At 67.6% G+C, this 57,671-nt stretch carries 44 protein-coding genes, 1 tRNA gene and 3 pseudogenes (2 of these 48 cut by a window edge); 19 read left to right on the top strand and 29 right to left on the bottom strand.

Annotated features, from left to right (window positions below; all coding sequences use genetic code 11):
• From MZC64_RS14185 to MZC64_RS14175, 3 genes are all read right to left on the bottom strand, one after another.
• On the bottom strand, positions 1–353 hold the 5' end (the start) of the coding sequence (locus MZC64_RS14185) for a lantibiotic dehydratase (RefSeq protein ID WP_247756714.1). Its footprint begins 2,815 nt before the window's first position; 353 of the gene's 3,168 nt are visible here — the first part of the coding sequence; its start codon is at positions 351–353; its stop codon lies off the left edge, out of view.
• Positions 354–360: 7 nt separating this feature from the next.
• Positions 361–1,740: a lanthionine synthetase C family protein gene (locus tag MZC64_RS14180; RefSeq protein ID WP_247756715.1), complete on the bottom strand. Its 1,380-nt coding sequence runs from the start codon at positions 1,738–1,740 to the stop codon at positions 361–363.
• 84 nt (positions 1,741–1,824) lie between these two features.
• Positions 1,825–2,001, bottom strand: a complete 177-nt coding sequence (locus MZC64_RS14175; protein WP_247756716.1) for an FDLD family class I lanthipeptide — start codon at positions 1,999–2,001, stop codon at positions 1,825–1,827.
• A gap of 240 nt (positions 2,002–2,241) precedes the next feature.
• Between MZC64_RS14175 and MZC64_RS14170 the strand changes: the two genes are divergently transcribed.
• A complete protein-coding gene (locus tag MZC64_RS14170) occupies positions 2,242–5,166 on the top strand; it encodes a BTAD domain-containing putative transcriptional regulator (protein ID WP_247756717.1) in 2,925 nt (974 codons plus the stop codon).
• A gap of 45 nt (positions 5,167–5,211) precedes the next feature.
• Here MZC64_RS14170 and MZC64_RS14165 read toward each other — a convergent pair whose 3' ends face one another.
• Positions 5,212–6,147: an endo-beta-N-acetylglucosaminidase H gene (locus tag MZC64_RS14165; protein ID WP_247756718.1), complete on the bottom strand. Its 936-nt coding sequence runs from the start codon at positions 6,145–6,147 to the stop codon at positions 5,212–5,214.
• A 135-nt stretch (positions 6,148–6,282) separates the two neighbouring features.
• Positions 6,283–6,645: a hypothetical protein gene (locus MZC64_RS14160; RefSeq protein ID WP_247756719.1), complete on the bottom strand. Its 363-nt coding sequence runs from the start codon at positions 6,643–6,645 to the stop codon at positions 6,283–6,285.
• A 156-nt stretch (positions 6,646–6,801) separates the two neighbouring features.
• On the opposite strand from MZC64_RS14160, the gene MZC64_RS14155 reads away from it, so the two are divergent.
• A complete protein-coding gene (locus tag MZC64_RS14155; RefSeq protein WP_247756720.1) occupies positions 6,802–7,614 on the top strand; it encodes a TetR/AcrR family transcriptional regulator in 813 nt (270 codons plus the stop codon).
• Between the two features lie 19 nt (positions 7,615–7,633).
• Here MZC64_RS14155 and MZC64_RS14150 read toward each other — a convergent pair whose 3' ends face one another.
• On the bottom strand, positions 7,634–7,930 hold the full coding sequence (locus tag MZC64_RS14150) for a hypothetical protein (protein ID WP_247756721.1): 297 nt from the start codon (positions 7,928–7,930) through the stop codon (positions 7,634–7,636).
• 274 nt (positions 7,931–8,204) lie between these two features.
• Positions 8,205–9,548 carry an MFS transporter gene (locus tag MZC64_RS14145; RefSeq protein WP_247756722.1) on the bottom strand — a complete coding sequence of 448 codons (1,344 nt, stop codon included), beginning with the start codon at positions 9,546–9,548 and terminating at the stop codon, positions 8,205–8,207.
• 93 nt (positions 9,549–9,641) lie between these two features.
• Here MZC64_RS14145 and MZC64_RS14140 point away from each other — a divergent pair, with 93 nt between their 5' ends.
• Positions 9,642–10,268 carry a TetR/AcrR family transcriptional regulator gene (locus MZC64_RS14140; protein ID WP_247756723.1) on the top strand — a complete coding sequence of 209 codons (627 nt, stop codon included), beginning with the start codon at positions 9,642–9,644 and terminating at the stop codon, positions 10,266–10,268.
• A gap of 24 nt (positions 10,269–10,292) precedes the next feature.
• Here the strand turns inward: MZC64_RS14140 and MZC64_RS14135 are convergent, their stop codons facing one another.
• Positions 10,293–11,627: a M20/M25/M40 family metallo-hydrolase gene (locus MZC64_RS14135; RefSeq protein ID WP_247756724.1), complete on the bottom strand. Its 1,335-nt coding sequence runs from the start codon at positions 11,625–11,627 to the stop codon at positions 10,293–10,295.
• A 107-nt stretch (positions 11,628–11,734) separates the two neighbouring features.
• On the opposite strand from MZC64_RS14135, the gene MZC64_RS14130 reads away from it, so the two are divergent.
• Positions 11,735–11,817: transfer RNA gene (locus MZC64_RS14130), tRNA-Leu, on the top strand.
• Positions 11,818–12,903: 1,086 nt separating this feature from the next.
• Here MZC64_RS14130 and MZC64_RS14125 read toward each other — a convergent pair.
• The 3 genes from MZC64_RS14125 to MZC64_RS14115 all read right to left on the bottom strand — a co-directional run bounded on the left by MZC64_RS14125 (position 12,904) and on the right by MZC64_RS14115 (position 25,076).
• Entirely contained in the window at positions 12,904–13,467 is a 564-nt protein-coding gene (locus tag MZC64_RS14125; RefSeq protein ID WP_247756725.1) for a hypothetical protein, read from the bottom strand.
• Positions 13,464–19,046 (bottom strand): RHS repeat-associated core domain-containing protein, encoded by a 5,583-nt coding sequence (locus MZC64_RS14120; RefSeq protein WP_247756726.1) that lies wholly within the window; start codon positions 19,044–19,046, stop codon positions 13,464–13,466. Before MZC64_RS14120 ends, MZC64_RS14125 begins: the two co-directional genes overlap by 4 nt.
• A 297-nt stretch (positions 19,047–19,343) precedes the next feature.
• A complete protein-coding gene (locus tag MZC64_RS14115; protein ID WP_247757430.1) occupies positions 19,344–25,076 on the bottom strand; it encodes a LamG-like jellyroll fold domain-containing protein in 5,733 nt (1,910 codons plus the stop codon).
• A 503-nt stretch (positions 25,077–25,579) separates the two neighbouring features.
• On the opposite strand from MZC64_RS14115, the gene MZC64_RS14110 reads away from it, so the two are divergent.
• The gene (locus MZC64_RS14110) at positions 25,580–26,098 is read left to right on the top strand and encodes a hypothetical protein (protein WP_247756727.1); all 519 of its coding nucleotides are present in this window, start codon (positions 25,580–25,582) and stop codon (positions 26,096–26,098) included.
• Positions 26,099–26,211: 113 nt separating this feature from the next.
• On the opposite strand, the gene MZC64_RS14105 is transcribed toward MZC64_RS14110, so the two are convergent.
• The 3 genes from MZC64_RS14105 to MZC64_RS14095 all read right to left on the bottom strand — a co-directional run bounded on the left by MZC64_RS14105 (position 26,212) and on the right by MZC64_RS14095 (position 29,349).
• The gene (locus MZC64_RS14105; RefSeq protein ID WP_247756728.1) at positions 26,212–26,349 is read right to left on the bottom strand and encodes a hypothetical protein; all 138 of its coding nucleotides are present in this window, start codon (positions 26,347–26,349) and stop codon (positions 26,212–26,214) included.
• A 241-nt stretch (positions 26,350–26,590) separates the two neighbouring features.
• Positions 26,591–28,114: a recombinase family protein gene (locus MZC64_RS14100; protein WP_247756729.1), complete on the bottom strand. Its 1,524-nt coding sequence runs from the start codon at positions 28,112–28,114 to the stop codon at positions 26,591–26,593.
• Positions 28,115–28,287: 173 nt separating this feature from the next.
• Positions 28,288–29,349, bottom strand: coding sequence for a hypothetical protein (locus MZC64_RS14095; protein WP_247756730.1), 1,062 nt, complete (start codon positions 29,347–29,349; stop codon positions 28,288–28,290).
• Between the two features lie 195 nt (positions 29,350–29,544).
• On the opposite strand from MZC64_RS14095, the gene MZC64_RS14090 reads away from it, so the two are divergent.
• Positions 29,545–30,900 (top strand): hypothetical protein, encoded by a 1,356-nt coding sequence (locus tag MZC64_RS14090; RefSeq protein ID WP_247756731.1) that lies wholly within the window; start codon positions 29,545–29,547, stop codon positions 30,898–30,900.
• Here MZC64_RS14090 and MZC64_RS14085 read toward each other — a convergent pair.
• Positions 30,877–31,352: pseudogene (locus MZC64_RS14085) on the bottom strand (cadmium-transporting ATPase); the annotation flags it as partial. The gene MZC64_RS14090 and the pseudogene MZC64_RS14085 overlap by 24 nt on opposite strands.
• Before the next feature lie 227 nt (positions 31,353–31,579).
• Here MZC64_RS14085 and MZC64_RS14080 point away from each other — a divergent pair.
• The 5 genes from MZC64_RS14080 (at position 31,580) to MZC64_RS14065 (ending at position 35,077) form a co-directional block, all read left to right on the top strand.
• Positions 31,580–32,068: an AbrB/MazE/SpoVT family DNA-binding domain-containing protein gene (locus MZC64_RS14080; protein WP_247756732.1), complete on the top strand. Its 489-nt coding sequence runs from the start codon at positions 31,580–31,582 to the stop codon at positions 32,066–32,068.
• A complete protein-coding gene (locus tag MZC64_RS14075) occupies positions 32,065–32,946 on the top strand; it encodes a hypothetical protein (protein ID WP_282105236.1) in 882 nt (293 codons plus the stop codon). Before MZC64_RS14080 ends, MZC64_RS14075 begins: the two co-directional genes overlap by 4 nt.
• Positions 32,943–33,803, top strand: a complete 861-nt coding sequence (locus tag MZC64_RS14070; protein WP_308301003.1) for a hypothetical protein — start codon at positions 32,943–32,945, stop codon at positions 33,801–33,803. Before MZC64_RS14075 ends, MZC64_RS14070 begins: the two co-directional genes overlap by 4 nt.
• A gap of 5 nt (positions 33,804–33,808) precedes the next feature.
• Positions 33,809–33,976, top strand: a complete 168-nt coding sequence (locus tag MZC64_RS48650) for a hypothetical protein (protein ID WP_308301002.1) — start codon at positions 33,809–33,811, stop codon at positions 33,974–33,976.
• Between the two features lie 171 nt (positions 33,977–34,147).
• Entirely contained in the window at positions 34,148–35,077 is a 930-nt protein-coding gene (locus MZC64_RS14065) for a hypothetical protein (protein WP_247756733.1), read from the top strand.
• 238 nt (positions 35,078–35,315) lie between these two features.
• On the opposite strand, the gene MZC64_RS14060 is transcribed toward MZC64_RS14065, so the two are convergent.
• Complete coding sequence (locus tag MZC64_RS14060) at positions 35,316–35,513, bottom strand: hypothetical protein (RefSeq protein ID WP_247756734.1); 198 nt, start codon at positions 35,511–35,513, stop codon at positions 35,316–35,318.
• Between the two features lie 472 nt (positions 35,514–35,985).
• Between MZC64_RS14060 and MZC64_RS14055 the strand changes: the two are divergent.
• The 3 genes and pseudogenes from MZC64_RS14055 (at position 35,986) to MZC64_RS14045 (ending at position 38,106) form a co-directional block, all read left to right on the top strand.
• Positions 35,986–36,777 (top strand): annotated as a pseudogene (locus MZC64_RS14055) (plasmid pRiA4b ORF-3 family protein).
• A complete protein-coding gene (locus MZC64_RS14050) occupies positions 36,774–36,944 on the top strand; it encodes a hypothetical protein (RefSeq protein ID WP_247756735.1) in 171 nt (56 codons plus the stop codon). Before MZC64_RS14055 ends, MZC64_RS14050 begins: the two are co-directional and overlap by 4 nt.
• Positions 36,945–37,023: 79 nt before the next feature.
• Positions 37,024–38,106 (top strand): ISKra4 family transposase, encoded by a 1,083-nt coding sequence (locus MZC64_RS14045; RefSeq protein WP_247756736.1) that lies wholly within the window; start codon positions 37,024–37,026, stop codon positions 38,104–38,106.
• Between the two features lie 140 nt (positions 38,107–38,246).
• Here the strand turns inward: MZC64_RS14045 and MZC64_RS14040 are convergent, their stop codons facing one another.
• The 6 genes from MZC64_RS14040 to MZC64_RS47785 all read right to left on the bottom strand — a co-directional run bounded on the left by MZC64_RS14040 (position 38,247) and on the right by MZC64_RS47785 (position 43,450).
• Positions 38,247–38,711 carry a hypothetical protein gene (locus tag MZC64_RS14040; protein ID WP_247756737.1) on the bottom strand — a complete coding sequence of 155 codons (465 nt, stop codon included), beginning with the start codon at positions 38,709–38,711 and terminating at the stop codon, positions 38,247–38,249.
• A 22-nt stretch (positions 38,712–38,733) separates the two neighbouring features.
• Positions 38,734–40,329, bottom strand: a complete 1,596-nt coding sequence (locus MZC64_RS14035; RefSeq protein WP_247756738.1) for an alpha/beta hydrolase — start codon at positions 40,327–40,329, stop codon at positions 38,734–38,736.
• Complete coding sequence (locus tag MZC64_RS14030) at positions 40,326–40,625, bottom strand: hypothetical protein (protein ID WP_247756739.1); 300 nt, start codon at positions 40,623–40,625, stop codon at positions 40,326–40,328. Before MZC64_RS14030 ends, MZC64_RS14035 begins: the two co-directional genes overlap by 4 nt.
• On the bottom strand, positions 40,622–40,849 hold the full coding sequence (locus tag MZC64_RS14025) for a hypothetical protein (RefSeq protein ID WP_247756740.1): 228 nt from the start codon (positions 40,847–40,849) through the stop codon (positions 40,622–40,624). Before MZC64_RS14025 ends, MZC64_RS14030 begins: the two co-directional genes overlap by 4 nt.
• A 190-nt stretch (positions 40,850–41,039) precedes the next feature.
• The gene (locus tag MZC64_RS14020; protein WP_247797700.1) at positions 41,040–41,807 is read right to left on the bottom strand and encodes an ESX secretion-associated protein EspG; all 768 of its coding nucleotides are present in this window, start codon (positions 41,805–41,807) and stop codon (positions 41,040–41,042) included.
• Complete coding sequence (locus tag MZC64_RS47785; RefSeq protein ID WP_282105235.1) at positions 41,804–43,450, bottom strand: hypothetical protein; 1,647 nt, start codon at positions 43,448–43,450, stop codon at positions 41,804–41,806. The genes MZC64_RS14020 and MZC64_RS47785 overlap by 4 nt, the downstream gene beginning before the upstream one ends.
• A 1,472-nt stretch (positions 43,451–44,922) precedes the next feature.
• Here MZC64_RS47785 and MZC64_RS14010 point away from each other — a divergent pair.
• Positions 44,923–45,921 carry an IS481 family transposase gene (locus MZC64_RS14010; RefSeq protein WP_247757432.1) on the top strand — a complete coding sequence of 333 codons (999 nt, stop codon included), beginning with the start codon at positions 44,923–44,925 and terminating at the stop codon, positions 45,919–45,921.
• A gap of 266 nt (positions 45,922–46,187) precedes the next feature.
• Here MZC64_RS14010 and MZC64_RS14005 read toward each other — a convergent pair whose 3' ends face one another.
• A complete protein-coding gene (locus MZC64_RS14005; protein ID WP_374205743.1) occupies positions 46,188–46,436 on the bottom strand; it encodes a dihydrofolate reductase family protein in 249 nt (82 codons plus the stop codon).
• Positions 46,437–46,482: 46 nt separating this feature from the next.
• Between MZC64_RS14005 and MZC64_RS14000 the strand changes: the two genes are divergently transcribed.
• From MZC64_RS14000 to MZC64_RS13990, 3 genes are all read left to right on the top strand, one after another.
• Positions 46,483–47,541 (top strand): cytochrome P450, encoded by a 1,059-nt coding sequence (locus MZC64_RS14000; RefSeq protein ID WP_247756742.1) that lies wholly within the window; start codon positions 46,483–46,485, stop codon positions 47,539–47,541.
• Between the two features lie 763 nt (positions 47,542–48,304).
• Positions 48,305–50,080 carry a polymorphic toxin-type HINT domain-containing protein gene (locus MZC64_RS13995; RefSeq protein WP_247756743.1) on the top strand — a complete coding sequence of 592 codons (1,776 nt, stop codon included), beginning with the start codon at positions 48,305–48,307 and terminating at the stop codon, positions 50,078–50,080.
• 13 nt (positions 50,081–50,093) lie between these two features.
• Complete coding sequence (locus MZC64_RS13990; protein ID WP_247756744.1) at positions 50,094–50,684, top strand: imm11 family protein; 591 nt, start codon at positions 50,094–50,096, stop codon at positions 50,682–50,684.
• A 469-nt stretch (positions 50,685–51,153) separates the two neighbouring features.
• Here the strand turns inward: MZC64_RS13990 and MZC64_RS13985 are convergent.
• The 6 genes and pseudogenes from MZC64_RS13985 to MZC64_RS13960 form a co-directional block, all read right to left on the bottom strand.
• A pseudogene (locus MZC64_RS13985) lies at positions 51,154–51,315 on the bottom strand (ISKra4 family transposase); the annotation flags it as partial.
• Positions 51,316–51,346: 31 nt separating this feature from the next.
• Positions 51,347–52,081 (bottom strand): DUF5677 domain-containing protein, encoded by a 735-nt coding sequence (locus tag MZC64_RS13980; protein ID WP_247756745.1) that lies wholly within the window; start codon positions 52,079–52,081, stop codon positions 51,347–51,349.
• A complete protein-coding gene (locus MZC64_RS13975) occupies positions 52,078–52,692 on the bottom strand; it encodes a tyrosine-type recombinase/integrase (RefSeq protein ID WP_247756746.1) in 615 nt (204 codons plus the stop codon). Before MZC64_RS13975 ends, MZC64_RS13980 begins: the two co-directional genes overlap by 4 nt.
• Complete coding sequence (locus MZC64_RS13970; RefSeq protein WP_247756747.1) at positions 52,689–53,048, bottom strand: hypothetical protein; 360 nt, start codon at positions 53,046–53,048, stop codon at positions 52,689–52,691. The genes MZC64_RS13975 and MZC64_RS13970 overlap by 4 nt, the downstream gene beginning before the upstream one ends.
• Positions 53,049–53,119: 71 nt before the next feature.
• Entirely contained in the window at positions 53,120–53,482 is a 363-nt protein-coding gene (locus MZC64_RS13965; RefSeq protein ID WP_247756748.1) for a hypothetical protein, read from the bottom strand.
• A 325-nt stretch (positions 53,483–53,807) separates the two neighbouring features.
• Positions 53,808–53,993, bottom strand: coding sequence for a hypothetical protein (locus tag MZC64_RS13960; protein ID WP_247756749.1), 186 nt, complete (start codon positions 53,991–53,993; stop codon positions 53,808–53,810).
• 1,006 nt (positions 53,994–54,999) lie between these two features.
• On the opposite strand from MZC64_RS13960, the gene MZC64_RS13955 reads away from it, so the two are divergent.
• Positions 55,000–57,671 carry the 5' portion of a serine/threonine-protein kinase gene (locus MZC64_RS13955; RefSeq protein ID WP_247756750.1) on the top strand. 838 nt of this gene lie beyond the right edge of the window, so only the first 2,672 of its 3,510 coding nucleotides appear in the window; its start codon is at positions 55,000–55,002; its stop codon lies off the right edge, out of view.

Genomic DNA, 57,671 nt, shown 5'->3' with positions numbered 1-57,671 from the left:
GTGGTGTGCTCGCCGAACTCGCCCAGCGCGATGCCGGAGAAGGCGCCGAACGGGGTGGGGCGGGTGGACATCCGGGTCAGATAGCGCAACAGCCGGGAGTGCGCCCGTTTGCTCTTCTTGCCACTGCCGTCGGGGCCGAGCCGGTCCAGCGCGTCCAGCAGGTCGGTGCTGGCCACCGACAGCGCCCGGCGCACCCGCGGCGTCGCGGCCAGCTCGCGCAGCCGGGTCCAGGCCACGGTGCGGCGCTGCTCGTCGGTGCCCTCGCCGGCCAGCAGCTCGCGGAAGGTGTCCGCGGGCAGCGCGGGCGCGCGCACCAGGTAGAAATCGGTCGCGCGGTAACGGGACTCGGTCATCGGGGGCTCACCTCGTGAGGAAGGCGCGGAACCAGGACGGACGGCGCGGCGCGGTCGCGGCCAGCAGGGCCAGCGCGATCCCGGCCGACCCGGACAGCAACGACGGACTGTCCACGAACACCCCGGGCTCCTCCTCGTCGCGGAACAGCACCGGCAGCTCCGGATCGGCCTGGGCCAGCAACAACTCCAGCAACCGGGGCGTCCAGTCGGCGGCGAGCGCGCTGCCGTGCGCGGCGAATTCCAGGCACAGCACCAGCACCCCGGCGATGCCGTGGCAGAAGGTGGGGGAGCGCACCGGGCGCTCGGCGAAGCGGCTCAGCACGGCCTCGAAGGACTCGACGGCCAGCTTGCGCAGCGACTCATCGCCCAGCGCCTCGGCCACCGGGAGCAGCGCGACGGCCACCCCGGCGGTGCCGTAGCACCAGGCGATCTGGTCCGCGGGCTGACTGGGCCGGGTCTCGGCGCCGGCGTCGTCGATGGGCACCTCGCTGGGCCAGACCGGGCCGTGTTCGTCGGTGCGGCGCAGGCTCTGCACCCAGCCCAGCACCAGGCGCAGCGCGGCCTCCTGCCCAGGCTGCCGGTAGCCGGCCAGCCAGGCGGTGGCCAGCGCGGCCAGCGGGCCGGGGATGCCGTGCGCCAGGCCCATGTTGAGGTGGCCGTTGGGGTAGTCGCGGTCGCCGCGGCACAGGTCGGGGGTGATCAGCCAGCGGCGGGTCAGCGTGAGATCGCGCGGGGGAGCGCCCAGCCACACCAGGTAGTCGATGAGGTGCTCGGCCGCGGCGCGCACGGCCGGACCGGGATCGGCGATGCCGCACAGGTAGGACAGGAGGCCCGCGGCGCCGCTGACCATGTCGTAGTCGACATCGCTCACCCCGCGCTCCACCCGCGGCAACGGCAGCTCCAGGACCTGGGCGGCCAGCTGTTCGTGCAACCGGTCCAGGCTCGGGCCGAACCGCGGCTCGGCCCGCGCGCAGGCGGCCAGGCCCAGCGCGAGTCCGCTGGTGCCGGAGAGCACGCCGGGTTCGGTCAGCGGGGCGCCCGCGGTACCGGCCACCGCCTCCCGGATGTAGGTGAACGCGGCGGCCAGGGCCTCGCGGCGATCGGACTCGTCGGCGGCCGCTTCGGCGGTGAGCACGTGCAGCAGCGCGAGTCCGGCGTGCCCGTGCGCGAAGCCGTGATAGGCCCAGCCGTTGGGGTGCACGGCCTGCTCGGCGGCGGCCATGACCAGGTCGATGACCCGCTCCGGATCGGCGCAACGACGCGCGATCTCCAGCGCGGTCGCGGTGGCCTTGTCGGCCAATTCTGCCGGAACCGTGCCGTGCCAGCTGGTCACCGTGCCGGTCGTGGCGCCCGGGTCAACCGCGGCGTGCTCGGACAACTGGCGCACGAATACCCCCAATTTGTGGAAAGGAATGCGGTAATTTGGCGAGTGGGTGCTGCCGTGTCTTCCACACACGGCAGCACCCTTTCCTCAGCGCGTGCTGCCCGAGGTGCAGAGCGGCGTGCAGGTGCGGCTGCACTGGCAGGTCGTCTTGGAGCAGACCGGGGTGCGCGAGCAGGCCAGCTTGCTGATGATCGACAGCGGCCCGGCGGCCCCGTCGGCTCCGGCCGGGGTGGTGATCCGGACGTCCAGATCGAATGCGTCCATGTGTTCGTCTCCTATTCGGCGAATTCACCGGCCGGAATCGACCGGTGCGGATCTGCGTTATTCGCAGCGCCTCGGCACAACGTAGAACCGGCGGCGTACGCGGTTCTGACGGTCGCGTACACAGCGCTGTCACAGCCCTGTCAGCGCGCTGGACGAGCAGTTCAGCCGGGCCAACCAGCTGCCAGAACGGGTCCTCGCGGCTACGGTGGCGTGATCACGGGCACGAACTGGGGGGTGGCTGTGGCATCGCAACACGCGCTGTACTTCGGCGTTCTGGGTCCGGTGGCCGCCTGGCGCGGAGAACACCGGATCGACCTGGGCTGGACCCGGCAACAGGCCGTGCTCGCGGTGCTGCTGCTGGAGGTGAACCGGCCGGTGCCGGTGAGCACGCTGATCGACGCGGTGTGGGGCGAGGCGCCGCCGCAGGGCGTGCGCAACACCGTGCAGACCAACATCAGCCGGTTGCGCCGGGCCCTGCGAGAGGATCCGGCCGCGGACCGGGACGGCCTGGTGCAGCGCACCGACGCCGGCTACCTGCTGCGCGCCGAACCGGGCCAGGTGGACCTGGTCTCCTTCGAGCAGGAGCTGGACGCGGCGCGGGCACACCGGCGGGCCGGGGACCTCAGTGCTGCGGCCACCGCGGTGGAGTCGGCGCTGCGGCGCTGGCGCGGCGACCCGTTCACCGGCCTGGACAGCCCGTACCTGCACACCCAGCGGCTGCGGCTGGCCGAATGCCGGCTGGCCGCCCGGGAACTGTGGGCGGAACTGCTGCTGGGCCGCGGTGAGCACCAGCCGGTGGTGGCCGAGCTGACCGGCCTGGTCAGCGCGCACCCACTGCGGGAACGGTTGCGGGAGTTGCTGATGCTCGCGCTGTGCCGGGCGGGCCGGCAGGCCGAGGCGCTGGCCGCCTACCAGGACGCGCGGACCACCCTGGCCGACCGGCTCGGCACCGACCCCGGACCGCGACTACGCGAGCTGTACCAACGAATCCTGGCCGCCGACCCGGAACCCTGCCCACCCCCGGCGGCCCGGGTGCTGGCCGGTACAGCCACCCGGCCGACCGCCCCGCCAGTAGCCGCCGTGCCCGCGCAGCTGCCCGCCGCGGTGCCCGCCTTCACCGGTCGCACCACGGAACTGCGGCAGCTGCACGCGGCCGCGGCCGCCGCGGCCGATCCGCACCGGCAGGACTGCGAGATCATCGCCATCGACGGCATGCCGGGCGTGGGCAAGACCGCGCTCGCCGTGCAGGCCGCCCGCGCGGTGGCCGGACAATTCCCCGACGGCCAGATCTGGTTGCGGCTGGGCGCGTTCGCCACCGACCAGCCGCCGATGGACCCCCGCGAAGCACTCGCCGAACTGCTGCACGCCGTGGGCGTGCCCGGTGCGGAGATCCCCGAGTGCCTGCAGGCCCGCGCCGCGCTGTGGCGGGCCTGCGTGCGCGAGCGGCGGCTGCTGCTGGTCTTCGACGATGCCACCGGCCACGAACAACTCCGGCCGCTGCTGCCCGGCCCGGGGCACTGCCTGGTCCTGATCACCAGCCGCCGCAGGCTCACCGCGCTGGAAGGCCCGTGCACCCTGGAACTCGACCCGCTGCCCGCCGCGGACGCGGACACCCTGTTCCTGCGCCTGGCCGGCCGCGAGCAGGACCCGGATCCGGCCGCGCTGGCCGAACTCACCGCGCGCTGCGGACGGCTGCCACTGGCGATCACCTTGCTGGCCGGGCGATTGCGGCACCGTCCACGATGGACACTGCGGTACCTGCTGGACCTGCTGGCCTCCTCCTGCACCATGCTCGGCGAGCTGTGCGCGGAGAACGTCACGCTTACCGCCGCGTTCGAGCTGTCCTATCGCGGCCTCAACCCGGTGCAGCAGCGGCTGTTCCGGTCCCTGGCCCTGTTCCCCGGCACCGAGATCGAGGTGCCCGCCATCGCCGCGATGGCCGGTCAGGACCCGAGGGACATCCGGCGCGAACTGGAGCAGCTCTACGACAACCACCTGCTCACCGAATCCGCGCCCGGCCGGTACGCGCAGCACGACCTGGTCCGGGAGTACGCCCGCACCCTCGCCGAAGCCGACGGCCCCGCGCCGGGGGAGGCCGCGCTCGGCCGGCTGCTGGAGTACTACCTGCACACCACCACCCTGATCAGCACCCGGGTGCTCGCGGCAGCGCCACTGACCGTGCCCGCCCTGCCCAACCGGTTCGCCCCCGACCCCGCCGCGGACACCGCCACCGACGCGGGCGCGCTCGCCTGGCTGGACCGGGAAAGCGCTAGCCTGATCGCCTGCCTGACCAGCCCACCGGTCCGCGGGCACACCGCCCTGGTCATCGCGCTCACCACCGCCCTGCACCCCTACCTGTGCAGCCGCGGCCGCTGGTACCAGTCGATCAGCCTGCACCAGACCGCACTGGCCCTGGCCCAGGACACCGCCGACGAACCCGGCCGCGCCGCCGCCCTGCACCACCTCGGCACGTTGCGGCGGCTCACCGGCGACTACCCGGGCGCACAACGCGATCTCGGCGAAGCCCTGGCGAGCTACCGCGCCCTCGGGCACCTCCGCGGCGAGGCAGGCGCCCGCACCGAACTCGGCGTGCTGCACACGCTCACCGGCGACCACGAGTCCGCCGCCACCCACCTCGCCGCCGCCGAGCGCGGCCACCTGCTGCTCAACAGCAGACTCGGCCTGGCCCACATCCAGTTACACCAAGGCATCCTGCACCACCGGCGCGCCGACCTGCCCGCCGCCGCGGCCAGTCTCGACCGCGCCCAGCGCGGCTACCGGGAACTGGGCAACCAACTCGGCCAAGCGCACGCGCTCACCGCCCTGGGCCGACTCCGCGCCGACACCGGCGACCACCAAGCGGCCATCACCACGCTGACCGAGGCCCTGTCCGGCTACCGCACCCTTGGCGACCAACTCGGCCAGGCCACCACCCTGCGCCTGCTCGGCGACAGCCACCGCCAGACCGGCGATCCCGTTGCCGCACACCGCCACCACATCCAGGCCCTGACCTACTACACCGGCGCCGATGACCCGCAGAGCCAAGCAGCCGCCCGCCACCACCTGGCCATCCTGCACCTGGGCGCGGGCCGGGACCGGGAAACCCCACCGCCGCCCCGGCCGGCCCCCGACCTCGCCCAGTCACCCGCGGTGGCCACCTCCTGACCCGGTGCCGTGGTGGGCGGGACAGGCCCGCCCACCACGTTGCCGCTACCGGGTGTACCGGGTCTCGCTGCCGTACAGCTCCCTGGTGAAGCCGGAGATGTAGCTCGCCGAGTCGGCGGCGCCCAGGTTGTAGGTCAGGAACACGCCGTAGCCCTCGCTCTTGGTGCGCCGGGCCAGGCTGGCCGTGGTGCTCGCCGCGGTCCGGCCGATCTCCACGGCGGCGGGGGAGAGGCGTTCCTTGGGCAGACCGACGTTCGGCACGCCCCAGGTCCCGTAGTACGGGTTCCAGGCGTAGTTGAACTTGGTGCCGATGTGCACCCCGCCGTAGGAGAGCCGGGAGGCCGCCGGACCGATGTTGTACAGCGAGATGATCTTGTTGGGCAGGGTGTTGCGCAGCGCGGTGACGAGGTGCACGAACGAACTGGCGTTGGGCTGCCCGGTGCCATTCTCGCCGTACTTGGCGTACTCGTCATCGAAGTCAATGCCATCCAGCCCATACCGCGTCACCGCGTCGGAGAGCTGCTTGGCAAACGCCTCAGCCGCCGCCTTGGTCGGGAAGTTCGCGAACCCGGCGCCCTGGTGATTGCCCAGCACGGACAACACCACCTTGATTCCCTTGGCCTGCAACGGCCGGATCTGGGTGGCCGCGTTGTCCAGCACCCGCTGCACGTTCTCGTTGAAGTGCAGGTAGGCGGACTTCTTCGCGGTGTCGTAGTTGATGTTGGCGGCGAAGATGACGCCGATGTCGAACACGTTGGCGCCGCCATTGGCCAGCGTGTACTTGCCGACGTTGAGCATGCTGTTGTTGTTGACCTCGACATAGGCCACCGAGATCGGCCCGTTCTTGGCCCGTGGCGCCGTGCTGTCCGCGGCGGCGCCGGTCGCCGCGGCCCCGGGTGCGGTCACCCCGGCCGCGAGCGTGGCCGCGGCCAGGAGTGCGAGCGCGGCCGACCGCGCGGTGATCCGACCGAACTTGACCATCGTTGATCAAACTCCCGTCGCCTGAGCTGCTGGATCGGTACTGGTCCAGGCAACTATCAGCGGCGATGCTGGTCTGGGCCACCCTCATTAGTGGGGAGGCCAGCCCGAATACGGACGCCAGCCCGCGTGCGGCGTTCAGGCGCCCGGGGCCGCGGAGCGCCTGCGCCGCAGGTGATGCGCGATGGCCACCACTACCCCGGTCGCCACCACGACTCCCGTGGCGACCGGCGGCAGGTACTTGGTCAGGCTCGGCTGCTGGCTCGGCCCGAGCAGCCACATCGCCAGCGGCACGCCGTAGGCGGTGAGCGCGGCGGCGTTCCACCAGCCGAGTGCGTGCAGCCGGGCGTCGCGCAGGCTGCCGACCAGCATGACGATCAGCGGGATGCCGGAGAGCAGTGCGAATCCGCCGAGCACCATGGCCGGGAAGGCCCAGGCCGCGATGAGGACCGACCGCGAGGTGCGGTTCGTGCGGGTGCGCTGCGGGTTGGTGGTGGTCATCGTCTGCTCCTGCTCACTCGGCTGCTCTACCGGGGCCGGTTAGCCACTCTCGCGTTAGTTAGAAGCTATAACGCGCAAGCCGTGAGCGTCAATAGCTAAAGTGAGAGGCTCTAACTAGACTTCGACGGCGTCACACCGACCAGGAAGGAGCAGCCGATGACCGAGGCCGAGGGTCAGGGCTCCCGGGAGCGCTACCGGGCACAGGTACGCGAGGAGATCAAGCAGCACGCCTGGCGGCAGATCGCCACCGCGGGGGTGAACGCGTTGTCCCTCAACGCGATCGCCAAACAGGTCGGCATGAGCGGCCCCGCCCTGTACCGCTACTTCGCCAGCCGCGACGACCTGATCACCGCGCTGATCCGGGACGCCTACCAAAGCCTTGCCGACACCGTCCGCGCCACCGACACGGGCGCCGCCAACGCCGCCACCGGCACAGGCGTCCCCATCATCGGCAAGGGCCCCGCCGCCGGCCCGGCCACCAAGATCGGTGCCAACGCCGCCAACGCCGACGCCGCGAAAGCCAACGCCGCTGCCACCACCAAAACCGGCACTGCCGCCGACGCCGACACCAGCGCCGGTGCCAACCTGGCCCGACTGGCCCACGCCATCCGCGACTGGGCCCGCGCCGACCCCCAGCGCTACTTCCTCATCTACGGCACCCCGGTCCCCGGCTACCACGCCCCCGAGGACACCACCGCGATCTCCGCCCAGGTCATGGCCGTGCTGCTGGACGCCTGCGCCGTCCTCCCGCCGGCAACCACCCCGGCCACCCCCTTCGACACCCACCTGGTGACCCACCGCGAGTGGGCCGATCACCCGGCCCCGGCCGCCACCCTGCACCGCGCGCTGTCCTTCTGGACCCGCCTGCACGGCGTGCTCTCCCTGGAACTCGCCGGCCACTTCACCGGCATGAAGTTCGACCCCGACCTGCTGATCACCGACGAACTCAACGCCCTGCTCGACCAGTGACCCCGCCCGCGCGCCCCGGTCAGGACTCGTCGCGGAAGTGGTTGACCTGGCTGTTCGTCCCGCCCTGATTGAGCTGCACCCCACGAGCCCCGCGCAGGTCGACCGCGCCCGGCGGCGGCTCGGCCGGCTCGATCCGCCGTGGCCGCACCAGGTACGGCAGCACCAGCGCGGTCACCGCGGCCAAGGCCCCGAGCACGCTGGCGATCTTGTCCGCCCGCTCCAGCCCGACCGACACCAGGTAGACCGCCAGCCCGGCCACGATCACCGCGGCGACCACCCGGCCCGCCCAGATCCATCCAGCGCTACGCCTCGGCATGGCTCCCAGCATGACACTTCGGGCCTGCTTTGCTGCCCCTTGCGGGCAGATCCGCCCGCGTGGTTGCCAAGCGGCATACAGTATCCGCAATCAGGGAGTTGTTCACCTGATGCCGAAGCACCCTGGATCTGCCCGCAGGGCTTGACGCTCGCTGGACGCGGTTGTCGCCTCCATCGCGCCTGGGCGTCAAAACCGCCGCCGTCCTGCGGTCAGGCGGTGCGGACGCCCGGCACCGGCGCACCGCCGCGCGCCGGCCGGGCGTCCCTCCGCCGGCTCAGCCCCCGGTCTCGGCCCGCATCCGCGCGCTGTCCGCGGTGACCTTGCGCGCCGCGCCGAACAGCCCGATCGAGGTCAGCAGCAGACCCAGCGGGATCACGATCATCAGGCTCTGACTCAGCCCCTCCGCCGCCGCCCGCGCCGGGCTCAGCCCGACCGCCGCCGCGGCGAACCGGTCCGAGAGCGCACCCGCGATCACCGGCCCGGTGAACCCGCCCAGCAGGTAGAAGGCGGCGAAGAAGACCGAGATCGCGGTGGCCCGCAACCGCGGCTCGACCACATCGGCCAGCGCCGGGTAGACCGAGGTGTAGTACATGTACTGCAACAGCCAGCCCGCCGAGAACAGCAGCACGAACCAGCCAACCGAGTCCGGGCCCAGGGAGAGCGCGGCGAAGGTCAGCGGCGCGGCCAGCAGCAGCGCGATCGCGCCGGTGTAGACGCGGCCGGCGGGGGAGTGGCGGCTGGCCCGGTCGGCGAGCTTGCCGCCGATGACGAGTCCAGCCAGCCCGGTCAGGCCGATCACCACGCCGGTGAGCATGCCGCCGGTGGCCAGGGTGGTGCCGAAGTAGCGCTGGAACAGCGGCACGCTGAAGGTCGCCACCGCATAGGCCGCGATCTGCGCGCCGACCCCGGCCAGGGTCAGCCACCACAGCGTCCGGATCCGCAGCACCTTGCGGAAGGCCTGGGCCACCACACCCGGCGGCGGCGCGACCGGTTCGGCGGCGCCGCGGGCGGGTTCGCGGATGAACAGCATCAGCGCCGCGACGAACAGCCCCGGCACGGCGGCGATGAAGAACGCGGTGCGCCAGGTGCCGGACAGCTCGGTGATCGGCCCGACCGTGAAGAAGGCCAGCACCAGCCCCAGCGGCAACCCGAGCTGCAGCAACGCGGTGGCGCGGGCCCGGCGCCGCGCCGGATAGAGGTCGGCCAGCACCGAGTTGGCCGCCGGCGCGAAGCTCGCCTCACCCACCCCGACCAGCATCCGCACCACCAGCAGACTGATGAACCCGCCCACCAGGCCGGTCGCCGCGGTGAGCAGGCTCCAGAAAAGCAGCCCGGTGACCAGGATGGTGCGCCGCGAACCGCGGTCGGCCAGCCGGCCCAGCGGGATACCGAACAGCGCGTAGACCACGGTGAACGCGCCGCTGAGCACGCCGATGTGGGTGTCGGTCAGGAGGAACTCGGCCTTGAGCGGCTCCACCACGATGGCCGGGATGGTCCGGTCGTAGAAGTTGAGCAGGTTGGCCGCGAACAGCAGACTGAGGATGCCCCCGGGGCTGGACACCCCCCGGCCCGGCGGGCTGGCGAGTAAAGCGTCGGTCCGGTTGTCCTTCGCCGCCATGGTTCCTCCAAGTGCATCTGGAACATCGTCGTTCCGCACTGCGTGGGGAGGACTAACGTAGGCGATGGACAGGCATCCAGGTAAGGGCGAAAAGTGGCCAAACCAGTGCAGGCAGTGGCCAGGCGGGGCGAGACCTACGGCGGTCGGTCCCGGCGGGAACGCGAGGCCGACCGGCGGGAGCGGATCGTCACCGCCGCGGTCCGGCTCTTCGCCGCCCGGGAGTACGACGCGGTGACGGTGGCCGAGGTGTGCGCGCAGGCGAAGGTGGCCAAGCGCTACTTCTACGACTACTTCACCGACCGCCAGGAGCTGCTCCGCCAGGTCCACCGCGAGCAGAACGACTGGCTGCTCAACGAGATCACCACCGCCGCCCCCAAGAACCCGGCGACCCTGACCGACCTGCTCGCCCCGATGATGACCACCCTGGTGCGCCGCCTGCTGGACCACCCGGACCGGGCCAGGGTCATCTACCTCAACGCCCCGCGGATGGAGTCCCGCCGCCGGGCCACCCTGCGCCGCGACGCCGAGTTGCTGGGCCGCCTGGTCCGCCGGATCGCGGACCGCCCACCCGACCGGTTACGCCACGACCGCCTGCTGCTGGCCGCGGTCGCCGGCATCAGCGAAATCGTCATCGACTGGCTCACCCGCGGCCAGACGGACCCACCCGACCCGCTGGCCGAACACCTCACCGACCTCACGGTGGCGATCCTCAGTCCATGAGGAACGCCACCGTTCCCACCCTGCTCAGCAGTTGCGCAGGAACCGGTCCAGCACCCGGGTGCCGAACTGCAGCGCGTCCACCGGCACCCGCTCGTCCACCCCGTGGAAGAGCGCGGAGAAGTCCAGATCCGCCGGCAACCGCAACGGCGCGAACCCGAAGCAGCGAATCCCCATCCGGCTGAACGCCTTCGCGTCCGTACCGCCGGAGAGCATGTAGGGCACCAGCTTCGCCCCCGGATCCTCGGCCAGGATCGAGGCCGACATGGTGTCCACCAGCGCCCCGTCGAAGGTCGTCTCCACCGCGGGCAGACTCGCGATCCACTCCCGCTCCACCTCCGGCCCGAGCACCGCGTCCAGTTCCCGCTCGAACGCCGCCTGGCGTCCCGGCAGGATCCGGCAGTCCACCGTGGCCTCGGCCATGCTCGGGATGACGTTGGCCTTGTACCCGGCGTCCAACATCGTCGGATTCGCCGTGTCCCGCAAGGTCGCCCCGATCATCCGGGCCATGTTCCCCAGCTTCGCCACGGTCCCATCGAGATCGTCCTCCGGGAACTCCAGCCCCGTCAGCTCACTGATCCCGGCCAGGAACTCCCGCACCGAATCCGTCATCACGATCGGGAACCGATGCCGCCCCAACCGCGCCACCGCCTCCGCCAGCTTGGTGACCGCGTTGTCCTCATGCACCATCGACCCGTGCCCCGCGCGGGCCCGAACCCGCAACCGCATCCAGGCAATGCCCTTCTCCGCGGTCTCGATCAGATAGGCCCGAACCCCGTCCTTGACAGTGATCGAGAACCCGCCGACCTCCCCAATGGCCTCGGTAACCCCCTCGAACAACTCCGGCCGATGATCCACCAGCCACTGCGCGCCCTGCAGCCCACCGGCCTCCTCATCAGCCAGGAACGCGAACACGATGTCCCGCGGCGGCACCACCCCGTCCCGCTTCAACCGCCGCGCGGTGGCCACCGTCATGGCCACCATGTCCTTCATGTCAACAGCCCCCCGCCCCCACACATACCCGTCCTGCACCGCCCCCGAGAACGGATGCACAGACCACTCGGAAGCATCAGCCGGCACCACATCCAGATGCCCATGCACCAGCAACGCCCCCCGGCTGGGATCAGCCCCGGCCAACCGGGCCACCACGTTCCCCCGCCCCCGGGCCCCCGACTCGACATAGGTCGTCTCGAACCCCACATCGGCCAGCTGCGCGGCGACATACTCCGCCGCCGCCCGCTCACCCACGAGAGTGGCAGGATCCCCCGTATTGGTGCTGTCGATCCGAATCAACTCACTGGCGAGGCTGACCACCTCGTCCTCGGCGACCCGCTGACTCCCGGCTACCCGATGCTCGCTCACCAGGCCTTTCTATCACCGCAACCCCCACCAGACCCGCCCATCCCAGCTGATTTGGACCCGCGCCAGTTGATCAGCTAACCTTCTCCTGCCTGGCGGGACACCGCCAAGTCCGGGTGGCGGAATGGCAGACGCGCTAGCTTGAGGTGCTAGTCCCCGAAAGGGGGTGGGGGTTCAAGTCCCCCCTCGGACACTCCATTACCCCACGGATTCTCAAGTCCGTCGGGTAGGTCGACGTCGAGGCGAGTTGCTCATGATCCGGTGATAGCGCATCCCGGGTCCTGATCACTACAGATGCGGAACGATCTGTCTGGGCAGCGTCTGGCTTCCAGTCCAGACCGAGGGCTGCTTGGCCGAGTGTGGCTAACGGGCTGATGATCTCTGGCTGTGCTGTCCGCCTGAGATGTCGACTCTGGTAGCCACAGACGATCTCCAGCCCGTGCCGACGAGGGTGCTCGGCGGCGCTGAGCGGTACTGCCTCAGCGGTCTGGGGGTCTCCGAACAGGCAGGGTGGCACCTCGAAGAGCTGGTCCTCACGGACGTAGGTGTTGTGAGCCGCCTCACCGGGCCGGGGCGTGCCGGTGGTGTAACCGGCGGCATCGATAGCCGGGCCGGTTGTGAACCCAGTGAGCGTCCATCCGACGACCACACACCCCGCGCACCACCAACCCGGCCAACGCGTACTCTCGTCTGTCGCCGTCCTTGGTGAGCCGACCAGCCCGGATTCCCTGAATCGCAACGAACGTGGCCTCATCCACCAACGGGACGTGAGCCAGACTCTCCGAGACCTCCCACTCCTGCACCAGATTCACACTCACCTTTCCGGCGCCCCTGCCACCAGGTTCGGCTGGGTCACCACCGACTACCAGCTGCCGACTCCGCGGCCAGGGCGTCAGCGACTGAGCGGGCTTCGACTTGCCTGCGTTACGCGAACTCTGCAAGACCTGGTACCAGGGGCGATACGCCAGCGAGCACCCCTGAGGACCAAGTCGAAGCCCATCTGCGGGTCAGATGCCTGCGCGACCGCACCAGAACGCGCTTGTGGGCCTGAACAACTGGGCTGTGGCGGAAGCCGTGGCGGCACACCTCCATCGGCCTGGTTGCTGCGCCGGGTCGGTACGTGCGGCAACCGGCCAAATCCGAACCTCGAAGGTCCGGGCGACAATTGCTCCGATGCCGCTCCGTCTTCGTAATCAGTCTGTCCATAGGTGACAGCGACGGAACCAGTGCGTCGACGGCGCCCTGTGCACAGGCGATCCGATCACCTGAACTGGATCGCTCACCAAGTGCTCACCAGCTTTCGAACCTCGTGGTCAACGTCGAGGCCGCGTACGGCAGCGGAGATGGCGCAGTCCAATACCGCGCTCGCCTGAGCGAACACCGCCGAGGAGGACTCGATCTCGTCAAAAGCGGCCCGATCCAGCCGAAGCACGCCAGGTGGCAGTGTCGGCGAAGCCGGGTCACCGGTCAGGACGGACAGCACGGATGTGGCGAACTCGGCTGGAAGGCCGGCGATGTACGGCCAGTTCGGACTCAGCCTGCTCGGCACCGCCGGGCCAGTCGAGGCCGCGACCAGCGTATCGTAGGACATTCCCCCCAGGACCTCGACGGCGGTTTCCGTGCGGTGCTGGGCGGTGAACTCTCCGCCCAGCACCGCACGGGGGGCTATGCCGCCGAACCGGCGCTGCACCTCGACCATCGCCCGCACTGTCGGCACCCCATCGCCGACGAGTGCTGGTCTTGCCCCGGACAGTTTCTCGACAGTCTGGTAGATCGCGCGTGGCTCGTCCTGGTGCAGTTCCACGGCGACCAGGCCGTGCCGCGACACGTCGACAGTGATCATCTTGGCGGCAGTCCGTTCATCTTGCGGATGTATGGCCCAAAGGATTCGAACCGGTCAATAAGGTCAAGATCGTAGTTCTTGCCAACAGGATGGGTCTTCATCGCTTCCTTGTGTGCGCAGGTGTAGCACCTGCCCTGATTCATCAGCGCCAGCTCAGTCGTCTCGTGGCGCATGAAGTTCGCTTGGGCCTCGGTCAGTGTCTTCCCCTCAGTCAGGGCGTTCCTGATGCGCTCCATCATGATGTCGTTCGCCTCGAAGGGGTCCAGGACCGGGTTTGACAAGTGGTCGCGTACCCGGTCTACATCCTTGACGGAGTATCCGCTGGGATGGGCGACCGTCGCCGCCTCCTGAGCCGCGGCCCGTTCGCCGGCCCCCGCGCCTCGTTGCGAGAGACTCCTGATCCCTGTGGCGAGGCCACCGGTCGCGGCACCGATGACCGCGCCGGTCGCGGCTTCCTCGCCAACATTGCCGCCGTTGAGAGCGCCGCTCACAGTGCCGCCGGCTGCGCCGGCAGCGCCGGCACAGGCAACCGTCGACACGCCTGCGGTAAGCGGACCTGTGATCGCAGTGCAGCCCGCGAACACGACCACGTCAGTGAGCACCACCGCGGCCATGATCAGCACTGGGCGGAACCCGCGCATCAGTGAGCCCGGATTGGGTTTGAAGTTCGGCGAGTGGTTCTTGTTCGCCCGGCTTCCCTGCTGATTGATGCAGTGACGATCCCATTTGCAGCCTTCGGCTGCAGCGGTGTTCAGCGTGGGGTCATGAACTTTTCCGCCGTAATAGTGGTTGGCGCAGTCGGGAGTAGTGGCGTTCTTGCACCACTCCATGAGCGGTTCCAGGCCGGTCGGGTCCGACTTGGTGATCGGCGAGTTGTTGGCGTAGTTGTAGCCGTTCCACTGTTGCGGGTCCGCGGGGTTGAGGATTGGGTCGACCGAGATGAACCGGCCGATCGTCGGGTCGTACTCGCGGGCGCCGATGTGGATGAGTTCGGTGCTGGCGTCAATCGTGCCGCCGACGAAGCCCTTCTCACCAGGGAAGGCCACCTTCGGGCCTCGTGGTTCACCGAAGGGGGTCTGTCTGCGCCGTACTGCGTTGAGCGTCTCGGAGTTGACCGCGAACTGCGCAGTGCCCTGGTGATCTTGAGCCAGCCAGATCAGTGCCTGGTCGACTCGCATGGCCACTGACTGTCCAGCATGGGTGTAGTAGCGGGTCACGGTGGTGCGCCCGCTTGCCTTGTCGAAGCGCACCTCCTGGCCAGGCAGGTACAGGGTGGAGCCGCCAGGATCCCGGCGGATGAGACGGGTGCCGTCCGGGTCGTAAACAGCCTCGGTAACGTTGGCGCCCTCGGTGTTCTTGGCCAGGCGTCCCTCGGCGTCCCAGTCCAGGATGTGCTGGGTGCCGTTGGCCAACTTGCGGCCGGTGGTGTTGCCGATCTGGTCGTAGTTGAACTCATCCAGGCGCTGGCCCTGTGAGCCTTCGGTGTGCACCGATCGCAACAGATGCGGCTTCGGTTGGCCCGGAGCCGGATAGGTGTAGCGCCGGACCGTCTCGCCTTCGGGAGCGTGCCGGGTGTCGGTCAGCCGGTTTCCTGCCGGGTCGTAGGTGTAGGACAGCCAATACGGTGCGACTCCGCCCAATGTCTTGGCATCAGGCGCAGTTGCGCAGCCGACCGGTGTGGTCCAGGCCCGGGTGAGCCGCTGGAGGTGGTCATAACTGAAACACTGGGCATCGACGAACTGGCTACCGGACTGATCCGCGATGGTGGTGATGTTGCCCGAGTCGTCGTGGGTGTAGTTGAGGTCTGCCTGCATCGGCTGGGGGACCTCGGCGTCGATGATCGTCCGTTTCAGCCGTCGGCTGTGGTCGTCGAAGTAGCTCGACAGCCACGTGCGCTTGCCACCATCGCCCAGTTGTACCCGCTGCTTCTCTCCGTAGCGGGTGTACTGGGTGTCGGTCACGATGTTGACCTGATTGGCATAGGTGGTGAGCGGCCTGCCGACGTCGTCGTAGCCGAAGTTGTAGGTCTCGGCCGCGAGCGTGCCGGCCTTGGCGTAGACCACGGCCCGCTGACTGCCGTTCTGGTTGTAGGAGGCAGCCGAGTTGTAGGTGCCGGCAAGGCCAGTCTCCGCACCAGGAATGATCCAATCCCAGCTGACCTTGTTGCCCAGGCCGTCGTATGCCTCGACCTTCATGGTGTACGCCTTGCCGCTCGCGAACCGGGTGGAGGTCGCGAGCAGGCCGCGGCCCCCGATCGCGGTGTCGTAGGTGCGTTCGGCAAGGGTGACGCTGGTGTTGTCCTGCTTGCGGTGCTCGGTCTTGGTCCTACGTCCGAGGTCGTCGTAGCTGTGCACCAGCGTGACCCCCCGGGCGTCGGTCATGCTGGTGAGCTGGTCGGCGTTGTCGTAGGTCATGGTCGATTCGCCCTTGTCGGGGTCGTCGATCCTGACCTGACGGCCGCGGAGATCGTGTCCGAATCGCCAGGTGTTGCCTGCCGGATCGATCATCGACTCTGGCCGCCCGGCGGCGGTGTAGCTGTAGCGCGTGCGGTCGAACTCGCCTGTCGGTGTGGAGCCCTTGTACTGCCGGAGTTCCACGGTCTGCCCGCGAGAGTCGGTGATCGTGGTGGTGGGAGTGCCGCCCGCCGGTGGGGTGACATGCACGCGGTCGCCGCCGTACTGGCTGACGGTGGTCCACTTCGGGGTGCCACCACCGTTGAAGGTCTGAGCGATTTGCCTACCCGCCCCGTCGTACTGGGTGACTATGGTGCCGGGGATGTCGGCGTCGGCGGCGCGCCAGAGGTTGTTGTCGACCGCGGCCTCGTTGAAGTAGGGCTGGGTCTTCCTGACCGCTCGCCCTTGTGAGTCGTACCGGACATCGCTGATCAGGCGCCCGCCGCCGACAGCGGGTGCTTGTGACTGCCGGGTGCGGAGCAGGCCGTCGTAAAGGATGTTGCTGCTGGTGTAGTTCCCGTTGGGACCCAGACTGGTGGTGGTGACCACATTGGGTCCATCCCGCCGCACCTCGTAGCTGTAGTAGGCGCTTCCCCGTCCCTTGGTGCGTGCCCGCATCGGGGACCACACCTCAGTGGTGCGGCCCAGCGCGTCATAGGTCATCTCCGTGACCCGGCGGTTGGCATCTACGACCTTCAGGGGCTGCCCCCAGGCAGGCTCCAGCGTGGTTGCGGTGGTGTGGCCGAGCGCATTGGTGGTCGTGGACTGGGTCACCGGCCCACCGGATTCCGGGAGATAGGCGAGCGTGCTGGCGCGATTGAGCGCGTCGGTGGTCTTCAGCGGCCTGCCGTAGGTGTCGTAGGTGGCGGTGCTGACTGTGACGTAGTCCGGTCCGACCGCGGGCCGTTCGCCTGCGACCTCGACCTTGGTCAGTGTGCCCCTGATCGGAGGCTCTCCAGGATTGCGCCCGTCGTAGGAACTGCGAACATCGCTGAGCGAGTGGCCGGGAAAGACCGGCGTTGCTCCACAGTGGACGGACACGGACTCGACCCTGACGGGCAAGGTCAGCAGCCAGGTGTCGGTGTTGCGGGCGTAAGTCGTGCGTGCGCACCGGTCGTCGGTTGCAGTCCCGATGTCGCCGAGGTCGTTGACCTGCTTGGCCAGGCCGCGGTCGTCGTAGTCGGTCTCGGTCCGGGTGGCGCGCCAGCCGCCTGCCTCCAGTGCGGTATAGGCGCGCACCACGCCGGGGCGGACGATGTAGGCCTTCAACTCACCCCTGGCTGCGGTCGGTCCCTGCCACACGGGTTCAGTGATGGTCTTACTGACCACACGGTCGGTGTCGCCGTCGAACACCAACTGCTCCCGGAGCACGCCGTTCAGCCAGTCCTCGTCGTTCTCCTTGCCCTTTTCGGAATCGGTGACCGATGCCTCGCGCTTGCCGCTGGGCAGCTTGTCCCCGTGCATCCCGCGGTAGAACACCTGCTGCGTCTTGGTTTTCGGACCGTCATGGCCGCTGCCCTTGCGGATAGTGACCCGTCCGAATCCGCGGAAGTCGGTCCAGGTCTTCTTCACGTCGGTGACGATGTCCGACTCGTCACCGTGCCAGGCCGCACCATCGTGGTATTCGTAACTGACCACGTCGGCGACCGAACTGCTGATCTGGTCGTGATTGCTCACCGATTCGACCACGTACTTGTGGAAGTAGTCGGTACGTTCGGTGCCACCGGGCGCCGACCAGCGCACTGGGTAGCAGAGCAGGGTGTTGAACTCTGGCTTGGCCGGCATGGTCGAGCCGACGCAGTCTGGGTCGCGGTACTTGATCGAGGTGACGCCACCGGACTCGGAGACGATCGCGTTCATCCGGAACCGGATCAGCGCGGCGTTGCCACTGTCTGTGCTGGCTCGGTTCGGTTTGCGGACGCCCTCGAAGGTGACTTCGGGCAGGCTGATCGGCGCGCCGCCGACGTGTCCGGTGTGGATGATCGAACGCAGCCACAACGCGGCGCGTTCGCCGTCGCCAGGGTCGGGAAGCTCGTGCTTGAGGGTCCAGGAGTCGACATCGGTCAGCTCCGTGCCGCGCCGCACCTTGGTTATGATCTTGTCGAGCCGTTTGGTGCTCCAGAACGTCGGCGACCACTTGTCCTTGCATTTGGCGTCATCACACTTGAGGCCCAGTGGCACATCCGGGAGGTTCTGCGGCTTCTCCAACTTGCACTCTGAGCCGGGTACGCATCGGTCGGTCGTCTCGAACACCACGCTACCCACGGCGGGCACATTCTGGTCGGACCGCAGGCCGTAGTCCGCACGGGCGAGCCAACCACCTCGGATGTAGGAGGCGGCCGCACTGCTCTTGTTGCGGCCATAGGAGTTGGTCTCGGTCTCGTACTGGTAGGTCAGCATGTTGCCGAAGCGGTCGACGACCTTGTCCAGGTTCCACCGGTAGGCCCGGTTGCACCAGGAGGTGTCGAAGGTGGCGCCGTTGCAGGCTTCACCCTTGTTCTTGCCGAAGACCGGGACTGTCCAGGTCGATTTGGCCTCTGGACGGGACCCGAAGAAGTACTGGGTGCCATCGGGTTTGGTCACTCGCCAGTACTGCTTCTCGTGGTCGCCGTTGTCCACTCCATCGAAGCGCTCGACCCGCGAGCCGTCATCGCTACGGGGCCGCCACACCTTCGTGGTGTCATCCTTGATCAGCTTTGAGCCAGAGCCGTTGAACGACATCGTCGCGTTGTCGTTTTTCCAACACAGGTCACCGGGCTTGTCCCGTTCGCTGCCCGGCATGCTCTCCGCGCAGGCGGCGTAGGAGCGTTCGATGTAGCCCGGCCACATGTTCCAGCCGTCGCCAACCCAGGATGCCTGGTTGTTGGTGGTGCTGGTGAGTCCATCGACGGTGCCGGAGGAGTACGACAGTCCAAGTTCCGGCTGCAGGCCACCGGGGGCGGGTGGTACCCGAAGCGGATAGCTCCAGGTGAAGTCGCCGGTCTGGGCGGAGACCTCCCAACTCGCCGAGGGGGTCAGCGACGTGGCGGAGTAGCTCCCGGTGCCCGGCTTGGCGTTGGCCCCGCCCACTGGCTGGTCGCCGTTCCTGGCCAGCTTGCCCACCTCGTCCTGACCACGGGAGGCCATGGTCTCCTTGGATACGCCGACTGAGCCGGTCCGTGGCAGCGGCACTGACGGTCCGTCTGCGGCTACCGCTGGCGCTGGGGACACCACGGCCTGCACTGTCGCCGCCAGCACGACCAGGCACATCACTCTGGCCAGGCCACGCCACCCCGGTTGGTTCCTCGAACCACCGCGGCGCCGGCCAGGCCCCCCTTGCCAGGTGCGTCCCACGATTCCTCCATGTGCCACGAAGTTGTCCACGTCCAGAATTGGCGCCCAGCGCTGTTTGCAACGACACTGGGCGCGTGGGTAGGCGATGCCTCAGGCAGTCGCCACCGGGTAGCTGTCCAGGATTCGCTGAGGAATCACCCGCACAGGGTCGCCCCATTCAGTGATGGCCCAGCGTTTGCCACCCTGGATGCGCCACACCTGGGTTGCCTCCGGCACACGGACCAGGGTGCCGTCAGCCACTGTCGTGGACAGGCCGCCGAGCACCCGCCACGGAATCACCACGGTCTCCGCAGGCGAACGACCGATTCTGGTCATCTCCTGGTTGGACGCCAGCCACAACCGCGCGCCACCAACGACAAGGAACGTCGCCTGCGGATCCGGCGCGTCAGCCGCACGGAGCATGGCATTGTCGGGAATGCGCAACGGCATCTGCTCGACCACCCGCCAGGGCAGCTGGACGACCTCCTCCCAACGGCGTCCCGCATCGGTGAACTCCTTGCCGGTGTCGAACCCCGCCCTGGCACCCCGGACGACCACCCACACGGTCTGAGGTGTACTCGGTGAATCCAGGGAACGGAGCACGGTGCCGTCCAGGATGTCGGTTGGCAGCAGCAGCAGAACCTTCTCGGGTACCGGGCGGACATCCGCCCACCGGTATCCGGAGTCGAGCAGCTCCTTCTCACTGCCGAACTTGACTCGGGCACCGCCGGCGATCACCCATACCGACGTCGGCCTTCCGATCACCGCATCCGGCGCCCTGAGCAGGGTTCCGTTGGTGGGCTTGCGGTTCATGTGGTTGAAGGTGTCCAGACTCGGGTCGGTCAAGGGCACCGGCGTGCCACAGGGAGCACCGCAGTCGTCGACCCGCACCGGGGCTCCGCCGACGAACATGTAGACCCGATTTCGTTCGTCCTTGGCCGTGGCACCAGTGCTGGGCACGGCGTTCATGTGGTTCAGTTCGTCCACCGAACGGTCGTTGACCCGCACCGGGGTGCCGCAGCCCGCATTGCAGTTGGCCAGCTGGACTGGCGCACCGCCGACGACCTTGTAGATCCGGTGGCGCTCGTCAGTCATCGTGGCGCCATCGGCGGGCACCGCGTTCATCGAGTCCAGTTGGTCGATACGCCAGTTCGGGATGTGCGCCGGCGTGCCGCAGTCCACCGCGCAACTGCTCAACCAGACGGGCGCACCGCCGACGAACTTGAAGACAGCTCCCCGTTCATCCCGGACCGTCACGCCGTCCGCGGGTACTGCCTTCGGCACCGGCTTGGCACTGGCGTCGGCATAGGACTGGTACATCGTCGAAATCCGTTGCCGGTCGAGGCCTCCGGTGTAAAGCCGGACATCATCAACGCTGCCCGGCCAATACTGCTCATACGCGCTGGAGGCCTTGGCACGACCGATCTGAAGACCACCACCTGCCTGCCATGGCGTGTTGAGCGTGCCGTCGCCGATGCGGTCGCCGTTGACGTACAGCCACAGCTTCTTGGTCTGCTTCTCATAGACACCGACCAGGTGCACCCAGGTGTCAAGCTCGGTCTTGAGTGTGGACAGCGCCGCTTTGGTCACCGGCGCGTTCTCCGCGTCGGATTCGGGCATCTCGAAAACCCACGCGCCAAGAGGTCGTTCGTCCCCGTCCACGACATGCCCGAGACGGAACTTGCTGGTGAGCTTGCCGTCCATGCTGACGGCGGTCACCTGACCGTTCTTGTTCTTGAGGTTGACCCATGCGGTGACGGTGAAGCTGTCGTCGGTGCGCAGGTCCGCCCCCTTGGTCGAGACGTGTGCGGTCGTACCGTTGAGCGTGACCGCGTTGCCAGCCCGGCCGGAGGTGAAGGTGGCGCCGCCGCCAAGTGTGCCGGGGCGGGCACCAGTGGAGTCCGCGGCGGTGGCTCCATGGGGTTCGTCCAGGCGTAGGTTGTGCACGAGGCTGAGATCTCGACCGGCCAGCAGTCGGGCCTCGTCCTCGAACAGGGCGCGGCTGTAGGTTTTCACGTTGTCCACGGCACCAGGGAAATAGTCCAGCCAACTTGTACGCCACCGCGCCCGCCCGATGTCGAACTCCTCGGTAGCGGCGAATCCACCGGCGAAGGCACCGGATGCGGCCAGCACACCGTTGACGTAGAGCCGGGCCTGCCCGGCATGGGCGTCGTACACCCCGGCCAGGTGGGTCCACACTCCCTGCTGCACCGCCTGCGGTGTCTCCAGCCGGACCACCGACGAAGGGTTGTCGCTGTCCGAGCCGTGCAGGGCGAACACCCAGCGGTCCAGGTCCTTACCGGTGTAGCCGAGGTTGAAGGCGGAAGTCACCTTTCCGTTCGCGCTTACCACCGATGCCCATTGGGCGCGCTTGTCAGTGAGCTTCACCCAGCCAGCGACAGAAAAACTCTTACTGGTGTCCGCTGGGACCGGGGCGACGACGTGGTCATCGACCCCGTCAAGGTGGATCGCCAGCCGCCGCGGATCCGGGGAATCCCCCTGGCCCGCAGTCCATCCGGGCACACCACGTGCGGCGGCATGCCTGCCACGTCCGGATTCGTCGTCAGTGTTACCGTCGAACTGCCACGATGAGGCGGCGACGTCGTCACGGCTGACGATGCCGCGGATCTCCTCCTCCACCAGGCTCCGGCTGTACAGCCGGAGTTCGTCTACCGCGCCCGCTAGATGATCGACGGATCCCCCACCGAAGGTGGCCCTGCCCACCACCAGTGGCCCGGTCGAGTTCCAGCCGTCGATGACCTGACCGGCGCCGACCTGCTGACCATTGACCGAGAGCCGGATCTCCTTGCTTGGATGGTCATAGACACCAACAAGATGGGTCCACACTCCGACCTGCGCGGTGTCAGCAGCGGAAGCGGCATACCCGGCCCACTGACCACCAGTGGACTTGAGCATGCCGAACATCCAGCTGGTTCCCCGTTGTTGCAGCATGAACCCGCTGTTCTGCTCGCCATCCTGGCTGATCACTGTGGCCGCGCCACCGTCGGCGGCCAGACGATCGAGCTTGACCCATGCACTGACCGTGAAGCTGCGATCGGTGTCAACTACGGAGGTGTGGGTACGTACGAAGTCGTCGACACCGTCAAGTTTGACCGCGCCCCCAATCGCGCCCCCACGGTCCTGGAAGAAGGCACCGTTGACGAGTTGGCCGATCTGACCGCTGTCGACCACGTTACGAGCGGTGGTGCCGTCCTTGTCATCAAACTTCCAGTGGCCTAGCTGGACATTGTCCCTGCTGACCAACGCGCGAATGGACGCTGCGGACAGGACCCTGTCATGTACACGGACCTCGTCGATACAACCGGCCCAGTACCCGGTATGGCCGCCCCGCCACTTTCCTCGCCCGATCTGGAGATCGCCAGCGGCGTTCCAACGCCCTGTATAGCGCACTGTGTCGGCGAGTGTTCCGTTGACGTACAACGAGATCCGCTGGGCGCTGAGGTCGGCCACACCGGCAACATGTGCCCACTGGCCGGGCCTGGCCGATCCTGCTGCCATGGCAGTGGCCCGGTGGGCGGCGTCGCCTTCATCACCGTCACCACCGGGCGCCACGAACTGCCAACGACCTTCCTTGCTCAATTGCAGAAGGAACCCGCCGACCCGGTTGCCGTCCTGAGAAATCACGGTCTGGTCCGCTGGGCCGATCCGCTCAGGACGAACCCAGGCTGAGACGGTGAAGCTCGCCGCGGTGTTCACCGTGTGCGCCGCGCTGATCGCGGCATCCGAGCCGTTGAACCCGGCCGCGGCGCCCACTGCTCCCGGCGCCCAGGTGAGCTGACCGTGCACGGTGCCGTGCCGTCCGCCCAGTGGGGAGTCGTCCTTGGCGTTGCCCTCCAACGCCCACTGTGAAGCGGGACCGCCGCCGGGACGGACGTAGAAGTGGTAAGTCTTGGTCGGGCTGCGCCGCCCTGCTCGGTCCACGCTCTGCACATACAGGTCGACGGGACCGTCCCGCGGCGGCGTGATCTGAATGGAAGCCTTGCCGCCCAAGGCATCGGCGTCTACCGGGGTAGATGGCGGATCGGCGAATCCGTACACGTAGTGGTCGATGTCGCTGACACCGTTGGCGGTGAAGGTAAAGGTGTCCGGCACATCGACACCGCCATGCCAGGCGTTGTCCTCCTGGTACAGCACGCCAGCTACCACTGGTGGCTTGTCTGGGCTAACCCGGTCGACAGCGAAGCTCGGCCCGTCAGAGATCGGGCCATCCTTCTCACCATCGTTGCCGCGCACCCGCCAGTTCACGGTCCGGTCATGCAGGCCGCGCAGGTCCAGCGCCGTGCTGTACACCGAGTTGGCCCCCAGCCACTGCTCACGCCACTGGTGCTCGGGTGTGGCGATATCCCAGATAGCGCGCAGCTGCCCACCGTCGGGGTCGTCGATCTTGGCATTGAGGTTGATCCAGTCGTTGCCAGTCCACCGCACGCCGTCGCACCAACGGCAGGCGCGCAGATCCGGATCGGTCGCTACCCACTGGGGAGCGTGCGGGGGCCGGTTGAACTCGATGTGCAGCCGCGGATAGTAGCGGTAGCCGTCCTGAACCTTGCTGTGAAATCTCTTCCAACCCGCGTAGCTGGTTTCGTTGCTGGCCCGCATACCGAGGTTAATGCCGCCCCAGCTCTCATTGGCGACCTTCTGGATCATGCCTCCGATACCGAAACTGACCCAGTCCGGCCCGCAGGACTGCCCGAGCTTGGCAGTGGTACGGATCGAGGACAGCGGCTCGCCGAGCAGCGGAGGCTGGTTGTTCCAGGAGGATCCGGGTCCCATGTCGCCGGCCAGATACAGCAGCACCGGATCCACCGTGCTCGGGTCGCAGGTGTTGGTTTCCTTCCACGTCTGGAAAACCTGGAAAGCGGTTGTTCGACCTTCAATCCTGGCTCCGCGCAACAGGTTCGGATCGAGATCGAACTTGAAGAAGGAGCGGTCGAGGTAGGTGCCGTTCTGGTCGGTCTCCCGCCCGACCCGCACCACACCCTTGATCCGCTCGTCCTCGTCCCTGGGTTCGATGTTCCAGTTCTGCTGTCCCGCATGGGAGCGCCGGGTCAATGTCCAGCCCGCCCGTTCCGGGGTGATGTAGGACATGTCTGGGTCGATCACCAACGGAAACCGGATGTCCGGGTTGTTGAGCAGCTCACGGTCTGGCAGCAGGGTGAGCTGCCCGGCGTCGAGCCGAACGTCCACTCTGGACCGCCGCGGACTCTCTGAGGAATCCCACATCTCCGGCGCTGGCGCCTGGTAGACCAGCGCACCAGCGTCATCGAGTGCCTGAAGATTCCCAGCCTCGTCGGCGACCAACCGAACACCTGTCACACCCACGTCGAACGTCACGGCGGCCAATGCGGGATCGAGTGCCGCCGTACGGGTCTTCACCACGAGTTCGTGTGCGAACCCACGAAGTGTGGCACGCACCCGGAGATCGACCCCGGGGAGTACCTCAGCGTAGGTCGCGGTCTCACCAGCCAGACTCGGTGCAGGCAGTTCTCCCCGCCAGCCAAGCCTGATCTCCTTGCCAGCGTTGGAGATCCGCAACAACGGTCCACTCCCACCAGCGGAGAAGCTGACCTCACCGAGCGTGGCCTTCGGGCGGACCGATCCGTCGGCATGCCGCATAAGGGTCGCGTCGACGTCGGCCCACCGGCCGCCCTGTCGAACCCGGTTCGGCATCACCGACTGTTCCAGCGTGAAAGTCCCAGTCGGGTTGGCATAGACCTTGGTGCTTTCAGTGGCATGTGCGGCCACTTCGACCCGGAAGCCTTGTGCCAGTGCGGCCTGCATCGCAGCCGCTTCGGTAGGCGCCTCAGCAACGGCCGGCTTGGCCATCTCCGGCACCGCCGAGGAAGGTACAACAACTATGGCTAGAACAGCCGAACCAACGAGAGCAGCCGACAGCAGCGCGCGGACAGGCGCACGCCGCGACGCAGAGCGTCGCGTCATGTGTTCCCCCCTGTGGGTGTGATGACCGCGTGTCCCCCGACACCACGTGACCCAAAGCGCTCGAAGTGTTGGCGTAAGACACCAGCCTCGACAAGGGCCATTCGAGTGCAAGTGACCCATGTCACATCGCCGTAGTGGTGTCGACGACTCCACTGCCGCGCTCCGCGGGCGTTCAACCATTGTCCGGTTCTGTTGTTCGCTCTATCGTCCCTGCGGACGACAACAGGGGGCGGTTGACGATGCGTGGATGTTTTCTGGCGTGGCTGTGCTTGGCACTGGCCCTCAGCGGTTGTTCAAGTCCCGTATCCGTGCCCACCGGCCTGCCGGCCTCAGCGACGGCATCCACGGCCTCGCCTGCCCTCAGCACGCCTGCTCGGTTGACTCAGGCAATGCTGACCACAGAGTCCATGGACCAGCAGGGCTATCACGCGGGCACCCAGCCGTCGGCTTTTGTCGAGGCCGAGAACTCCAAATTCGCACTCGTTAGTGCCTGCGGAGCGCGATCGACTGCGGATCTGCGAATCGACCACGCCATGCAAGCAGAGTGGGTCCCGCGTAACCGTGGCTCGTCTCTGATCGTCCTGCAACACTTGGTGGTGCATTACACCAAAGCCGCTCCGATGGAGGCTATCGCCGGAGCCAGGGAACTGGTGGCGTGCGGCAGCTTTCGAGACTCTCAGCTGACTTACACCTTCAGTGACGAGTTGACACCTGATCCACTCGCCGAGGCACGAGCCCAGTTCACCTTCTGCGGGCAGGCCAAGCCCGAGTTCCACTCCTGCGCACTGCTGGTGGCCAAGGACGATGTCGCCACGGCTGTCCAAATTCGCGGTACCTCGCCCGGTTCAGTCCGATCCGAGATCACCAGAATGATCCCAACCGTCGTCGCCGCGCTCAACAGGATCTGACCCCGAGGCTCCCGGAGTATCGAGTCGAAAGCACCCCGAACACTCGGAGGCCGCTGGCTTCGCTGCCGAAGCCTTGCAGCGCAACAGGGTCGTGCTGTTCACCGCTCGCGGAATCACCACTCGTACTGCGCGCTCTGATCAAGGATGTCCTCAGCCGGAACGTGCAGCTCACCGACCTCGGCCACATTCGCGTGATCGAGCGCCACCCCGCTCTCGCGGCGCTGATCACTCGTGACCACGCTCTCCTGCACGGTGTCAGCCGATCGGGCCGAACCGCCACGTGGCCGTCCGGACCGATCGGGAACTGAAGTTTCGCAAGGCCGTGCTCAAGCCGCGCAACGTCGTCCCCGGACACCCCGCGACGTGACCTGACCAGCGCCATCGGCACGAACATCAAGGGAGCCGCAGGTCGGTGGCGTGCACCAGGTTGGGGATATGGTTCAACTCCGTCGGACACTCCCTTACCCTACGAATTCCCAAGTCCGTCGGGGTCTACAGCAGGGCGACGTCGTCGTGCCTCAAGACAAGTGCATCGCCGTTTCTGACCACCACCGATGCGCGACAGCCCGTCTCAGTACCAGTTGGGTTCCAGTCCAGCTCCAGCGCAGCTTGACCAAGCGCGGCCAACGGACCGACCACCTCCGGTTTCACTGCCGGCCTGAGATGCCAACGCTGGCCCCCGCAAACGATCTCCAGCCCACGCCGACGAAGGTCTTCGGCCGCACTCACCGGCGCTGCCGCCGGCTCGGCGTCCCCGAGCAAGCCCGGTAACGCCTCAACGAGATGGTCCTGGCGTACGTAGACATTGCCCGCGGCACCAACCGGCCGAGGCGTACCACTGGTGTAGCCATGCCGACAGCGGTAACCAGCACGGTCGTGAACCCAGTGCGCGTCCAGCCGGCGACCACACACCCCGCACACCACCAACCCGGCCAACGCGTATTCCCGCCGGTCCCCGTCCTTGGTAAGCCTCGCAGCCCGGACCCCTTGGATCGCCACGAACACGGCCTCATCCACCAGCGGGACGTGGGCCAGGCGCTCGGACACCTCCCACTCCTGGACAGGATTGACACTCACCTTCCCCGAGCCCCTGCCACCGGCCCGTCCGCCGGCGCCATGGCCTTTGCTGCCCTGCCGGTTCCAGACCTGACGGCCCGTGTACCGCGGATTGTCCAGAATCTCCGCCACCGTCCGCACAATCCACTGCTTCCCCGACCGATGCCGGTTCCGCGCCCGGTCCACACGCGACGGACACGGCACCCCGCGCTCGTTCAACTCCCGCGCCAGCGACGCCACCGACCGCCCGGCAGCGCGCTGGGCGAACATCCACCGCACCCACGGCGCCGTCACCGGGTCAGGCTCCAGCACCTGCAGTCGCCGCCCCCACCGCGCGTGGATGGCGTTCGGGTGCGGCCCCGCGTCGGCCAGCCGGTACCCATACGGCGGGCGACCGCCCAGAAAGCGGCCCTGCAGCCTGGCCTGCGCCCGCATGGCCGCCACCACCCGCTGCCGGGCTCGCGCGACCTCGCGCCGGGCATGCGCACCCAGCAGCACCATCAGCGCCTGGTGCACCGGGCTGTCCAGCTCCACCGGACCACCGGCCTCCGGCAACCACACCTGCACACCCAGCTCGGTCAACCGCCCCAGCACCCGCCGGAACTGATCACCCTCGAAGGCACGCTCGTACTCTCCCACCACGATCGCGTCGAACTCGCGATCCGGACGCTCCGCGGCCGCCAGCAACGCAGCGGCCGCCGGCCTGTCCCACCATGACCACCGCCTCGACCGGCCCTCGTCGAAATAGTCGACCACGACCTCGCCGGCACCTTCAACCAGCTCATCCGAAATCGCCCGCTGCCAAGCTCGCGATGTCTGCGGTTCCTGGAACTCAGTCGTCGACATCCGGCCGTAGAAGGCAAACCGGACACCACCGGCCGACCCGCTGGACGGGCTGGCAGATCCGCGACGACGAGCGGCAACCGCCCCCACAAACTCCGCACCAGTCCACAGCGCCATCTCGGCTCCTTCCCTGCGCAGGGCCGAGACAGCAACCAGCCACCCCGTATGACGTCGGAGGTTCCAGCGCTACCTGAACGGACCAGTCCAATCGACAGGGTTCTCCGGACGCCCGCTCGCGCCCCAGCAGAGCGGTCTCCTGGACCGGATCGCGGCGGCGCGAACAACCCCGGTCAGGGTGTGGTCAGCGAGGTGATCGCCCGGCACAGCGCCTCGGTGTCGGCGATGGCCTGCCGGCAGATCGTCTCAGTGATCGTCAGCCGTTGGCCGATCCGGACCTGGCTGGCCGGCACCTTGGCCAGGTACTTGGCATCGACCAGGCCGTCGGTGTGGGTGAACACATGGCGCGCAGCCCAGATCTCCACCAGTCGCTGCCAGATTGCTGGGTCGAGCGTGCTCCGCAGGTCGGGGTATCCGGCGGCGGCGAACAACTCCGCGGTGTCGTCGAGCCGCTGGAAGATGTTGCCCTTGCCCTTCAACTTGGCAGCCGAGTCGGCCACAGCGTCCTGGAACACCGCGGCAGCCAGGGTCTCCACGACCGTGACCAGGTTCTCCAACGTGTCCACCCACATGCGGGTGAAGACGCCCTGCTCTCGGAGGGGTGCCGCGGTGTCTGCGGGCAGTTGAGCCAGGCAGTCGAGCCGGGCGGTGTCAGCGCCGAGCGCGTCCAGCGCCACGACCTCGGCCGGCAACTGCCCGCAGACGGGGCAGAACCGATGCTCGCCGAACACCGCGTAGCGAAGCGCGCAGCCACCGCAGGTTCGAACGCGGATGAGCCGTTCCTCGTTGATGTCGGGCAGCGGCTGCGGGCGGTACGGGGCGGATCGATAGCTGATGTCGATACCGAACGTCCTCCCGCGAGGTGCTGGGCGCCGCCTGGCAGTCCGCCGGAAGGCATCCTCAAGGCCGTTGCGCACCATCTGCAACCCGAGCTCACGGGCCGCCCGCACGAGCCTCTCCTGCTGTTGCTGGGTAACGAAATCACCGTGGTCGGCGTGATGGCCGCAGTACACGCACCACAGTTCGCAGTCGTCCGGAAGCGCCGCGTAGTCGTCGGAGTCGACCCGGAACACCGCCTCGCAGGCCGGGCACTGCCGGCCATGGAATCCCTGCTCGTCGGGCGGGATGGTGACCTGCATCCTGGTCACATCGCCCTGGGTTCCCAGGATCTCGGCGCCTGCGGGCATCCGGAATCCGCTGGCGCGCTTCCACATTCCGCCACCGCTGTACCGCATGGGAACAGTGTGCGCCCCGGGTCTGACATTCCGGCTCGTGGACACGGCGGTGGCACGGTTTCAGGACGCCGGAGACCGTTTCGTCACCGGGCCATGTCCGCTGTGAATGCGGCCCGGTCACGCGTTGGCAGCGGTCCTGACTCGCTTCCGCAGCCTGCGCTGAACTGTCGGTCCGCAGATTTATGATCACCGGCCATGAGCCCGGCACCGGAACCCGGCGCGATCATCAACCAGCGCCCACGCCCCCGCCTGCTTGTCCTGGGCTTCGACGGCCGCGAGGACCTGGTGGAGCAACTTCTCGCTCTCACACCGACTTCGCGAAAAATCGCCCGCGCCCACGACGTACGGCAGGCCGAGTGGGACATCCTGGTCACCGACGAGGGCTTCAGCTCCATCGATTCTCACCTCAGCGTGGTCTACCTGGCCGCGGAGACGCGTGTGTCCGACCACATCGAGAGCGACCCGGATTGGAACGCGTACTTCGGCTGGCGCAACTCCCACATCAGCGGAGAACTCCAGCGATTCCAATGCCTCCCGTCCCGTGTCGCCGCCCTAGTCCATGAAGGACTGGAGGAGGCCGTACTGGCTCGGCAAGATCGCCACTTCTACTTCACCGTGCTCCAGGACAGAGGTAACTGGTCGCGCGAGGTGCCTCTCCCGCCGCCGAACATGCCGCCGTTGCTGCCGTACTTGGCCACGGCCGGCGGCGCGGTGCTCGCTGGAAGCTACCGCCGCAGCGCGGAGTCCGAAACGTGGCTGTTGCCCCCGGACACCCCGGACCCGATCGCCTGGGTCAAGGCGGCTCTCGCGGAGTGGCATTCCCTTGCCCCAGCACGGTTTCCTGGGGTACCTGACTGGTCCCAGGCCGAGGAGTGGTCGACGAAGCAGGAGCGCTCGCTGCGCATCTCGTTGTCCGAGTTGGCGATCGCACGCGAGGAGATGCTGACCGAACTGGCCAAGCGGGAGGCAGCCGTGCGGGCCGAACTCCGCGAGGCGGTGGCCGCGGCTGACGGCTACGAACGCGCCTTGCTGACCTCCCAGTCCGACCAGCTCGTCCAGGCAGTCGCCCGAGCACTGCGCGAGTTCGGCTTCACCGTCACCGACGCCGACCTGACCGCAGCTCCGGGCGACTACCTGGAAGACCTCCACATCCAGGACCCCGACGACCCGGCCTGGATCGTGCTGTGCGAGGTCAAGGGCTACGGCAAGGGCGCCACGACCCAGGCAATGCTCCAGTGCCACCGCTTCACCAACCGCTACGTCCAACAGCACGGCGTCCTGCCCAGTGGCTGCTGGTACATCGTCAACCAATTCCGTGAACGGGATCCCGGCACCCGCCAGCCGGTGCTCAACGGCCGGGACCAGGACGTTGAGGTGTTCTCCAGCGCCGGCGGACTGGTCATTGACACGGTCGAACTCTTCCACCTGCTCCGCGCCGTTCACGAAGGCGAGGTTTCCCCGGAAACGGCGCGGCAGACCTTGCGCACGTCCCGTGGACGCCTGACTGGATGGGCGTCCCGCTCAACATCAACAAACGTCGCAGCACCCTGAAACGTCCTGCTGAGTTCCGCCGACCACCGCCAGGGACAGCACCAGCGGGGTCGCCGTGACCGCAGTGGTGATGCCGGGCAGCGCTCTGGCGCGCGCGACGCGGATGGCGTTGAGGATGACCAGCACCTCGGCCAGCTCGTGCACGAACACCACGGTGGCCAATCCCAGGACACCGAAGACAGCCAACGGGATCAGCATCCCGATGATGTCCAGGGGCAGACCGACGTTCTACAGCATGACTCGGCGCGCGGACCGGGCGTGGGCCAGCAACTGTGGAAGGTGCCGCAGATCCGCGCCCGTCAGCGCGATCTGGGCGGTCTCGATGGCCAAGCCGATCAGCCGCCGCGCGGATTCTCCACCAGGACGGCCTTGTCCTCGGGTCGCAGGTCGGCGTGCCCGGTGCCGATCCCGGCCTCGGCGGCCAGGGCAACAGCGGTGGAGGGACGCTGGCCAACCTCCCGAAGCCACCACCTGGACGAACCTGCAGGTCAGCGGATACTCTTATGCCCATGAACACCTGCCATGCGCAGGTGTGCCACGTTTGGGGGTTCGAGTCCCCCCTCGGACACCAGCAGATAGTGTTCCCCCTAGATCAGCCGTTGTCGTGTTCAAGCACGCTTGAGCACCCCGCCGCTGCCTCTGGCGACATGCCCCACCGCTGCTTGTGGCGGTGGTCGTCATGACCGGCAGCCTGATCGCTCCGCTCATCCCGCCGACCGTCGCATCAGGACGGTCCGGCTATCCAGCCCGGCGTCCTGGCGCTCAGGGTGCCGGTGGTCGGAAGCTGCCGCTGGCCACCGTGACCAGCCCACCGGCCCGCACCGCCACCACCCTGTACCGGCTCTCCGCGGTGGACTGCAACGGCTACGTCCTCAACCGTGCCATCCTCACCGCGCTCACCTGGCCGGCAGGAACCCGGCTGTCCGCGCGCATGGCCCGGAGCCTGCTGGTGCTCACCGCGGACCAGGCCGGTGCGTTCGCGATCTGCAACCAGGGCGCTCTCTGGCTTCCGATCACCGTGCGCCGTGCCTGCGGGCTGGTCACCGGTGACCGGGTCCTGCTGGCCGCCGACCCGCCCCTGGGACGGCTGGTGCTGGTCCCGCCCGCCCAGCTGGACCAGATGCTCACTCGCTCCTACCGCGAAGAGTTGGGTGGTGAGCCGAGATGAACCCCCACCACGCCAACGCGGCGACCGTCGTGGAGACCGTGGAGCGCGTCCGGCGCCAGGTGGATGTGTTGCTGTGGACCGGGATCGTGCTCGGGCTGTTGTTCACCATGGCCAACGTCCAGCACTTCGCCGCCGCAGGCGCCCCCGCCTTCTCGCTGATCTGGTGGGCGGCCTGGTTGCTGGACCCGATGGTCAGCCTGGTGTTGATCGCGATCTTGCGCGCTGAGCAGGTCACCGCCCGCCACCAGGTCGCTGTGGGCCCGTGGGTACGGCGGGCCAAGTGGGCGACGCTGGCCGCGACCTACGCTATGAACACCTGGACTGCTTGGGCTGGGGATGCCTGGGGCCCGGTGCTGTTGCACTCGGTGCCGGTGATGGTGGTCTTCCTGGCCGCCGAGGCACTGACCGACCTCAACGAAAAACTCACCCAAGCCAGCACGAACGTGTTCACCACCACGACCAACACCCCGTTCACCGACACCGCGGCCACACCGTTCATGAACCCGGCCGCACCCTCGGTGAACGCCAGCAACGGCACCGCCACCAACACCGCGGCGGCCGTTCATGAACAGGCTTCCGGGGACGTTCATGAACATGCCCGTTCTCACAGGCGCGGCCGTGGTCGGCAGAAGTCCACTGCCCGGGTCACCTTCGACGACTACCTGAACACCGCCCGCCGTGAACGCACCCCCGAGACGGTGGTCACCCCGGCCTGGGTGCGGGAGGTCACCGCTTGTTCCCGTGGCCTGTCCTCCAGACTCGCCGCCACCCTCCTCACCGAACCCACACCACCCCCGACCACCCGCACCACGCCGGAGTCCAACGGCGCCCGAACCGTACTCGTGAACGCCATGACCACAGGGGAGGCACGGCCATGAACACCCCCGCCCCCGTCACGGACGCGGCCAAACTCGATGCCGCCCGCGTGCTGCTGGACACCATGGGTATCTCCGTAACGGACTTGCTCAACAAGCCTGTGGACCAGCCGCCGGTCCCCACCTTCGACGAGTACATCCTCAAGATCGTCGACGCGGTCGGCGAGGGTACCCGCCGCAACTACGGCACCTACTGGAAACGCATCAGCGCCCGCTGGGGTAATCGCCGCCTGGATGAGCCGACCCCGACTGAGATCGAGCTGCTGGCCCAGGAGATCAGGGCGTCGGCGTTGGTGCGGCGTAACTCCCGCGGTGGGCGTAGCGCGGCCGAACACTTCATCGCCGCCCTGCGCTGCTTGTACCGGCGCGCCGAAATCGACGAACTCATCCCGACCGGGAGCAACCCGGCACTGAAGGTGCCCAAGCCCCGGCGGCTGCCCTCGACCCGGTGCGCGGTGGCCAACGACCGGCTCGCCGAGATCAACCAGGTCGCCGCCACCACCGGCAACGACCCCGAGTTGGACATGCTGATCCTGCGGTTGCACACCGAAACCGCCTGCCGCCGCAGCGGTGCTCTCACCCTGCGACCCCTGGATCTCGACGAAACCCAGTGCCTGGTCTACCTGCGGGAGAAGGGCGAGACCGCCCGCTGGCAACCAGTTCACCCACCCTCATGCGCGCCTTGGTCCGGCACGGCGAACAACGCGGCGCACCCAAGGACGGTCAGTTGCTCCGCTACGTCACCGGTCGCCCGATCACCCGGCGCCGCTATGACTACCTGTGGACCCGGATCGGCAAGCACCTGCCGTGGGCGGCGGCCCAGCAGGTGTCGATCCACTGGCTGCGGCACACCACCCTGACCTGGGTGGAGCGCAACTTCGGCTACGGGATCGCGCACGCCTTCGCCGGCCACACCGACGAGGCCGGAGACACCGGGGCCACCACAACCTACATCCGAGGCCAACAACAGGAGGTCGCCACCGCCCTGTCGACGCTGACTGGAGAACCTCACCCGTTGGCGCTGGCCGCGTAGTTCAATCCGGTGGGGTGGCCCTCCTGGCACCAGCCAGGAGGGCCACCCCACCGGCTATGCTGAAATCCGGACTGGCTCGGCGGTCGTGCCGCGGAGCTACCGAACCAATCATCTCGCCACGGCCCTGGCGTCAGGGCCTGTTTGGCGACGCGGAAGTTCGGGAGAGATCCGTTGACCAGCTACAGCGTCCTACCGGTCGGCCCCGGGTTCACCATCCTGGCGACCTGGTCCTGCCAGTGGTCCGACCTGTCCACCAAGGTGACCACTCTCAACGACTACGACCAGGCATCGCTGCTGGCCGCCGCACTCACGCAGTTGTCGGAGAACGCCTGGGACGGGTCCGCCTGGTTGGATACCGCCCCGGCCATCGAGGCCGGGATCAGCACGGTCATCGAGCATCTGCGAGGCACGGCCGAGGTGATCCCATTGATCCCGCTGAGCGCCGATCCCTCGGCCCGGCATACCGAGCAGTGGAGCTTCACCGACACCCACGACCTGCTGACCACCGACCTGCCCGAGAACCTCACCAAGCTGCGCCGCACCCAGCGGTTGACCATCGCCGACGAACTCGCCACCGACGCCGCCGCCCGCGCCGAGGTACTGGCCCGCGTCCGCACCGGACTGGACCCCGAATCCGAGACCTCCCGGGGCTGGCAGCTGTGCGAGATCACCCGCGCCGAACGCAACGGACTCACCGGCGAACTACCCGAAGCAGGTGCGGGCTGGATCGTGCGCGGCTGGGGTCCGTACCTGGTGTCCCCGACCGAACGGTGGGCGGCCCGGGACCGCCTGCTCCGGCTCGAACAGCTCGCCGCCGCCTGCGAAGCCCGCGGCGGAAGCGCCGAGACCGACATCGACCCGCTGCATGCCCACCTGGTCCTGCCCGGCCACGATGACCTGGCCGGCGGCCAGGTCTATGTGGTGACCGTGCACGAGGACGTCGGGAATCCCCAGGACACCGACCCGTCGGCCCCCATGATCGTGCTGAACGAAAGTTCCGGGACGGACAGGGAGGTGCTCGGCAAGCTTGATCCGGGCGACGACGACGGGTTCGCGGCGTTGCTGGGCGACTGGACCCGGCTCGTACCGTTCCGGCTCTAAGCTTGCCTTGAAGCTGTTCGGCGGGCCTTTCATTCCCTTCTTGTGGTGGACCGGTCGGCTGTATGCCTGACCTGTGACTGCGGCGCGACTGACGTCAAAGCGTTGCGCGACAACGCGTTTTCGATCTGCTCTGTCGCGTTCAGAGATTCTTGTTCAAGGTCGCCCCAGCGGGGCTGTGCTGTCGCTACGGGCACGGCGGCCAGCACTCGGAGACCGGTGAAAAGCGTGGGAACGATGGTCAGGCAGCTGCGGCGGCCGGTTGATCCGGCTCGATGAATCCGGGGTACCAGCGGCCGAAGTCAGCGGCGAGGTCCCGGTTGAGCACCCGGGTCCGGAACGCCTGCTGCTTCTGGTCGGGTTGGTCCAGGCACTCGAAGTCCTCGACCAGGTCACCGAGCAGGGCCAAGGCGCGGTTGACGAGCCATCCCGTGATCACCTAGCTGATGCCTGTGGGTGACCCCTGTAGTAGCTACTGTCGAGGTCATGGCGAATACATGCACTCCCTGTAATGGAACCGGAATGGTCGCGCTGGACTCGAATTCGCAGATCGACAAGGGGAGACGGTTCGATAACTGCCACCCCTGTATGGGGACGGGGGACGCACCAGTAGGACGGGTGAAGCCCGCACCGCGGGGAAGGGACCTCCGGTGCGGTCGATGCAAAGGCTCTGGTCAGCTTGCTGACGGTGCGTGCTCGCTGTGCGGGGGTCTCGGTTGGCGGTAGCCGTACAGCTGTCCCGACAAGATCTTCTCATCGTGGAACGTGGTCGCGCTCGGTCACCGGTGAGTGCCATTGCTGGCGGCCAGCAAGCGCGCGGATTGACGTAATTGCTGTTACCGGCCACAGCCCGCCGCACTGAACAGGGCAAACGCGATTCGGGTCCGTTATCACCCGAGCAAATACCCTGAATGTCCGGTTATGCCGGTGCCCATGCATCGTCATGCGGTCACTCCCCGTCGACCTCCAGCATCGCCCGGACCACCGCCGGAGATCATCTTCACGGCGGTGCCCGGGGAGCGCGGGCTCCGGCCACACTCGGACCCGTGCCCGAGGACGGCCCACCCGCCACCGCGGTCTCCTACCAGCTGCGAGTGGTGCTGGCCGGGATCAGCCCGCTGATCTGGCGGCGCCTACTGGTGGCCGGGGACACCACGATCACGCAGCTGCACGAGATCCTCCAGGCCGCCTTCGGCTGGAGCGATGAGCACCTGCACCGCTTCACTATCCACGGCATCGACTAGGGCCTGAACCGCCCCGGCACGCCCGGCTTCCCGCACAACCCGCACACCATCCGGCTCGCCGACTTCGCCTTCCGCACCGGCGAGCGGTGGATCTACGAGTACGACTTCATCGACTGCTGGCGCCACGAGCTGCGCGTGGAGAAGATCATGGCCCCGCAGCGCGGGAAGCGGTACCCGGCCTGCACCGGTGGCGCCCGGACCGCGCCCCCGGAGGACTGCGGCGGTCCGGCCGCGTTCCTGGCCCTGCGCCAGCGGCACGCCGGCGTTCACACCAGGTTCCGGATCGCCGAGATCCTGCACGAACTCCTCGACCTGCCCGACGAGGCGGCCCGCGACTTCCTCACCGAGCACCACGACGAGCTGACCGCCCTGAACTTCTGGGGCCGGATCGACGAGTTCGACCGCGCCGCCTGCAACCACGCCCTGAACGCCCTCGCCCCGACAGGAGGCCCACGGTGAAGCTCACTCTCCAGATCGTCCTGGACTCCGAGGACGGCACCGCCCCGACCACCCGCGAGGCCGGCTTCCTCCACCGGGGTGAACTTGGCCCGGCCACCGCCGGGCTGCGCTTGGCCGAGGCGCATGAGGTCCTGGCCACCCTGCAACAGCACCTGCTCGCCGCCTAGGCCGCCGCGGCGAACTCCGCGGCCGCGGCCTGTCCGGACTGCGGCACGGTGTGGCCCTCGCAAGGACTCGCGCACGATCGTGCTGCGCACCCTATTCGGCACGCTGCACCTGCCCAGCCCCCGGTACAAGAGCTGCCCGTGCACCGCCGCCGAGGCGGCCACGGTCAGTTCGCTGGCCCGGTTGCTGCCCGAGCGCACCACTCCCGAACTGCTGTTCTGGGAGGCCAAGTACGCCGCGCTGACCTCCTACGGCACCGCCGCCACCCTGCTCACCGAGACCTTCCCGCTCGGCCGCGACCTGGAGACCATGCCCCGCCCGGACCTGCCGCTGGTGGTCGGCCTGGACGGCGGCTACGCCCACTCCAGCCAGCAGACCTCCCGCCGCGACGGCTGGTTCGAGGTCGTCACCGGCCGCTCCACCCCGAGCGGCGGCAGGCCGGGCAAATGCTTCGCCTTCGTCCAGACCTACGACACCAAACCCAAACGGCGGCTGCATGAAACCCTTCGGGCACAAGGGCTGCAGGACAACCAGCAGGTCACCTTCTTCACTGACGGCGGCGAGGACATCCGCGACCTGCCTCGCTACCTCAACCCCCAGGCCGAGCACTACCTGGACTGGTTCCACATCACCATGCGCCTGACCGTGCTGCGCCAGATGACCCGCTCCCTGCCTGAACCCCCACCTGAGCAGGATGAGGAGTTCCCGGTCCCGGCCGGTGTTGCCCCCGGTGCGGCCGACGCGACGCTGGATCGGATCAAGCACTTCCTGTGGCACGGCAACACCTTCCGCGCCCCGGACCTGCTCAGCGACCTGGTCGCGGACTTCGAGTGCCTGGCCGAGCCCGCCCAGCGGCAGCAGGCGTTCCTGGCCAGGCTGGCCGAGTTCCGGGGCTACATCGCCAACAACGCCAACAAGATCCCCAACTACGGCGAGCGCCGCCGCAACGGCGACGTGGTCTCCAGCGCCATGGCCGAGGCCACGGTCAACTTGGTGGTCAGTCGCCGCATGGTGAAAAAGCAGCAAATGCGCTGGTCGCCACGCGGCGCGCACCTGCTGCTCCAGCTCCAGACCCGGGTGCTCAACCGGGACCTCGCCGCAGACTTCGGCCGCTGGTACCCCGGATTCACCACGTCGGATCAACCGGCCGCCGCGGCTGCCTGACCATCGTTCCCACGCTTTTCACCGGTCTCCATCCCGCTCGGTGGCACGCTGGCGCCGCGCGGTTAGGCACTGCAGCAGGATACCGACCCCGCCGGCGGCCGCGGCCACCTCCACTCCCAGGAGTTGGCCGCGACGATCTGCTAGCCCGGCGGGTTTCCGTTCGGCCACACACACGGCGACACCGCGCCGATGGTCAGCAGCCCCTTGTCGTTGCCCTGGATGCTCATCCGGAACTCATCCGGCTGGTGCTGCACCCACAGGTACCAGTCTTTGGGCCGGGAATCGTCCAGGACGATGAAGCCGTTGCGGGTCCAGTAGTCTTTGATCTTGTCGAAGTACTGGTTGAACTCCGACACCGGCACCATCTTGGTCTCATAGCTGGTGAACGCGATGACTCGTCCCTGGGGTCCGTTGTCCGACGGCAGGGAGCAGTTGTTGATGTCGGCCTCGTACTTGGTGAATTTTGCCTCGGCGGGGAGCTGGGCGATGGCCGCGCGAGTGTAGGCATCAGCACGTTCGGCAGCTTCTTGCTGGGTGATGGTCGGCTGCATTCCAGTCCTCTTCCACGTGTGAACGACCAACGCGGCCACACCGAGCGCCACCACGACGCCCAGTATGAGCAGGCCCTTAGCTTGTCGGCTGACCGGCAATGATCTTCCCCATGTTCGTCAGTGACTTGCTCCCGGGTTCCCAGTACTCCATGTGCGCCGCGAGGCTCGGCAGACCCCAGTTGGAAGTCCCCGGGTCAGAGGTGAAGGGCTTGCCGCCGAAGGCCTTAGCCGCCGGATCCGGGCCATGAGGATCCAGGATGACAGGGGGATGGCCAAGTCCCCCACCCAGCGGGATAGGGACGTTGGCCATGTTGATGATGTCGTTGTCAGCAACGCTGGCGTGCACGTGCTCCGGCGAGATGTTCAGCTGGTCGGCCCGGTTCACTCCGACCCCGGGGCTACCGATGAACACCAGCTCGTCGGCTTTCACCCCCAGATCACGAGCGGCGTGACCGACCAGGGTGGAGCCGTAGCTGTGCCCCACCACCGTGTTGTGCGAGGGCTGCCCTTCATGGGTGACTCGCAGTCCTTCCTGGAAACGAGCGAGCGCCTGCTTGCCCTCGGCGGCGTACCCGGTGCTCGCCGCTTCCGCGAGGTTCTGCGGGGCGTCATAGCCCACCCAGCTGATCACCGCCGTCGATTCCGACCCCGCAGCTCGTGCGGCGGCCACCATCCGGTCCGCCCGCTGCAAGTAGCTCTCGCCTGTGGCCAGGTTGGATTCCGTACCGGGCACTAGGGTGGCCACGTTGGCAGCGGTGTCCGGGTTGCCCATCGCGACGATGGCCCGTCCGTTCCCGTCCGCGCTGATCCCCATCAGGAACGCCTGCTGCTGTGCCGGGCCATCCGCTGACGGCTGCGGATTCGGTGGCTCCAGCCGCTTCGCCACGGCACCGAGCCCCTCCAACTTCTTGGTCAACTCCTCCAGCCGGTCCTCGTCGTCACTAGTCCGGCGTGTCTTGGCCTCCAACCGGGTTTTCTCCTCGGACAGGCTCGCGTGCAACTCGGCCAGCACCACCCGGTTCGCCCGGTCACGGACCACCACCGGGATGCCGTCCAGTGCCCCGATGCGGGCGCTTTCGGTGGCCAGCAGGGACTCCCGGTCGGGGATACTCAGCCCGTCCCACCACTTTTTCACCTCGGCCGGGGAGGTGCCCGCCGCCGGGATGCTCGCTTTGAGGTGGCCGCAGAACGGGATGCCGCCGGGCGTGACACCGGTGGCGTCCTGGGTGAGCCGGCGTAGCGCCGCCGCGGCTTCGGCGTCCACGGCGGCGGCTTGGCGCAGGATGTCGCGGATGGTGGTGGTCAGCGGAGCGGACAGGTAGTTGTCGCCGTCCACCTGGCCGTCACTGGCCACCCACAGCCGGTACAGCTGAGCCTGGGCCAGCGCGGTGCGCAACTCCGTCTGCAATCGGGTCAGTTGCTCGCCGGCACCGCGCAGCACCGGCGGGATGCCGGTGAGGCCGCGGGCGAGCTCCTCCAGGCGAGTGCGGTGGCCTCTGAGCTGTCCCTTGGCCGTATCGGCGGCAGACCCACGCCAGTCGGCCAGCATGCGCAGTGCGTAGATGGTTTCCTGGGAGCGGCCGGTCATCGAGTCAGCTAGGCCCTGCCAGCGCTGGGCGGCGCGGATGAACACCGTGGGTTCGGCGTCGCGCAGTTCCTCGACCGTGGTCATCGCGGCTGGAAACCGCCCTGTGCGGCGGCTTCGGCCTCGGCGTAGGTGCGCGCGTTGAGCTCCAGGTTGTCCCCGGCCACGGCGATTTTGGTGGCCACCCCGGCGAGTGCCTCCGACCAGGTGTCCTCGCACTGCGCCAAGGCCTGGGCCACGGCGAAGGAGGTGTTGGCCGCCGCGTCGCCGTCCTGGGCGCCGCCGTTGCTGCGGATGTCCCGTTGTGCGTGGTCAGCGATGGTCACCAGGTGCTTGCCGACACTCTTGAGTTGGTCCGCGCTGACCGCGAGCTTCTCTGTCACGTTTCCCCCTTGATCGGGCCTTCTTGCCGAACGTGGTGCGCAAGCCCTGACCAGACCGATGGCGACCGCACCTCCCCAGCGAGCACCCTGTCCGCGCCGCCGAAGTCGGCTTTCGGCATGTGGGTCTGGCTGTCGCGGTGCAGGGCGGTGGCATCCTCAGCAGCCCGGTGGTTCTGCTGTGTCCATCCGCGCAGGTCGCTGATCTCCACAGCGATCGAGGCCATGCGGTCTCCGGAGGTTCGTGGTGAAGGGGACGGCCGAGCCGCTGACCGGGTGCGCCAGGTCTTCCCCGGCAGGCCACGGCGGCCGGGTCCGGCGGGGCGAGGTGCTGTTTGCACCGCGGCGGCAGGGCTCCGCCCGGTCCTGGCAGGCCCCGACGCCCCGGCCTGGTCAGCCTGTTCTCCGGCCTCGGGGTCAGCATTCGGCGAGCTCGCGGAGCCGGGCCACGACCTGGGCGTGCCCGGCCGGAGTCAGGGTGGAGAAGTCGCCCTGCTCGGCGCGCAGGAACAGCCCCTGGTCGGTGGTGTGCCAGCGCACCCGATCCGGCAACCGCCTGATCCCGCCGTGGCCGTCGGAGAGGGCGATCCGGAACTCGCCCCGGTCACCCACCCCGCGCAGGGCATGGGCGGCCGCCCGGACCTGCCCATCCGGCTCGCCGTCGTCGATCAGGTCCTCGACCACCGCGGCCAGCTTGTCCGCGGCCGCGGCGGTGACAAGTTGCTCCACCACCTCAGCGGGCAGCCGGGCTCCTGCGGTGCGCGGCCGCTGATCCCGGCCGGTCAATTCCGCCAGCGCCGGCAGCACGGCGTGGTCAGAAAGGTGGTGCAGCCGCACCTGCGTGCCGATCAGCACCGCCAGCACCGCGTCCTCGCCGCGCACACCCGCCCGCGCTGAGAACCTCGGCTCACCACGGGGGTAGAACCAGGCGTCGACGGCCCACGAGGGGGCGGCGAGCATCTGCAACGCCCACTCCAGCCACGGCCCCGGACCGGGGGCCGCGGCCAGACCGCGCCGGGCCAGCGCGGAGAGCGCCTCCCGTTCCAGGACTCGCCGCTGTATGTCGGTCTCCCCCGGGCTCGGCAGGCTCAGCGGGTACGGCAACTCCCCCAGATCCAGTCTGTCCCAGCAGACCTCGAACTCCGTGGTCGCAACCTCCACTGGCTCGGTTGCCACCGCGATCACGACTCCTCCGGGTCGCTATGGCCGGAGGCGTAGAACCGGGAACGCTCGCCCCCGCCGATCACCCTCGGGGCGGGCGGCGGACCCGGGTCCAGGGCGAAGAACTCGTCGGAGGGCTGCCCGTAGCGGCGCTTGTGCTCCTTGTCTTCCTCATCTCCGCGGCCGGCGCCGCCCGTCGGCGGCGGGGACGGCAGGTGGCTGCCCGGCCCCGCTCCGGCCACACCAGGTCGCGGCGCACCCGGCAGTCCCGCGGGGCCGGCACCGACCCCGGCCCGGCCACCCGGCGATGGCGTCGTTCCCGCCCCTCTACCCGCGCCGGCTCCGTAGCCACCGACCGCACCCAGGCCGCCGCCGAGCATCCCGCCCACAAGCCCACCCGTCAGGCCACCACCCAAGCCGGGCCCGCCGCCCACGCCACCGGGCTGCGGGAACCCCGGACCGCCGGCACCGCCGCCGGGAAGAGTGGGCTGGACCAGACTGGGGTCGACCTGATCGAACCCACCCGGCGGGGGAGGGAGGACAGGTGGCGGGGTCACCGGCGGCCGCAGCAGGGGCGGATCGTGGGGCGGCCGGTTCCCGAAACCAGGCTCGCCGCTGTCCCCACCGCGCCCCCGCACGCCGTGGTGGGTCGTCGTGGTGGTGCGGACCGAGTCATCGGAGTCAGAGCGGAGTTCCTCTGCCTTCAGTCTGTCCGGATCGGCAGGTGGTGAGGCGTAGGGGAGCTGGCTGACCATGCGCTGGGAGGCCGCCAGATAGCTCTCCAACGCCGCCGTGGCGTCCTGGTCGAGCTGGCGGCGTTCCTCCTCCTTCTTAACAGGATCCGTGATCAGCCACAGGTTGGCGAGCCTCTCGGCGATCATCTCGCCCTTGTTTGATGCCTCCTGCGCAGCGTTCTGATGGCCACGGAAGAGCCCGGCGGCAGTCTGGGCGTTGCCGGACAATTCTGCTGCCCGAGCACTGTGCTGCCGAATGGAACTTTGGGCCAGATCTGACGCTTCCGACACCCACTCGCCCCCCAGCCGGGTGGCATAGGTTCGCAGCACCGCGTCGGATTCCTCCAGCAGCTTCTCCATTGCGTCCGCCACGACGTGAAGATGGGAACTGCTTTCCGGGGATTGCTGTTGAAGGAACTGAACCTTCAACTCAGGTGCGATTCCGGGTAGTCGCAGACCCCGGAGCAGATCCTCATTGATGGCCCCCGGGATCCCGAAAGTTTCAGCCGGAACAAGCCGATCTATGAGGTTGAGCTGAGGAAGATCCGGCAGATCCTCGGGCTTCTTGCCGAAACCTTGGGTGATCGCATCTTCGGTGAACTTGCTCTCACGCGCGGTCTCCTTCAGTTTCTCGACCGCGTCACCCAGGGTGACTAGCGCGTAGCGCTTGATCTGGTTGACCAGCGAGCCGGTACCTGTCACCAACTTCTGCTGAACGACCTCCATCAGGATCCCGCTGGCCGGAAACCGAAGCTCGGGCTCGAATCTCAGCTTCGCCGACATGTTCGCCACGTTGACATAGATGTTTTCGGAGACGTGGCGCACCGCAGCCCCCAGTTTCAGTACCCCTTCCGGGCCAATCCTGAAACTTCCACCGTTCCAGTGGTAGATCTGCCTCTCGTCGAACGCCTGCGGCCTGCCGTGCTCGCTCATCCCCTGGACTCCATTGTGTTCGATCCCGCCCTCAGAGGCATCACCATACCTGCGACGCGCGCCCGAATGAAGCAGTTCCCGCGACCGAACAATGCTTCCGAAGTTCATCCGAACGAACGATAGAAGAGGCGTTCTCCATGTATGAGAAAACGATTTCCAAATATCTAGACATATTGCACTAGCGTGGGTCAGTGATGCTCCTTTTCTGCACCGATCGGTTCCCATTGTCCTCAGGATTCCCGGGATGCACGCTCTCTCGGCGTGTATCCCCAGGAAACAGCGCACACAGTTCCCGCCTGGCTCCCCTTGGTCGTCGGCGCCAGTTCTTCGCCACTGCGGCCACGGCTGTACTTCAGTGCAACAGCGACTGGTTCCGGTGTCGCGCCGGGCATGGCCGACCATCGAAGCGACAGACCTCGCAGCCCCGCGGCTGCGGGGCGGAGTTCACCGAGCAGCCGAGCGTGCCGTGCCGGTTGAGTACCAGCGCCAGGTTCTCCGTCCCGCCCGGCCGCCAGCGCACTCGGTGCCCCCCTGCCTCCAGCACTCTGGAGGCAGGAGGGAGTCAGTCCGGGGGCGGTGTTGTGCGCTACTGCGGCGCAAGCACTCGTTGCCCTGGTCAACCGTGGAGGCGACGAGTACGAAGCGCTGGAACAAGCATGCAAGGAGTTCTTCGCCGCCAACGGCGTCAACCCTGATGACCTCATTCCCCACTGACCAACCTTGGGTGACGGGGGTCCCGGTAGTTATGGCGGAGGCGTTGGCGCCGGTCTGCGCGGTGTGCAGGGCGGCGGTCTCCGGCCCGGCGACCGGGCACCCGCGCGCGTACTGCAGCAGGGGCCGTCAGGAGCGTGCCTACCGCGACCGGCAGCACCACGTCCCCGTTCAGGCTCGGATTCTGTCCGTATAGCTGCTGGTCAGACCCTAAAACATTGGAAACACCCCGGGTTGTCCTGGCACCCCAAGACGGCGGCCGCAACCAGCTGGGTGACCGGACCACATTCGTCCTGCCGCCGGCTTCGGTGGCACTCCACTGGCCGATCCCATGGAATTCATCGGTCTCCCACTCCCTGAGTTGCGCTGGGCGCCGGCCGCTGGGCGCCGAAGTCGCTGAGGGGTGGGTGGCCCAGGGTTCGCATGCTCCCGTCGCCCCCCCGAGGGCAACCACGCGCATCAAGGAGCAGCCCCAGCGTGGCGCCCATCGAATCTGGAGGGAACCGCCCTTGACGGGAGTGGCTGGGGCGAGCCCGGTCGGCGGGAGGACGCGAGCCCCTTTCGTTGGTGGAGGGGAAGAACCCGGTGTCGAGGGCGGTGAGGGTGTAGGAGCGCAGGGCGGTTGATATCCAGCCGGCTGGTGTACTGCCCAGCGAGGTTGCGAACGGTCCGACACGTGATCGGATGATCTTGGAATGAGGGAGGGCCTCCAGGTTCGGTGTGGATTGCGACATCTGCACCGGCTAGCCAGGAGGCCCTCGATTACTCACGCTAACGCACCACTGTCCGAGCTGGGCAGGCTGCGCCTGGCCCGGTGTGTCATCGACGACGGCTGGCCACTACGACGGGCCGCCGAGCGGTTCCAGGTTTCAGTCAGCACCGCGCAACGCTGGGCCGGCCGCTACCGCGAGCTGGGTGTGGCGGGCATGGCCGATCGGTCCTCACGTCCGCTGTCAAGCCCGCGTCGGACCTCGACCCGGACCGAACGGCGGATCATCAAACTCCGGCTGGCGCGACGGTGGGGACCGGCGCGGATCGCCTACCTGCTGAGGTTGGTGCCCTCGACCGTGCACCGGGTCCTGACCCGCTACGGCCTGGCCCGCTTGAGGCACGTGGACCGAGCCACCGGGCAGCCGGTGCGGCGCTATGAACGCGCCACGCCCGGCGAACTCGTCCACGTCGACATCAAAAAGCTGGGCAACATTCCCGACGGCGGCGGCCACAAGATCCACGGCAGAGGCACAGGCAAGCGCAACAGTTCCGCACACCGGGACCCCACCCGACCTCGCAAGATCAGCAGCCGCGCCAACCTCGGCTACAGCTACCTGCACAACGCCGTCGACGACCACTCCCGCCTAGCCTACACCGAGATCCTCGCCGATGAGACCAAGGAAACCGCCACCGGATTCTGGCAACGAGCACAGACCTTCTTCCACGCCAACGGAATCATCGTCGAACGGGTCCTGACCGACAACGGTTCCTGCTACCGCTCACGGCTCTGGCGCGACACCCTCGCCGAGGCGGGCATCACCCACAAACGCACCCGTCCCTACCGGCCACAAACCAACGGCAAGGTCGAACGCTTCAACCGCACCCTGCGCGAGGAATGGGCCTACGCCCGCCCCTACCGCACCGAGACCCAACGCCGCGAGGCGTTCCCGCAGTGGCTACATCTCTACAATCACCACCGCGGTCACACCGCACTCAAAGGCCTACCACCCGCCAGCCGCATTCCTAACCTCTCCGGTCAGTACAGCTAGCCCCCGGCGGCGAGGTCAGGACGTAGTACGGAACTCCGCGTCCTGGACCTGACGCCTACCTGATCAAGGTGTTCTGTTGTGGCGGGGACGCTGGTCCACCAGGGGGGAGGAGGTGGACCAGCGCTCCCCAGGAGGGCCCATCCGGGGGGCGTCCAGGGTAGTCGGGCATACGCCCAGCCTGGTGTGAAGCCGGTGACCTCGCCCGACCGAGCCAACGCGGCGCGTCTACCGGTGCGAGCAGGCGATGATGCGGACGTCCGGTCCGCTCATGTCGACCCGTACCACTTCCAGGCGCACGATGTCGGCCATGGTGGTGATGCCCGCGTCTCCGAGACCAGGCTTCCCCGCGCCGAGCAACGCGGGTGCCCGTAGTTGATCACCCGATCGATCACGCCCATGGAGACAAACGAACCGGCCAAAGTTGGCCCACGCTCAAGGAGCACGGCCTGCACGCCGCGTTCGTACAACCCGGCCAGAAGAGCACGAACGTCAAGGCCGCGCCCAGTGCGAAGCAGTTGCAGCAGTTCGGCTCGAACTTCTCCTCTGTCTATAGTGCACGTAGTGCGGACCTGGCTGATCTCCGGCTATCAAGCGACGAAGGACCTGTTGCGGGACAACAGATTCACCCGTCATCTCCCTGAACAACACGGACAGCTCACCGGGCCGGCCCTGCGGATGTCGATCACCGAGATGGACCCGCCCCGGCACACCGAGATCCGCACCCTCATCGGCGGTGCGTTCTCCGCCCGCCGGGTGGAGGCGCTCCGGCCGGTGATCACCGCATACGCCGAAGACCTGCTCGCCCAGGCCCGCGGCCGCAGCCAGGCAGGCGACCTACTCACCGAGTACTGCACCCCGCTGACCTTCGCCGCCCAGTGCGAGCTACTCGGCGTGCCAGGACACCGGCGCGCAGCCGTACGCGACCTGGCCGAGGCACGTCTACGGGTCGCGGGCCGGGATCCGGCAGCCACCCACCTGGCCGAACTCGGCTTGCACGCCGAGATCACCGACCTGCTCGCAGACCAGCAGTGCCCGCCGACCGGCCTGTTCGCTGACCTGCTGATCGCCCACCGTGACGGCGGCCTCAGCCACGAGGATCTCACCGGCCTGGCGGCCTCCCTGTTCTTCGACGGCCATGCGCTCTCCGCCGCCCAGATTGGCCACGCGGCACTGTGCCTGTTGCGCCGCCCCGAACTGTGGGAGCGGCTGCGGGCCGACCCGGCGATGCTCTCCGGCGTGGTGGAGGAGAACTTCCGGCATAGCCCAGCGGCCAACCACACCATGTCCCGGGTGGCCACGACTGGCCTAGAACTTGGCGACATCCGGGTCGTCGCTGGCGACCGCGTCGTGGCCGCGCTGCCTCTGGCCAACCGTGACCCGACCGCCATCGACGACCCGGACGCCTTCCTGACCACCCGCGACCACCCCCGTCACCTGTCCTTCGGCCACGGCACCCATCACTGCCTTGGTGCGCACCTGGCCAGGGTGGAAGTCCAGGTCGCCCTGGAGGTGCTGCTCCGCGGGGCACCTGGCCTGCGTCTGGCGGATCCGTGCGTCGAACCGACCCAGGTGGTGACACCGATGATGCGGGCGCTCACCGCCTTGCCCGTCCATTGGTGAGCACCTCCGCGGAGGTGGAAGACCGCTGAAAACCACGGGACGGCGGTCTCCAGGAGGCAGGACGGCACGAACGTCCACTGGTGCCCAGGTCCGCGGCACCGAGCCCACCGCGTCGGGCGGGAACCAGTAGGCCACCACCCGGGCTCCGTACGCGCGGTCCAGCTTGACCAGCGGCAGCGCGCGATCACGGCGTCCGGGTTGGTGTTGTCCATGGCCACGTCTCAGCCCTCGGCCAATGCCTCCTCGATCAGGCGGAGCTGGCTGCGCTGCCAGTGCCGGGCGCGCGGATAGTCGTTTTGGCTGACGGGCTCGTGCATGGCAGTTAGGCCTTGTCTGTAGAACGTCGTCTTGCCCGAGGCCTCTAGCGCGATGAGAATTGCCAGCTCCATCCCGGGAACGCTCACCGCTGGGCGATATCAGCACATGTGCCGATGTCTTCCCCTCCGCCGCGCTGCTCTCCTTGCCCCTCGGCCGTACCGCGGAGGGGAACATGACCGAACCGGAGATCACCCAGCCCATCAGACCCCGGATCCGACGAACGCTGGTCTTCGGCGGAATCGGCTTGGTGCTCGCGCTGGTGGCCGGGCTGACCGTCTGGCTGACCTGGCCAGCCCCAGCACGGGACCGGTCGGCCTTCGAGCAGGCGGTGGCCGCACTCTCCGCGGCCAGAGGGGTGCGCTACACCGACGCCACGGTCGCCAGGCTCGGGAAACGGGACATCACGACCACCGAGTACGGGCACCAGTTCGGCACCTTCGACTGGATGGGCAGCAAGCGGGAAGTGCTGACCGTCGACGGCATGTTCTACGCCAAACCCACACCCGAGGCGAGCCAAACCCGACCAGCCCTGCCCAACGAGAAGAAGTGGCGAACCGGGGATGCCTCGGACTACTCGGTCTACGGTGAACCGCTCGCGGAGTTCGGGTCGCCGATCAAGCTGGCCGAGCGCCTGTCCACCGCCTTGGACGAGCTACCCGACCTGCCATCCCCGGACGACGCAGACCTTCCCTCCTACACCGCGAACGGCGTCGAGGCGCTGCGCGCCGAGACCTCGGCAGGCAGCCTGTTTGTAGCCAAGCACGCCCCCTACCGCGTGCTGCGCCTGGAACCGTACGGCCTGCTGAACCTGCCGCCGTCACGACTCATCTCGATGACGGCGGTCCCGACCAGAGCGGACCCGCTCATCTCCGGCTCCGAAGGCGTCGACCTGACCCCCATCGTGGAGGCCGACCTCGTCGACCGGATGTACGACACCCTGGCCGAGAGGACCAAGCAGCTCGCCGACGCCGTGGACGGCAGCTTCCGCTTCGACGTCGCCAACAAGGCCGGCGATGTGGAGTGCAGCCTCGCGGGCTGCACGGCGATGGCGTCGTTTACCGGGAAGCTGGACCCGCGCAGTCCCAATGTCCGCGTCGCCTCCGGTCAGGTCACGGTCACCATGAGCGTGGCTTTCACCGTCAACGGCCGCAACGCGGGCTCCTGCACCAGCCCACCGGCCTCTGTCCCCGTCGCCGGGAACACCGTCAGCGCCCAGATGTCCTGCTCCGCCCCCCAGGGCGGCGCGATCATCGCCGACCTCAAGGCCCAGGCCGAAGCACAGTCAAGGGCCACCGGCCGTGCGGTCCCGTACAACTGGATCGGACGGAGCCAGGTCCAGGTCACCGCACTGGCCTCGGCCCGAACCGAGATCGACGGACTCCTCAGTCAACAAGAGGAGGAGAGGAACTCCCCGGCGTGCGACGAGTCCAACAGCTTTGTCGCCGGCACACTGGTCCTGCTCGCCGATGGCACCACTCGCCCGATCGAACAGGTCACCGCCGGTACCCAGGTCCGCGCCACCGATCCCAACACCGGCTCCACCACCGCCCGTCCCGTCCTCGCCCAGATCACCGGCACCGGCCAGAAACAACTCGCCCAACTCACCCTTTCTGATGGCCAACACACCGCCACCCTCACCGCGACCAGTAACCATCCGTTCTTCGACGCCGAACTACGGGCCTGGATCAAGGCCGGCGACCTGCGCCCCGGCAAAACACTCACCAGCCTCCCCGGCAACAGACCCGTCCGCGTCATCGACAACCTTGCCTATCAGGCTCCCCAGACTGTCTACAACCTGACCGTCTCCACATTCCACACGTACTACGTGCGTGCTGGTGAGTTCGAGCTGCTGGCACACAACGACACCTGCTCGAAGAACGCCCGCGAGCTCGCCAAGAATCTCGCGAAGCAGGGCGAGACCAGGCCCGGACCCGGTTGGCAGGCACACCACATCGTGCCGAGCACGGCGAAGAAGGCGGCGCCCGCGCAGGCCTTGCTGAAGAGGTTCGGTATCGACATCAACGACGCCCGCAACGGCATCTACCTGCCGCAGAACCCGCAGATCTCCAACCCGAAGGGAGTAGGAACGCACAACAAGACCTTCCGCGACGCCTACTACAAGGCGGTCAACAACGAACTGGCTCAGGCGAGATCGGCCGACGAGGTCTTCGAGATCCTGGCTAAAATCAGGAACTCCCTGAAGGTCGGTAACTGGCCGTGACCAAGGAGAGTTCATGAGGATCTTCGTCGCAGCGCCTCGCACCGACTTCGAATGGGCCATGCCCGTGCACGAGGACGACCACGAACGCCTGCGTCTCGAGGCCGTTCCGCTGGCGAACGCCTGGGAGCCCGTCGATATGGAGCCGGTGCGGGAGAAGGGTGACGGGCCGTCGGACTTTCCCTGGTACATGTCGCTGACACTGCTGCTGAAGGATCGGGCGATCGACGTGCTCGCGCCGTTGCTCGCCGAGTTCGGGGAACTGCTGCCCGCGCGGTTCCCCGACGCCCGGCTGGCTCTGCTCAACGTGCTGAACGTGGTTGACGCACTGGACGAGGAGGCCTCGGAGATCATCCGGTTCCAGAGTTCCGGGCGGATCATGCGAATCGAGACTCCGGTGTTCCGGCCGGAGCTCGTCCCGCCGCGTTCCGTGTTCAAGATTCCGCAGATGCCTGCCGGGGAGATCTTCTACACCGAAGAGATCGTGCGTGAGTTCGAGAAGTCCGGGTTCGCCGGGCTGTGGTTCAAAGCCCTGTGGGACACCGAACACGGGTCCTACGGGCGCCGGTTGGACGAGCAGATTCTCCAGGTCGACCGGTCCCTGTGAGTTGTCGGGCCAACGGTTGGGAGAGGGGCGCCCTGAGTTCCTCACGCAGCGTCGGCACGAGAGTGAAGCGGCCGGGGCGGTACTTCGCCGCGACCGTCCCCGCGCGGGTCCGGCGCGCATTGCCCGGCGGGGCCGCGCACAGCGGGCAGGCGAGCCGTTTGACGGCCGCGGCGGCCGTCCCCCCAGGGCAATGACGTTCTGGGCAGGCCCTCTGTCGGCTACTTCCCGCGTATGACCGAACAGGAGGCGTGGGAGGCGGGCAGGGGAGTGCGGAAGATGGCGGCGGAGAAGGCCGCGCGACAGCGCTTCGCGCTTATCGTCGGCGAGGGCCTGGTGCGCGCCGTTGCCGAGATCATCGGCACCAGCCCCACGAGACCGCCAGCGGGACGCGGGTGGCCTTGGAAGGCGACCTCCTGCCCGAAGACCACCCGGTGCATTAGGAGACTGGTGAACTCCGTGGGAACGGCGGTCAGGCCGCGAGTTCGGCCGGTTGATCCGGGGCGGTGAAGCCGGGGTACCAGCGGCCGAAGTCCGCGGCCAGGTCGTGGTTCAGCACCCGGGTGCGCCGCTGGGGCAGCAGGTGCGCGCCGCGCGGTGACCAGCGCATCTGCTGCTTCTTCACCATGCGCTTTAGCCGGACTAACACGCGCTGGTGCCGAGTGTCATTCCCTTGTGAGGGGCGTGATTCTGTGGCTGAAGTGGGCGTTGGCCTCATTGATGGTCGCGGCCAAGGGGCGGTCTGAGGTCAGGGAGTCCATGACCTGGGCGGTTTGGATCAGGCAGATGGCGATGAGCACCAGGTCGGGCTGCGCGGGCCGCTCGACATAGCTCCGCAACACCCTGGTGGTCTCAAGATCGAGGTAGGCCTCGGTGCCCTTCGCGCTGGGGTGGACGTGCGCGGAGAGCATGCGGTAGGCGATGTAGGAGTCCTTGGCCCCGTAGCGGGCGCAGAGCGCGGCGAAGCTCAGCATGGTCTGCGGGACCGGCTCCGCGCGCGAGATGTCGTCGGGGATGGTCCAGTTCTGTGCCTGCGCGTCGTCGAACAGTTTCCGCTGGTTGTCGTCAGCCTTGGCGCTGATGGCCGCCCTGGCCGCGTCCTCATCGTCGAGGACCCACTGCATGAACACGGCGTGCTCCAGGATCGACCGGACGTTCGGGGCTGCTTCGTGCCCGCGGCCGTTGTCGTGGGCCAGCAGGACGAGCTTGCTGTTGTTGTTGATCCAGGCCCACCAGCCGAACAGCTCGGTGAACATCTGCTCGCGGCTGGCCTGGACCGTCCATTGGCCCGCGTTGACCTGGGAGTCGAAGGCGGTGATCAACGTGTTGATCGCAGCACGGGCTTGCTCGGCACTGATCTCGGAGTTCGGCTCGCTGGCCGGGTTGTTGTTGGCCGTCATGCTTCCTCCGCCGTCGCGTGGCCAGGACCGAGCACCGGGATGCCGAGAAGAACGCGTCCTCCTCCGGTCCCGCGTTCCATCATGCGGTCCAGGCTGACAAGTTTGCTGCTGGCGGCGTTGAGGCTCGCCTTCAGACCTGCGACCTCACCCAGCCAGCCGTTGAGCTTGGCCTCCTCGATGCGGTCGCGGAGGTTGGCGACGATCTCGACCAGCCGCGGCCGGGCTCGTGTGTCGAGGCGGAGGCTCGGGCAGCGGATGCAGGCGTGCTTGTGCTTGCAGGGCGTGCCGTAGGGCCGGCCGCACTCACCCAGCTCCAGCTTGCGGAGCTGGAAGTGCGGTTGGAACTCCCGCCACTCCTCCTCGGTCGGTTCGCGGTATTCGGCTTCGGGCCGCTGGGAACGGCGGTTGTCGAGGAAGGCCCGGTAGGAGCGGACGAGCTGCTCGTCGAAGATCGCCATGTAGGCCTGGGTGGTGTTGATGTTCCGGTGGTCCAGCAGCCGGCCAACGATGTGGACGGGAAGCCCGCTGCCGACGGCGTCCGAGGCGAAGATCCTCCGGAAGTCGTGGGCGGTGTAGCGCAGCGGCTGGCCGGCGGCGTCGGTGAGATTCAACCGGGCCAATGCCTGCGTGATGCACTTCTGAATGGTGTTCTGGCTGGGGACTTCCCAGCGCCAGCCGCGACGGTGTTGGAGCAGGTGTGGCAGCGCTGGCCCGGTGGTGCATTCGTGTGGGTCGTAGCGGGTGGTGAGGGCACTGTTCCGCCGTTCTCGGTCCGCAGGCGGGTGATGACGGTGGCCAGGACACTCGCGAGTTCCGGGCCGACGAGAAGAAGCCGTTCCTCGTTGCTCTTCGAGGGAACGACCTGCAACATCGGCACGATCTCGCCGGTGTCCGGCAGCTTGTAGGACACCAACTCGAGGTGGGTGATCTCCAGCAACTCCTCGATCCGGACACCGGTGTGCCGCAAGACCTCGATGCTTGCCCAGGCCCAAAAAGCATCGTGTTCCCTCTTGCTGACGTCGATGATCTCGCCGGTGGTCAGGTCCTCGACCTGGACCGGTGGAACGCAGTGTCCAGGCCGCGGGGGCAGGTCTCGATGAAGCTGAACCGCTCCTCGTCGAGTTCGTCCTCCAGACGCTGGGCGAGCTGGTGGGCGCGGTGCCGGATCGCGGTGCCGTCCAGGTCGCGGCCGAGCGGGAAGGTCTCGGTGAGCAGGGTGGCGGCGGTGCCGTAGGAGGTCAGCGCGGCGTACTTGGCCTCCCAGAACAGCAGTTCGGGAGTGGTGCGCTCGGGCAGCAACCGGGCCAGCGAACTGACCGTGGCCGCCTCGGCGGCGGTGCACGGGCAGCTCTTGTACCGGGGGCTGGGCAGGTGCAGCGTGCCGAATAGGGTGCGCAGCACGATCGTGCGCGAGTCCTTGCGGGGGCGCGCCTTCGACTTCCACCGGGTCGCGCACTACCTGTCCAGCCGCGCCGTAGCGTCGGCACTGCAAGACCAGATGGCACACTGAGCCAACCAAGCGCGTGATAGTCGTGGCTGGTGGCCGAAGCTTCTGCTTATGAGCTAAAATGTCCGCATGAACCCGTGGACTCCTCGGGGACACTATGCGTGGGGGTTCAAGTCCCCCCTCGGACACGTACCATAACCCGCAATTGTGCGGGTCGAGATTCGTCTCGGCTCGCACAATTCGTTTGCCGGGCTGGCAGGTAAGCCGGAGTCCGAGTTGTCAGTACACCTCTGCTTCGTCCGCGCGGTTGGCCTTCTCCAGTACATCTCGAATGTCTCCCAGCGTCGTGATGAGCGTCTGGATCTCCTCCATGGTCATTCGCCGCTTCCCGCTGACCGTCTGTGACCGCGTCGCAGCCTCGGTGCGGCGGGCCTGGGTGTCGGCTATCCGCTGGGCTACCAGCACCGCGGGGCACCGGCTTCCAGCGCCGCGCGGTGACGGGCGAGCTTCTGGTCGTAATCCTCGATCACGCGGGTCGCGGCCAGTGCGGCAGGGTCGTGTCGAGGTCGGGCTGGGCGTTGTGGAGCGTGGTGGCCGTCTCGTCGAACCGGTGTGTTGCCAAGCAGCGGCTCAGCCACTGGTCGAGAGGGCTGAGCATTTCTCGTTCGGCGAGATAAATGTTGCGTGGGTGTTCGAGTTTGTTCGCCAGCCCGTGCTCGGCAGGGAATCTGCACCGGTAGTACAACGCTCGCTTGCTTTGCTGGCCTTGCATCCGCCGGCCGCACAGTCCCTAGTGCGGCAGGCCGCGTAGCCCGCTGCGTACCTCGACGTGTTGACCGCCGCGATAGCGCCCCCACGTGCTGTTGCACGACGGCTGAGCTCGAGTCGGCCTCCCTGCACGCCGAGTCTACTGACGGCCGTGCATCTGTAGGGACCCGGCGGCATCAGACGTGTCACGACATGCGCACAGACCGCAAGCGAGCCAAGATCAACCGGGTCTCCGCCGACCGCCCATTCTTCTCCAGCAGGTACACAACGCGCGGGATCACAGTCCCACGGATCCCGCGGGTGGCTGCCCTTGGTGCCGTGGAGTGGGGTCTGCGGTCGCGAAGCACGGCACTCGGCGGTGGGTAACGCGAAGAGGCTTGAGCACGACGTGATTTGCAGCTCCAGATCATCAGATGGGAGGCAGCGGATGAGGGACGTCTCGGTGGTAGACCGGTTGGGTGGGCTGATCGCGCCCATGAGGCCAGCGATCCACCACGTCACCCGTGGTTCGAGCAAGCGGGCTTCCGACGGCAGCCCCTTCGATTCTGAGCACCGACGCTCCCCGATCGCCACGTTTGCGAGATGAGCTGGACAAACCGTCGTTCCTGGGCAACGCACCTCTCGGAAACGCACACGACGACCCAAAAGATCAACCTAGGATGAGGCACGTGTCGGCGCCAAGGATGTTGAACGAGGAGCGAGGTTGAGCGAGATCATCGATGGGCGCTTCGCCATCGGCAAGTCTCCCGTAACCCAAGGTGGTCACGCCAAGCTGTTCAAGGGAACGGATCTCTCCAACGACCATATGCCGGTTGCGGTCAAGATGTTCACACCGGCTAGAGTGCAGGACGACCGCGTGCTCCGGGCCTCGTGGAACAACGAGCTCAGCGCGTACCAGGAGCTCGGCGACCATCCAAACCTCGCACGCCTCATCGATTGGGGCCGACGTGAGGACAGCTCGCCATACCTCGTGTTCGAGTGGCTCGAGGCCGACCTCTTCAATCAGCTCGGCGAGGTGAAGCTCGACGGCTGGGACGACTTCTGGCCGATTGCCCGTGATGTGCTGACCGGGCTGGAACTGTTGCACGCACAGGGCTATGTTCACCGCGACGTCAAGCCAGAGAACGTCCTCGTCAGCGGTGACGGCCGTTACAAGCTGGCCGACTTCGGAACCGCCCGAATCGTGGAGTCCGTTCGGCTCGGCCTCACTATGGCCGACCTCGGCACGATTCCTTACTCCCCGCCTGAGCGCGGGACCCGGACACCCACCCCCGCGTACGACGTCTTCTCATTCGGCGCAATGGCCGTCGTCTGCCTCTCCGGCGAGGTACCCACCAACACCGAGGCACTGCGGTCCTTCTTCGACCAGCTCGATCTCCCCCCGGACATCGCAGAGCTCATTAGCAGCTGCCTTGAGGCCGATCCTGAGCTTCGCCCGGAGAGCGCGGGCACGGCAAAGGCACAGTTCGCCGCCGTGCAGCAACAGCGCGAGGCCAGACGCCAAAAACGAACCGAAGTCTTCCTCGACATACCGAAACACATCGTCGACCAATACCGGAATCGGTACAATCTTGAAGGCGTAACCCTGGATCGCATCCTCGAAGACGTCGACAGCGTCAAAGGGTTCGCGTTCCGGCCGAAACAACAGTCGGACACGGAATTGCAGATCGCCGGGCAAACACTGATCCTGCACGCCAAGCACACTCCTCCGGGGGCCTCAACGATCCAGATCGGCCGCATCGGCAGGCCGCCGTCCCATGTCCTCGAACTCGCGCGCACGACTTGGTTCCGGCCGGCGGTGACGCTGCGGCTGTCCACCCCGACCGACCAGGTCAAGGCCGCCAGTGTGCTGTCGGACCTCTTCGAGACCGTGATCGCAGCGGACGTGGCACGGACGGAGGAAGAGGAACGGTCCCAGGAGAACGAGGTCTTCGCGACCTGGCGCTCGACCTTGAAGGCAAAGTTCAAGATCGAGAACCAAAGAGGCGTTCCGCTCGAGTACGCGAGCTACCGTCAAGACGGCAACCGGGTCGTATTCCGGGTTAACGGACGCGCCACACCAGAGCTGGAAGAAGCTCGTCTGGTGCGAAACAGGGACCGCCGCGTCCTCTGGGGTGAGATCGAGCGCGTCGAAGGCAACGAGATCACCCTGTACGTCACCCGCGGCGTGGCAAAGGACCTGCCGCAGTCAGGGCGACTGGAGTTCGACGCCGAGGCATCCAAGTCCAAGCTCCGCAGGGAGCAGGCAGCCTTGGACCGGATCATCGGCCGCACCTCCGTGCGCCGCGATCTCAGGTCGCTCCTACTCGAACCCGGGAAAAGCAGGACTCCCGAACCCACCACGATCGAGTCGTACGTCCAGGACGGGCTGGATGACGCGAAGAAGAGCGCAGTCGCGGCGGCCCTCACAGCGCCGGACTTCGCACTCGTCACCGGACCGCCCGGTACTGGCAAGACCACCTTCATCTCCGAGCTGGTCGCGCAGACGCTGGAGCAGAATCCTGGTGCACGGATCGTCCTCGCCTCACAGACACACATCGCGCTGGACAACGCCCTGGCTAGGCTCGGCGAGTTGCTCCCCACCACCCCGATGCTGAGACTCGGTGCGGCGGACAGGCTCGGAGCCGACGTCGAAGCTCTATCCGTCCCCGCCCAGCTGGAAACGTGGCGATCCCAGGTGATCACGCAGACCAGGGCATTCGTCAGGGAGTATGCGGCGCAGCTGGGGATAACGCTCGACGCGAAAGACATCAAGGGCATGGCCGCCGAGTTGCAACGTCGCCGCAGGCGAATCCATGAGCTCAGGTCGAAATTGTCATTGCGGCAGGCTGAACGCCGGCAGGTCACGACCAAGCTGGAGGAGCTCAACGCCCAATCCCAGGAGGTGCTCGACCTGGCCGCGGGCATCGAAGTGGTCGCCTCCACGGGCGGGTCCGACGATCTTGCCATAGCCGCGCGGAGGTTCGTCCAGGCAGGTGTCGAACTGGCTTCACGTTTGGAAACGGGCGGCAAGCTAGGCGATCAGCTGATCCAGCTGGAAGCGACCCTTGCTATCTGGCGCGAGGAGCTGCGTGACAGCCAGGAAGCAGAACGCAACAGTGCCACCCTGCTCTCCGCAGCTCTCAGTGTTCCCGACTCGACCTCAGCCGAGGAGTTGCTGCGCCAGGCAGGCGAGCGGGCCGATCCCGACGACCCTCGTCTCCGAGCCCTGCAGGAGATCGCGGACGAGTGGGAAGAGCGCGTTGGCAGGGGCAGAGAGTTCCTGTCAGTGCTCATCTCCAGGACGAATGTGGTCGCCGCGACCTGCGTCGGATTGACTGGGCTAAAAGGTATGGAAGACGTCCCCTTCGACCTCTGCATCATCGACGAGGCGTC

The organism is Crossiella sp. S99.2, assembly GCF_023094165.1.
GTDB lineage: Bacteria > Actinomycetota > Actinomycetes > Mycobacteriales > Pseudonocardiaceae > Crossiella.
The sequence above is the reverse complement of the archived record's forward strand: the minus strand, read 5'-3'. Positions and strand labels throughout refer to the sequence as shown.

Bases quoted from the DNA above. Each gene is read 5' to 3' on its own strand.
- MZC64_RS14125 (WP_247756725.1), bottom strand. From the start codon at position 13,467: ATGATCACTGTCGACGTGTCGCGGCACGGCCTGGTCGCCGTGGAACTG.
- MZC64_RS13980 (WP_247756745.1), bottom strand. From the start codon at position 52,081: ATGACGGCCAACAACAACCCGGCCAGCGAGCCGAACTCCGAGATCAGT.
- MZC64_RS14145 (WP_247756722.1), bottom strand. From the start codon at position 9,548: ATGGCGGCGAAGGACAACCGGACCGACGCTTTACTCGCCAGCCCGCCG.
- MZC64_RS14165 (WP_247756718.1), bottom strand. From the start codon at position 6,147: ATGGTCAAGTTCGGTCGGATCACCGCGCGGTCGGCCGCGCTCGCACTC.
- MZC64_RS14150 (WP_247756721.1), bottom strand. From the start codon at position 7,930: ATGCCGAGGCGTAGCGCTGGATGGATCTGGGCGGGCCGGGTGGTCGCC.
- MZC64_RS14115 (WP_247757430.1), bottom strand. From the start codon at position 25,076: ATGGCCAAGCCGGCCGTTGCTGAGGCGCCTACCGAAGCGGCTGCGATG.
- MZC64_RS14155 (WP_247756720.1), top strand. From the start codon at position 6,802: ATGACCGAGGCCGAGGGTCAGGGCTCCCGGGAGCGCTACCGGGCACAG.
- MZC64_RS14175 (WP_247756716.1), bottom strand. From the start codon at position 2,001: ATGGACGCATTCGATCTGGACGTCCGGATCACCACCCCGGCCGGAGCC.
- MZC64_RS14100 (WP_247756729.1), bottom strand. From the start codon at position 28,114: ATGGCGCTGTGGACTGGTGCGGAGTTTGTGGGGGCGGTTGCCGCTCGT.
- MZC64_RS13995 (WP_247756743.1), top strand. From the start codon at position 48,305: ATGGGCAGCAAGCGGGAAGTGCTGACCGTCGACGGCATGTTCTACGCC.
- MZC64_RS14120 (WP_247756726.1), bottom strand. From the start codon at position 19,046: ATGGCCTCCCGTGGTCAGGACGAGGTGGGCAAGCTGGCCAGGAACGGC.
- MZC64_RS14090 (WP_247756731.1), top strand. From the start codon at position 29,545: ATGAGCCCGGCACCGGAACCCGGCGCGATCATCAACCAGCGCCCACGC.
- MZC64_RS13990 (WP_247756744.1), top strand. From the start codon at position 50,094: ATGAGGATCTTCGTCGCAGCGCCTCGCACCGACTTCGAATGGGCCATG.
- MZC64_RS14025 (WP_247756740.1), bottom strand. From the start codon at position 40,849: ATGGCCTCGATCGCTGTGGAGATCAGCGACCTGCGCGGATGGACACAG.
- MZC64_RS14160 (WP_247756719.1), bottom strand. From the start codon at position 6,645: ATGACCACCACCAACCCGCAGCGCACCCGCACGAACCGCACCTCGCGG.
- MZC64_RS14035 (WP_247756738.1), bottom strand. From the start codon at position 40,329: ATGACCACGGTCGAGGAACTGCGCGACGCCGAACCCACGGTGTTCATC.
- MZC64_RS14075 (WP_282105236.1), top strand. From the start codon at position 32,065: ATGAACCCCCACCACGCCAACGCGGCGACCGTCGTGGAGACCGTGGAG.
- MZC64_RS47785 (WP_282105235.1), bottom strand. From the start codon at position 43,450: ATGAGCGAGCACGGCAGGCCGCAGGCGTTCGACGAGAGGCAGATCTAC.
- MZC64_RS14080 (WP_247756732.1), top strand. From the start codon at position 31,580: ATGACCGGCAGCCTGATCGCTCCGCTCATCCCGCCGACCGTCGCATCA.
- MZC64_RS14095 (WP_247756730.1), bottom strand. From the start codon at position 29,349: ATGCGGTACAGCGGTGGCGGAATGTGGAAGCGCGCCAGCGGATTCCGG.
- MZC64_RS14110 (WP_247756727.1), top strand. From the start codon at position 25,580: ATGCTGACCACAGAGTCCATGGACCAGCAGGGCTATCACGCGGGCACC.
- MZC64_RS14070 (WP_308301003.1), top strand. From the start codon at position 32,943: ATGAACACCCCCGCCCCCGTCACGGACGCGGCCAAACTCGATGCCGCC.